Consider the following 52,208-nt stretch of genomic DNA (forward strand, 5'->3'; position numbering starts at 1 on the left):
GTTCCGACCCCGGCCACGCGACGTTTCAACCCTTGAGCCGAAGAGGCGAAGAAATGCAAGGTCAGACTATCCGCATCCGGCTGAAGGCCTTCGACTATCGTGTCCTGGACGCCAGCACCTCGGAGATCGTGAATACCGCGCGGCGCACCGGCGCCCGTGTACGGGGTCCGATTCCGCTGCCGAACAAGATCGAGAAATTCACCGTTCTGCGCGGGCCGCATATCGACAAGAAGAGCCGCGAGCAGTTCGAAATCCGGACGCACAAGCGTCTTCTCGACATCGTCGACCCGACGCCGCAGACCGTGGACGCGCTGATGAAGCTCGACCTCGCCGCGGGCGTCGATGTTGAAATCAAGCTCTGAGGGACTGAAGAGATGCGTTCCGGAGTACTAGCCAAGAAGCTGGGCATGACCCGGCTGTTCATGGAGGACGGGAAGCAGATCCCCGTCACCGTTCTTCACATGGAGAACGTTCAGGTCGTGGCGACGCGCACCGGCGAGAAGGACGGCTACAGCGCCGTTCAGCTCGGCGCGGGCGCGGCCAAGGCGAAGCGGACCTCCGCGGCGATGCGCGGTCATTTCGCCGCCGCCAAGGTCGAGCCCAAGCGCAAGCTGGTCGAGTTCCGCGTCTCCCCCGAGAACCTCATCGAGGTCGGCGAGGAGATCACGGCGGACCACTACTTCGCCGGCCAGTTCGTCGATATCGCGGGCACTTCGATCGGCAAGGGCTTCGCGGGCGGCATGAAGCGGCACAACTTCGGCGGCCTGCGGGCCTCGCACGGCGTGTCGATCAGCCATCGCTCGCATGGCTCGACCGGCCAGTGCCAGGATCCGGGCAAGATCTTCAAGGGCAAGAAGATGGCCGGCCACATGGGCGCCGTCCGCGTTACGACGCAGAACCTGCAGGTCGTGCGCACCGACAGCGAACGCGGCCTCATCATGGTCAAGGGCGCGGTCCCGGGCTCGAAGGGCGGCTGGGTCACGATCAAGGACGCGGTCAAGAAGCCGACCCCGGAGAACGTGATCCTGCCCGCGGCGCTGCGTTCGGCGGCGAAGGCGGCGCATGAGGCGGCGATGAAGGCGGCCGAGGAAGCGGCGGCGGCGGAAGCGGCGGCCGAGGCCGAGCGTCTCGCCGAACAGGCCGCGGCCGAGGAAGCGGCGCTCGCCCAGGCCGAGGCCGAGATCAAGTCCGGCGATGTCGGCGGCGAAGGCGAGGGCGGTGGCGACTCCGCGGCGCCCGAGGGGAGCGAAGAGAAATGAAGACCGATGTGATCAAGCTGGACGCGAGCGCGGCCGGGTCGATCGAGCTCGACGACGCGATCTTCGGGCTGACCCCGCGCTCGGACATCCTGCACCGCATGGTGCGCTGGCAGCTCGCGAAGCGCCAGCAGGGCACCCATTCGGTGCTGGGCAAGTCCGAGGTGAGCTATTCGACGAAGAAGATCTACCGCCAGAAGGGCACCGGCGGCGCGCGGCATGGTTCGCGCAAGTCGCCGACCTTCCGGCACGGCGGCACCTACAAGGGGCCGACGCCGCGCAGCCACGCGCATGATCTGACGAAGAAGTTCCGCGCGCTCGGGTTGCGCCACGCGCTCTCGGCCAAGGCCGGCGCGGGCAATCTCGTCGTGATCGACACCGCCGAAGTCGCCGAGGCCAAGACCAAGTCGCTGGCCGCGGCCGTCAGGAACCTGGGCTGGAAGCGTGTCCTCGTCATCGATGGCGCCGAGGTCAACGCGAATTTCGCGCGGGCCGCGCGCAACATCGAGGGGCTGGACGTGCTGCCGAGCATCGGCGCCAATGTCTATGACATCCTGCGCCGCGACACGCTCGTGCTGACGAAGTCCGCCGTCGAAGCGCTGGAGGCGCGTCTGAAATGAGCGTGAAGCCGGAACAGTACGACCTGATCCGCAGGCCCGTCATCACCGAGAAGGCCACCCTGGCCTCCGAGAGCGGCGCCGTGGTCTTCGAGGTCCAGATGAGCGCGACCAAGCCGCAGATCAAGGAAGCGGTGGAGAAGCTCTTCAACGTCAAGGTGAAGGCGGTCAACACCACCGTCACCAAGGGCAAGGTGAAGCGCTTCCGCGGCCGTCCCGGCACGCGGCGCGACGTGAAGAAGGCCTATGTGACGCTGGTCGAGGGAAACAGCATCGACGTCAGCACCGGGCTCTGATAAGGGGGCGCACCCCTCGGATCGCCGAGTCGCATCGCCGCCCTGCCCGGGCGGCGATTGAATTGAACGAGAAGGCCCTCCCTCAAGAGGGCAGGTAGCAACGGAAGACAGCAAGATGGCGTTGAAATCGTACAATCCTACGACGCCGGGCCAGCGCGGGCTGGTTCTGATCGACCGTTCGGAGCTTTGGAAAGGCCGCCCCGTCAAGTCCCTCACCGAGGGTCTGTCGAGCAAGGGCGGACGGAACAACACCGGGCGGATCACGATGCGTCGGCGCGGCGGCGGGGCCAAGCGGCTCTACCGTATCGTGGACTTCAAGCGGCGCAAGTACGACGTGCCCGGCAAGGTCATCCGGATCGAATACGACCCGAACCGGACCGCCTTCATCGCGCTCGTCGGCTATGCCGATGGTGAGCAGGCCTATATCCTCGCCCCGCAGCGCCTCGCGGCGGGCGACACGGTCGTCGCCGCCGCCCGGGCCGACATCAAGCCGGGCAATGCGATGCCCTTCACGGCGATGCCGATCGGCACGATCGTCCACAATGTCGAGCTGAAGCCCGGCAAGGGTGGCCAGATCGCCCGCGCCGCCGGCACCTACGCGCAGTTCGTGGGCCGCGATGGCGGCTACGCGCAGATCCGCCTCTCCTCGGGCGAGCTTCGCCTCGTGCGCCAGGAGTGCATGGCGACGGTCGGCGCGGTTTCGAATCCCGACAATTCGAACCAGAACTTCGGCAAGGCCGGCCGCATGCGCCACTTCGGCCTGCGTCCGAAGGTTCGCGGCGTCGTCATGAACCCGATCGACCACCCGCACGGCGGTGGTGAGGGACGGACCTCCGGCGGCCGTCATCCGGTCACGCCCTGGGGCCGGCCGACGAAGGGCGCGCGCACCCGTTCGAACAAGGCGACCACGAAATTCATCCTGCGCTCGCGCCATCAGAAGAAGAAGCGGTAAGGAGCCATCATGTCACGTTCTGTCTGGAAGGGCCCCTTCGTCGACGCGTTCGTTCTGAAGAAGGCCGAGAAGGCCCGCGAGTCGGGCCGCAACGAAGTCATCAAGATCTGGTCGCGCCGCTCGACGATCCTGCCGCAATTCGTCGGACTGACCTTCGGCGTCTACAACGGCAAGAAGCATATCCCGGTCAATGTCACCGAGGACATGATCGGTCAGAAGTTCGGCGAGTACAGCCCGACCCGTACCTACTACGGTCACGCGGCTGACAAGAAAGCGAAGCGGAAGTAAGCCATGAGCAAGGAAAAGAACCCTCGCCGCGTGGCGGACAACGAAGCGATGGCCGTGAGCCGGATGCTCCGCACCAGCCCGCAGAAGCTCAACCTCGTCGCCGCGATGATCCGCAACAAGCCGGTCGACAAGGCGCTCTCCGACCTCACCTTCTCGAAGAAGCGGGTCGCCGAGGACGTGAAGAAGACGCTGCAGTCCGCGATCGCCAACGCCGAGAACAACCACGGGCTCGACATCGACGAGCTCGTCGTCGCCGAGGCCTGGGTCGGCAAGAACATGGTCCTGAAGCGCGGCCGTCCGCGCGCCCGCGGCCGCTTCGGGCGCATCCTGAAGCCGTTCGCGCAGGTGACGATAAAGGTGCGGCAGGTCAGCGAGGAGACCGCGTAATGGGTCAGAAGATCAATCCGATCGGCCTGCGCCTGCAGGTCAACCGTACCTGGGACAGCCGCTGGTTCGCCGACGGCAAGGAATACGGCAAGCTGCTTCACGAGGACATCGCGATCCGCGATTACATCAAGAAGCATGCCTCCCAGGCCGGCATCAGCCGCATCGTGATCGAGCGCCCGCACCGCAAGTGCCGCGTCTCGATCCACGCCGCGCGTCCCGGCGTCATCATCGGCAAGAAGGGCGCGGATATCGAGACGCTCCGCAAGGCGCTCTCGAAGTTCACCCAGTCCGAGCTGCACCTCAACATCGTCGAGGTCCGCAAGCCCGAGATCGACGCCGCGCTGGTGGCCGAGAACATCGCGCAGCAGCTCGAGCGCCGCGTCTCCTTCCGCCGTGCGATGAAGCGCGCGGTGCAGAACGCGATGCGCATGGGCGCGCTCGGTATCCGGGTGAACGTCGGCGGCCGCCTCGGTGGCGCCGAGATCGCGCGGACCGAATGGTATCGCGAGGGCCGGGTGCCGCTGCACACGCTCCGCGCCGATATCGACTACGCGCTCGCCGAGGCCTCGACCGCCTACGGCATCATCGGGATCAAGGTCTGGATCTTCAAGGGCGAGATCCTCGAGCACGATCCGCAGGCGCGCGACCGTCGTCAGGCCGAGTTGCAGGAAGGCGGCGGCGGCATGCGTCCGCGCGGCCGCGACCGCGACCGCGACGCGCGCTGACCGGGAGATAGAATACGATGCTTTCACCGAAGCGCACCAAGTTCCGCAAGCAGTTCAAGGGCCGCATCCATGGCGATGCCAAGGGCGGCACCGAGATCACCTTCGGCCATTACGGCCTGAAGGCGACCGAGCCGGAACGCATCACCGCGCGTCAGATCGAGGCGGCCCGCCGCGCGCTGACCCGCCACATGAAGCGCCAGGGCCGCGTCTGGATCCGCATCTTCCCCGACGTGCCGGTCACGAAGAAGCCGACCGAGGTCCGCATGGGCAAGGGCAAGGGTTCGGTTGAGTTCTGGGCCGCCAAGGTCAAGCCCGGCCGGATCATGTTCGAGATCGAGGGCGTGAACGAGGAGGTCGCCAAGGAGGCGCTCCGCCTCGCCGCGATGAAACTCCCGATCAAGTGCCGGTTCGTGAGCCGCGAAGACTGGTAAGGCGGGCGAATTCGCCCAATCCTGCTCCATTCCGAGACAATGCCCGCCGATGGTTTCGGCGGGCATTGTCCGTTTCTCGCGCCGCTTTCTGACGCCTCTCGACAACGGGTGGCCCGCCGGCGGCGCAGCTACATCGCGTCGCGTTGGAAGAGGCCCCCCTGCCGTGCGACACTGCGAGTATAGATCGAAGATCGGAGGGGTTGGAGATGTCGTTTCGCCGAGTAATTTACGTTGGAATTATGGCCGCTCTGCTCGGATGTTCTGGCGCTGATGACGGAACGGCTTCCTGGGTTGGAGACGAGTCCAGCCTGTCGCGAGCCGTCTTCAGTGTGAACTGACCGAGAACCTGTAGCGGCCGGCAGCGGCTCGGCGAAACGATCGGGATTGGGAGGGCTGCCGGGGCAGCCGAGCTAGACGCCGCCCCCGCCCCCGCCGTCGGAGCAGGAGCTCGAACCGCCACCGTCGCAATGGGCGGCCGATGTTGCGACGAACGCGGTGGCGGCGATGGCGCCGGTCGAGGGATCGTCGTTCGACCCGGGGCGGGACGTGGCACCGCGACGTTCCGCGAGGGCGCGGCGGAGCGTGAGCACGCCGATGATCGCCACGGCCAGCAGGGGCAGCGCGGCGCCGATAATGATCGCTAGAATGGTGAATGGGGGCATGGGCGACCCTCCGGTTCATGGTCCCGCGACTCTCTAGCACGCATTTTCGCCGGATGGGATAGGGGGTTCTCTGCCCGAACTGCCACTTCGCCGGTTGCATTCCCGCGCCGTTGCGCGTAAACGGCCCGCTCACCATGAACTCCGCCAGAATCAGGGTGACCCGTTTCGGGGGCCCTCTGGCGATGTTGAAAGGATAGACTCATGGCCATCAAGGCGGCCGATCTCCGGGCGAAGACGCCCGACCAGCTGCGTGATCAGCTGGCGGCGCTGAAGAAGGAGTCCTTCAACCTGCGTTTCCAGCGGGCGACCGGACAGCTCGAGAACACCGGGCGGATGCTGACCGTCCGCCGCGACGCCGCGCGCGTCAAGACGATCCTCAACGAGAAGGCCGCCGCCGCGGCTGGTTCCGATCAGAAGGCGGAGGCCTGACATGCCCAAGCGTATTCTCCAGGGTACCGTGACGAGCGACAAGAACGACCAGACGGTCACCGTCCTGATCGAGCGCCGCTTCACCCACCCGGTGATGAAGAAGACCGTGCGGATGTCGAAGAAGTATCGCGCGCACGACCCGAACAACCAGTTCAAGGTCGGGGATACCGTCCGCATCCAGGAATGCGCGCCGATTTCCAAGACCAAGCGCTGGGAAGTGCTTGCCGGGGACGTCCAGGCCGAGGCCTGAGGCGTTCCTCGCATTTGTCGAAACCGCGGGACCCGTTCCCGCAGGTCGGGAGTAACGACTAATGATCCAGATGCAGACCAATCTGGATGTCGCTGACAACTCCGGCGCCCGCCGGGTTCAGTGCATCAAGGTTCTGGGCGGATCCAAGCGGAAGTACGCCTCCGTCGGCGACATCATCGTGGTGTCGGTGAAGGAGGCTATTCCGCGTGGCCGTGTGAAGAAGGGCGATGTCCGCAAGGCCGTCGTCGTGCGCACCGCCAAGGAAGTCCGCCGCGAGGATGGCACCGCCATCCGTTTCGACCGCAACGCCGCGGTGATCCTCAACAACCAGAACGAGCCGATCGGCACCCGTATCTTCGGTCCGGTCGTGCGCGAACTGCGTTCGAAGAATTTCATGAAGATCATCTCGCTCGCGCCGGAGGTGCTCTAGATGGCCGCGAAACTCCGCAAGGGCGACAAGGTCGTCGTGCTCGCCGGCAAGGACAAGGGCAAGCAGGGTGAGATCACCCGCGTGATGCCGAAGGACAACAAGGCCGTGGTCGAGGGCGTCAACATCGCCATCCGCCACCAGCGCCAGTCGCAGTCCAGCCAGGGCGGCCGCCTGCCGGTCGCGATGCCGATCGACCTCTCGAACCTCGCGCTCGTCGATGCGAACGGCAAGGCGACCCGCGTCGGCTTCCGCGTCGAGGGCGACCAGAAGGTGCGCTTCGCCAAGACCACCGGGGAGGCGATCTGATGCTCGACGCTACCGATTACACGCCGCGCCTCGAGACGCTCTACCGCGACAAGATCCGGGCGGCGCTCAAGGAAGAGTTCTCCTACAAGAACGACATGCAGATCCCGCGGCTCGACAAGGTCGTCCTCAACATGGGCGTCGGCGAGGCCGTGTCGGATTCCAAGAAGATCCGTTCAGCCGAGGCCGATCTCGCGCTGATCGCCGGCCAGAAGCCGATCATCACCAAGGCCAAGAAGTCGATCGCCGGCTTCAAGGTCCGCGAGGAGATGCCGCTCGGCATCAAGGTCACGCTGCGCCGCGACCGGATGTACGAGTTCCTCGACCGGCTGATCACCATCGCGATGCCGCGCATCCGCGACTTCCGCGGGGTCAACCCCAAGAGCTTCGATGGCCGCGGCAACTACGCCATGGGCCTGAAGGAGCATATCGTGTTCCCGGAGATCAACTTCGACAAGATCGACCAGGTCTGGGGCATGGATATTGTCATCTGCACCACCGCGAAGACCGACGCGGAGGCGAAGGCGCTGTTGAAGCAGTTCAACATGCCCTTCACGGCGTGACGCGGGGGAAAGGTTAGAGATGGCTAAAGTCAGCATGATCAACCGCCAGAAGAAGCGTGAGGCTCTTGTGGCGAAATACGCGGAGAAGCGCGCCGAACTGAAGTCGGTCGCCCGCGACGAGTCCCGCCCGATGGAAGAGCGTTTCAAGGCGCAGCTTCGCCTCGCGAAACTGCCGCGCAACTCCTCGGCCACCCGCCTGCACAACCGGTGCGAGGTCACTGGCCGTCCGAAGGCGTATTACCGCAAGCTCCGGATGTCGCGTATCGCGCTCCGCGACTTCGCCTCGCGCGGGCAGATCCCGGGCATGGTCAAGTCGAGCTGGTAAGGGGGAACGGATATGTCGATGAATGATCCCCTGGGCGATATGCTCACCCGCATCCGCAACGCCTCGATGCGCGGCAAGTCCACCGTCCGCACGCCCGCCTCGAAGATCCGCCGCTGGGTTCTCGACGTGCTGAAGGACGAGGGCTACATCCGCGGCTACGCGGACGTGACCTCCGCCAACGGACTGCCCGAGCTCGAAGTGTCGCTGAAGTACTTCGACGGCGCCCCGGCGATCCGCGAGCTTCGCCGCGTGTCCAAGCCCGGCCGTCGCGTCTATTCGGGCGTGAGCGACATCCCGCAGGTCCGCCAGGGCCTCGGCGTCGCCATCGTCTCGACCCCGAAGGGCGTGATGACCGACGCGCATGCGCGCACCGCCAATGTCGGCGGTGAAGTGCTCTGCACGGTGTTCTGAGGAGAGGGCAATGTCTCGTATTGGCAAGAAACCGGTCGAGCTGCCCGGTGGCGTGACCGCCGCCGTCTCCGGCCAGACCGTCTCGGTGAAGGGGCCGAAGGGCACCCGCGAATTCACCGCGACCGACGATGTGACCATCGCCGTCGAGGACAACGCCGTGAAGGTGACGCCGCGCGGCACCTCGAAGCGCGCGCGCCAGCAGTGGGGCATGTCCCGCACGCAGGTCGCGAACCTCGTTGATGGCGTGACCAAGGGCTTCAAGAAGGAAATGGACATCACCGGCGTGGGCTACCGCGCCGCCGTCCAGGGCAAGGTCCTGAAGCTCTCGCTCGGCTACAGCCATGACGTCGATTTCGCGATTCCGGAGGGCGTGACCATCACGACCCCGAAGCCGACCGAGATCATCGTCGAGGGCATCGACCAGCAGGTCGTGGGCCAGGTGGCGGCGAACATCCGCGAATGGCGCAAGCCCGAGCCCTACAAGGGCAAGGGCATCAAGTACCGCGGCGAGTTCATCTTCCGCAAGGAAGGCAAGAAGAAGTAAGGAGCGCTCATCATGGCGAACAGCAAGAGAGAGTTGTTCCAGAAGCGCCGCCTGCGCGTCCGGAACAAGCTGCGGGGACTGGCCAACGGCCGTCCGCGTCTCAGCGTCCATCGGTCCTCGAAGAACATCTCCGTCCAGCTCATCGACGACGTTCAGGGGCGCACCCTGGCCGCCGCCTCGACGCTCGACAAGGATCTGGGTCTCAAGGGCAAGAACAACGTCGAAGCCGCCGCGAAGATCGGCACCGCGATCGCCGAGCGTGCCAAGGCCGCCGGTGTCGAGGAGGTCTATTTCGATCGTGGCGGGTTCCTCTTTCACGGGAAGGTCAAGGCGCTCGCCGACGCCGCCCGTGAAGGCGGCCTGAAGTTCTGAGGGAGACGAGAATGGCAAGGGAAGATAAACGCCGGGATCGCCGCGACCGCGACGAGAACCCGGAATTCGCCGATCGTCTCGTGGCGATCAACCGTGTGTCGAAGACCGTGAAGGGCGGCAAGCGCTTCGGTTTCGCGGCGCTCGTCGTCGTCGGTGACCAGAAGGGCCGTGTCGGCTACGGCAAGGGCAAGGCCCGGGAGGTTCCCGAGGCGATCCGCAAGGCGACCGAGCAGGCGAAGCGCCAGATGATCCGCGTGCCGCTCCGCGAGGGCCGGACGCTGCACCACGACATGGCCGGCCGTCACGGCGCGGGGCGCGTCGTCATGCGCGCCGCTCCCGCCGGTACCGGCATCATCGCGGGCGGTCCGATGCGCGCGGTCTTCGAGATGCTCGGCGTCCATGACGTCGTCTCGAAGTCGCTGGGCAGCCAGAACCCCTACAACATGATCCGGGCGACGATCGACGGGCTGCAGAGCCAGACGAGCCCGCGTCAGGTCGCGCAGCGTCGGGGCAAGAAGGTCGCGGACATCCTGCCGCGCACCGATGCGCCGACCGAGGCGCCCGCCGAGCAGCCGGCCGAAGCCGCGCCCGCCGAGGCGTGAGGAGAGGGACAATGGCAACCATCGTCGTCAAGCAGATCGCCTCGCCGATCCGCCGCCCCAAGGTCCAGCGCGCGACGCTGATCGGCCTCGGCCTCAACAAGCTCAACCGCACCCGCGAACTGCCGGACACCCCGGCGACCCGCGGCATGGTGGCGAGCATCCCGCATCTCGTCACGATCGTCGAAGAGCGCGCCTGAGGCGTTGGCTCCACGAGCGGAGAATGCGCGACGCCCCGGTCTCTGGCCGGGGCGTTTGCTTTTGTGCGCGGCTATGCTCCCGCACGCTGACCGTTCTTTCCTCGCACGAAAAGAACTGCGTAGATGCTCGGGCCGGTCCGGGCTGAAGGGGCCGGTGTCCCGTGTTGTCCGGCGCGGGCTCGGATCGCCAATGCGCCGGTGTGGAGATGAATATGGCGGAAAAGCCCAAGATAGTTCTGGTGCATGGTTTCTGGGGAGGAGCCGCCCATTGGTCGAAGGTGATCCTCGGACTGACCGCGATGGGATACGAGGATCTCCACGCGGTCGAGAACCCGCTGACCTCTCTGGCCGATGACGCGGAGCGGACGCGCAAGATGGTTCGGCAACTCGAAGGGCCGGTCGTGCTCGTGGGGCATTCCTATGGCGGGGCGGTCATCACCGAGATGGGCGATCTCCCGAACGTCAAGGCGCTGGTCTATGTGGCGGCCTTCGCGCCCGACGCGGGCGAGAGTCCGGGGGGCATCTCGCAGGCCAAGCCCCCGGCTGCCTTCGCAAACATCGCGCCGGACAGCGACGGCTATCTCTGGATTGCCCAGGACAAGTTCCGCGAGAGCTTCTGTCAGGACCTCGGCGAGGATGAGGCCCGCGTCATGGCGGTGACGCAGAAGGCGCCGCCGGGCGGGACCTTCGGGGATGCGATCACGGCGCCCGCCTGGCGGGCCAAGCCCTGCTGGTATCAGATCTCGTCCGAGGATCGCATGATCCATCCCGAAAATCAGGAGATGATGTCCGCGCGGATGTCGCCGGAGAAGGTGATCACACTCTCCGCCAGCCATGCGTCGCTTGCCTCCTGCCCGGACGACGTGTGCGCGCTGATCGACGCGGCTTGCCAGGCGTAAGGGCGGACCCGAACGGGGCCCGTCCGGCGCGCGGCGAAGCCCCGTCCACGTCGCCCGCGTGCTCCGGAACGGAGGCGACTGACTTTCTTCCCGCGGAAGACCGAAACACGCGCTCGACTGACAGCACGCTTGTCGTGAGAGGGGCGCTACAAGCAAGGCGAGCGGCGTGACCTTCGCGCCGCCGCCCCCGCCCGCGGATGGTCCTGTTGAAGCTCACACCTCGTCGAGGAAGGTCACCTGGCCCTCGTGGAGGTCATAGACGGCCCCGACCACCTTTAAGCGGCCCTGGTCCAGTCCTTCGCGGATGATCGGGCTCTGCTCTGTCACGTGGGCGACGACGCGCCGCACATTGGCGGTGACCGCGTTCGCGATCGGATCGCCCTCCAGCTCCTGCGCCGCCAGGACGGCCGGTACGATCGGCTCCACCATGTCGCCGATGTGGCCCGGGAAGGTGGCGTCGTTGGCGACGACCTCCATCGCCGCCTGGACCGCGCCGCAGCGTTCGTGTCCCAGCACGACGACGAGCGGCACGCCGAGGGGGCCGACCGCGTATTCGACCGAGCCGAGCGCCGCCGTGTCGACGGTGTTCCCGGCCACCCGGATGATGAAGAGCTCGCCAAGGCCGCGGCCGAACAGGAGTTCCGGCGGGACGCGGGAATCGGAACAGCCGACGAGCACGGCGAAGGGGGCCTGCCCCTCGGCGATCTCCATGCGGCGCGCGCGGGTGTCAGCGCCGCGATAGGGCGCGTCGGTGACGTAGTTCGCATTGCCCTCGCGGAGCAGGGCGAGCGCCTCGTCGGCGGTCAGATGCGTGGTCACGGCATGCGCGGCGGTCTCTTCCGCCCGCGCGGCCCCGGCGGAGGCGGCCGCCAGTCCCGCCAGCGATCCAAGCGCCCCCCGGCGCGTCGTCACGAGCTTTCCCGTCATGAGTTTCGACATCTCGCCCCCCCTTGGTTCCGCCGGGGCACGATCGCGGGACGAGTCGCCGATTACGCGCGCGCCCACCGACTCGATGTTCGTAATACGATAAACCCGGGACCGGCGACGGGCAAGGAAGATGGGCAACGCGTCGGTCCGCGAACGGGGCGTCGATCGCGGCTTGCCTCCGCGCGGTGGTCGCGTCGCGTCAGGTGTCGGGTGGAGCCACGGGCGTAGGGAACTCGCCCGGCTGGCTCTGCCCTCAGGCGGTGCCACTGCGCGCCGGGGGTGCTCCCGGCCCGGCCGCGCGTAGCCGGAGCTGAGGGCCCCGCCGATCGGCGGGGCCCTTCTGCTAGAGGATCAGGCTCACCGCGATCACCATCGGAAGCGACACGAGGGACGCGAGCGATGTGACGACGGTCAGCGTTTTCAGGGCGCCGGTCGTGGACAGGCCGAGCAGCGCCTTGAACATCCAGAAGAAGTTGCTGTTGACCTGCACCGCGAAGAGCGAACCCGACGCGATGGCGAGCCCCATGACCACCGGCGATACCGAAAGCTGCGGCAGGAGCGGTCCGACGATGCCGGCCGCGGTCAGCGCGGCGACCGAAACCGATCCGATGGCGAGGTGCAGGGTCGCGGCGATGAACCAGGCCAGCAGCAGGCTCAGCAGCACCGGGCCGCCCGCTTCGGCCGAGAACAGCCCGCCCAGTGTGTCAGCCATTCCGGAGACGGAAATGACTTCGCCGAGCGAGCCGCCGACGCCGGTGATGAGAAGGATCTCGCCGCTGGTGCGGAACCCTTCGGAGAGCGCCGTGGCGGTGCGCTCGACCCCGATCGACCGCCGCGCCAGAATGTAGGCGAGGATGAGGCCGACGAAGAGCGCGAAGGTGGCATTGCCGATGAACTCGATGAAGCTGTTCTCGATACCTGCCAGGCTGGCGAAGGCGCCGAAGGCGATCATCAGCAGGGGTACCAGGATCGGCGCCACCGAGACGCCGAGCGTCGGCACGTCGGCATCGTGTTCCACGTCGATCTCGCGGTCGTGGGCTTCCATCTCCTTCATGGACTCGTCCACGTCCTCGTCGGTCGCAGGCTTCCAGTAGCCGAAACGCAGCAGGAGCTGGAAGAGCAGCGTGGTGATGAGCGCCGTCGAGAGGCCGATGGCGAAGCCCCAGAACAGCCAGGCCCCGAGGGTCACGTTGACCTGCCCCGCGATCAGGATCACCGCGAGCCCAGGCACCACGAAGACATAGCCCGAGAAGATCCCGGTACCGATGGCGCCCGCGAGCAGTGGCAGGCCGCGCGGCCCGAGATGCGGCGCGGCCGAGCGCGCGACCGGCGAGGCGAGCACGACCTGCACGTCGACATAGATCGACGGAAAGATCGTCGACATCGCCCCGGCCATGGCATAGGGCAGCCGCTTCGGCCCGACCGCCGAGACAAGCGCCGAGACCATCCGCTTGAACGCTCCGGTGGCGTGGAGCAGCGAGCCGATGACGACGCCGAAGCCGATCAGGAGCCCGACCTTGGCCATGATCTCGCCGAAGCCGAGCGTGATCGCGCCCAGCGTTTCGGTGAAACCGACCCCGCTCGCGAGCCCGAGGTAGAGCGAACCCAGCACCAGAGAGATGACCGGATCGACCTTGTACCGGATGATGAGTCCGATGACGATGACGATCGCGATCGCGGTATGCAAGACAACCATGGCATTCCCCCGCTTTCACTTTTTGCGGGCAGCATAGTCCCGCCCAGACGAGATCGTCATCGGCAAAAGTGGTTCCGTGGAAGAAACTTGGCGCGCGACGACGGCGCCAGCCGCGCGGCGCTCCCGGCATCGAGTTGCGCGGGGTCTTGTGCGACGGACATATCCCGTGTATGTGCCCGCACTCCCCGATGGGGGGCTCAAGAGTGCAACGCCGTGTCCGCCCGCATTCGTCGCTCGTGGGGCGCGTCCGGCCAGAGGAGAAGCGACATGAAACTGAACGAACTGCGAGACAATCCCGGCGCCGCCCGCTCCAAGAAGCGCGTCGCCCGCGGTCCCGGCTCCGGCAAGGGCAAGACCGCCGGCCGCGGCATCAAGGGTCAGAAGTCCCGCTCGGGCGTGGCGATCAACGCCTACGAGGGCGGCCAGATGCCGCTCTACATGCGCCTGCCGAAGCGTGGCTTCAACAAGCCGAACGTGGCGCGCTACGCGGTCATCAACCTCGGCATCCTGCAGAAGTTCGTCGAGGCCGGCAAGATCGACGCGGGCCAGGCCGTGACCGAGGAAACGCTGGTGGCTTCCGGCATCGTCCGCCGCCGCCTCGACGGTGTGCGGCTCCTCGCCAAGGGCGAAGTGACCTCGGCCATCAACCTCACCGTCACCGGCGCCTCCAAGGCCGCCGTCGAGGCGATCGAGAAGGCCGGCGGCTCGGTCACGGTGACCGGCGCGACGGCGGCTCCGGCGCAGGAATAAGGCTTGTGGCCGCCGCGGCGGCTGCGTAAATCAGTGCTGTTTTCGCGCCGTCGGGTGCCCGGAAACGGGTCCGGCGGCGCATCCATGAAGGGGGCCTCGCATGGCATCGGCAGCGGAACAGATGGCCGCCAACCTCAGTTGGGGCACGTTCGGCAAGGCGAAGGATCTGCAAAGCCGCATCCTCTTCGCCATCGGACTTCTGATCGTCTACAGGTTCGGCACCTACATCCCCGTTCCCGGCATCGACGCGAGCCAGCTCCAGAGCTTCTTCGAGCAGCAGAGCGCCGGACTGGGCGGAATGCTCAACATGTTCACCGGCGGCGCGGTGTCGCGCATGGCGATCTTCTCGCTCGGGATCATGCCCTATATCTCGGCATCGATCATCGTCCAGCTTCTGACCTCGATGATGCCCTCGCTCGCGGCGCTGAAGAAGGAAGGCGAGGCGGGGCGCAAGAAGATCAACCAGTACACCCGCTACGGCACGGTGCTGCTCGCCACCTTCCAGGCCTACGGGCTCGCGATCGGGCTCGAGACCCAGGGGCTCGCGACCAATCCGGGCTGGTTCTTCCGCTTCGAGGTGATGATCACGCTGGTCGGCGGCACGATGTTCCTGATGTGGCTCGGCGAGCAGATCACCGCGCGGGGCATCGGCAACGGCATCTCGCTCATCATCTTCACCGGCATCGTGGCGGAGCTTCCGGCCGCGCTGGCGCAGTTCTTCACACAGGGCCGCACCGGCGCGCTCAGCCCCGCGGTCATCATCGGGATGATGGTGATGGCGGTGGCGGTCATCGCCTTCGTGGTCTTCATGGAGCGCGCGCTTCGCAAGATCCACATCCAGTATCCCAAGCGCCAGGTCGGCATGAAGGTCTATGGCGGCGAAAGCTCCAACCTGCCGATCAAGGTGAACCCGGCGGGCGTCATTCCCGCGATCTTCGCCTCGTCGCTCCTGCTCCTGCCCGCGACGATCACCACCTTCGCGGGGACGACTGGCGGCGGGGGCTGGCTGAGCTACGTCGCGGCCTACATGGGGCATGGCCAGCCGCTCTATCTCATCGTCTTCGCCGGGCTGATCGTGTTCTTCAGCTATTTCTACACCGCGAATGTCGCGTTCAAATCAGACGACGTGGCGGAGAACCTGAAGAAGCAGGGCGGTTTCATTCCGGGCATCCGGCCGGGGCAGCAGACCATCGACCGGCTCGACTATATCGTCACCCGGGTCCTGGTGATCGGTTCGGCCTATCTGGCCGCGGTCTGCATGCTGCCCGAGATTCTGATCTCCCGGTTCTCGCTGCCGTTCTACTTCGGAGGCACTTCCCTCCTGATCGTTGTTTCGGTAACCATGGACACGATCACTCAGATACAGTCCCACATGCTCGCGCACCAATACGAAGGGCTGATCGAGAAATCGCGACTCCGAGGGAAGGGACGAGGAAAACCGAGACGATGAACATCATTCTGCTAGGCCCGCCCGGCGCGGGCAAGGGAACCCAGGCGCGGCGGCTCGTGGAAGAGCACGGCATGGTTCAGCTCTCCACCGGGGACATGCTCAGGGCGGCCAAGACGTCCGGCACCGAGATGGGGAACAAGGTCGCCGAGGTGATGGCACGGGGCGATCTCGTCACCGATGACATCGTGATCGGCCTGATCTCCGAACAACTCGACGGCGAGGCCGGCCAGCACGGGCTCATCTTCGACGGTTTCCCGCGCACGCTCGCCCAGGCGGACGCGCTCGGCAAGCTGCTCGACGAGAAGGGCAAGACGCTCGACTCCGTCGTCGAGATGAAGGTCGATGACGACGCGCTGGTGGACCGGATTTCCGGGCGCTTCACCTGCTCGAAATGCGGCGAGGTCTATCACGACACGACCAAGCCCACGGCCAAGGAAGGCGTCTGCGACGTCTGCGGCTCGACCGAGTTCACGCGCCGGGCGGATGACAACCCCGACTCGGTCCGCGTGCGGCTCATGGCCTACTACCGCTCGACCGCGCCGCTGATCGGCTACTATCATGCCAAGGGCAAGCTCGTGAGCGTCGATGGTCTTGGCGAGATCGATACGGTCGCGGCCGACATCAAGCAGGGCCTCGGCCTCTGACGCCAGGGTCTCCGAGGGGGCCACGCTTTTCCCGATGCCGCCGGTTCCGCCGGCGGCATCGTCATTTCCGACAGGGTGTGCGTGGCCTCACCCTGATGAGGGCGAGGCCGGGCGTATCCCGTCGCCTGGCGAAGCGCCGGCACGGCGCCTTGAAACCGGCCGCCCGGATGGCCATCTCAGCGCCGCAACATATTCCTTGACAAACGCCCCGAACCGCCCTTGACGCCGGTTTAGGGATTTCTATACTCCGCGCTCTCTCGAAAGAGAGTCGTTCCCCTACCTTTCACCTCGGGGGACGCGGGATGCTTGGCCCAGGGATGAGGGTATCGGAGCCCGCCGTCGGGATCGGTGGGCTATGACTTTTGGTTAGGGGCAGGCTGACGGCCCGACGGATGAACGGAGCACGACCTTGGCGCGCATAGCTGGCGTTAACATTCCCACGAACAAGCGGGTGCAGATCGCACTCACCTATATCACCGGTATCGGCAACTCGACCGCGAAACAGATGTGCGAGGCGCTGGAGATCGCCGACAATCGTCGCGTGAACGATCTGAGCGATGCTGAAGTGCTGAAGATCCGCGAGTACATCGACGCGAATCTGATGGTCGAGGGGGACCTTCGGCGCGAGACCTCGATGAACATCAAGCGGCTGATGGACCTCGGCTGCTATCGCGGCCTGCGGCATCGCCGTGGTCTCCCGGTGCGCGGTCAGCGGACCCACACCAACGCACGCACGCGCAAGGGCCCCGCGAAGGCCATCGCCGGCAAGAAGAAGTAAGGAGGCCGGACCATGGCTCGCGAAAAGGCGCGTCTGAAGCGCAAGGAACGCAAGAACATCTCGACCGGCGTCTGCCACGTCAACGCCAGCTTCAACAACACGAAGATCCTGATCGCCGACGCGCAGGGCAACGCCATCGCGTGGTCCTCCGCCGGTACGATGGGCTTCAAGGGCTCGCGCAAGTCGACCCCCTATGCCGCGCAGATGGCGGCCGAGGATGCCGGCAAGAAGGCGCAGGAGCACGGCGTTCGGACCCTCGAGGTCGAAGTTCAGGGCCCGGGCTCGGGCCGTGAGAGCGCGTTGCGCGCCCTCTCCGCGGTCGGCTTCCAGATCACCGCGATCCGCGACGTGACGCCGATCGCGCATAACGGCTGCCGTCCGCCGAAGCGCCGCCGCGTCTGACGGGTTTGTCCGTTCGGGCCGCCGCCTTTCGGGGCGCGCGGCCCCATTTTGCGTTTACCTCGGGCGTTCGCTGGCTAACGGGATCGGCCGGCGGACAGGAATGGAGGATAGAGCATGCTGATCCACAAGAACTGGCAGGAGCTGATTCGGCCGGCCGCGCTCGAGATCAAGGTCGGCGCGGACCCGCTCCGGACCGCCACCGCCGTCGCCGAGCCGCTGGAGCGGGGCTTCGGCCTCACGCTCGGCAATGCGCTGCGCCGCGTGCTCCTCTCCTCGCTCCAGGGCGCTGCGATCACCAGCGTCCAGATCGATGGCGTGCTGCATGAATTCTCGTCGGTGCCGGGCGTCCGCGAGGACGTGACCGACATCGTGCTGAACCTGAAGGGCGTGGCGATCAAGATGGAGGTCGAAGGGCCGAAGCGGGTCGAGATCCGCGCGACCGGTCCGGGCGTCGTCACCGCCGGCGACATCCAAGTCACGAACGGCATCGACGTTCTGAACCGCGACCATGTGATCTGCCACCTCGACGATGGCGCCTCGGTCTTCATGGAACTGACCGTGGAGCAGGGCAAGGCCTATGTTCCCGCCGACAAGAACCGGCCCGAGGACGCGCCGATCGGGCTCATCTCGATCGACGCGCTGTTCTCGCCGATCAAAAAGGTGAGCTACAAGGTCGAGCCGACCCGCGAGGGTCAGGTGCTGGACTATGACAAGCTGACCCTCAACGTCGAGACCGACGGCTCGGTGAAGCCCGAGGATGCGATCGCCTATGCCGCGCGCATCCTGCAGGATCAGCTCTCGGTTTTCGTCAACTTCGAGGAGCCGACCGCCGGCACCCGGACCGACGAGGCGGACGATCTCGAGTTCAACCCGCTGCTCCTGAAGAAGGTGGACGAGCTCGAACTGTCGGTCCGCTCGGCGAACTGCCTGAAGAACGACAACATCGTCTATATCGGCGACCTGATCCAGAAGACCGAGGCGGAAATGCTCCGCACTCCGAACTTCGGCCGCAAGTCGCTGAACGAGATCAAGGAGGTCCTGACCACGATGGGCCTGCATCTCGGCATGGAGATCGTCGACTGGCCGCCGGAGAACATCGAGGATCTGGCGAAGAAGTTCGAGGACCAGTTCTGAGGCGGGGCGGGCCGATACCCGCCCCTCGCCACCACCATCCCGGGCAATTCCGCCCCAAGGAGGCGGTCCCACGCAGGGCCGCCGGACAAAGCACAACGGAACGACAAGGAAGAACGACATGCGTCACGGCCACGGCTACCGCAAGCTGAACCGCACCCACGAACACCGCAAGGCGATGTTCGCGAACATGGTCTCCTCGCTCATCGAGCATGAGCAGATCAAGACCACGCTCCCGAAGGCGAAGGAGCTGAAGCGGATCGCGGACCGGATCATCACGCTCGGCAAGCGCGGCGACCTGAACTCCCGTCGCATCGCCGCCGCCGAAATCCGGCAGGACGCGGCGGTCGCGAAGCTCTTCGAAACGCTCGCGCCCCGCTACAAGGACCGCAACGGCGGCTATACCCGCGTCCTGAAGGCCGGATTCCGCTATGGCGACGCCGCGCCGATGGCGATCATCGAGCTCGTGGACCGCGATCCGGCCGCGAAGGGCGCCGCCGACAAGGCCCGCGTCGCGGCCGAGGAAGCCGCCGAGGCCTGAGCCCGGCTGCCCGGAATTTTCGGGGGCCGTCCTTCGGGGCGGCCCTTTCGCATTCGGGGCTATGAGAGGGCCCGGTACATCACCAGTGCGTCGACATAGCCGAGGCGGGGGTGGCGGAAGGCGCCGGGCAGCCGGCCGACCGTGTCGAAGCCCATTTGCTCCCAGAGCCGGATCGCGCCCACGTTCGTGGCGACGACGAAATTGAACTGCATCGTCCGGAAGCCGCGTTCCCCCGCCTTTTCGAGCGAATGCGCGCACATCTCCCGTGCGACGCCCTGGCCGCGCGCCGCCTCGCCGGTCACGTAGCCGCAGTTGCAGACATGCGCCCCGCCGCCCGACTGGTTGGCACGCAGATAATAGGTGCCGAGGATCGTCCCGGCGCGCTCCGCGACGAAGCTGTCGCGATCGGGGCCGAGCCAGTAGTCGAGCGCCTCGGTTTCGGCGATGTCGGAGGGTATCGTATAGGTCTCGCCGCCCCGGATCATCGGCTCGAGGATGGCCCAGACGGCGGCGCGGTCGCGGGGCTCGGCCGGGCGGATCGTGAGGGGGGGAAGGGTCATGGCATTGTTCCGCGGTCGTTGCCTTCGCACCTGCGCATAGTCGGCGCCGGCGGGCAAGCCGGGGTTCCCTCGCCACCCGCGCCGGCCTAAGGAGGGCATCATGGCCGATCTCTTCGAAGACCTTCCGCCCGCGCCGAAGCCCCGCCGTGCCGCGCGGGCCGCGGAACGCGCGCGGACGGATGATGCGGCGGGCGATGCGGGCGGCGATCCGGGGAGCGAGCCGGGGCCGCGGCGGGAGGGTCCGCGTCCGCTGGCCGACCGGCTGCGGCCCACCGCGCTCCCGGAGGTGGTCGGGCAGGACCATCTGATCGGCCCCGGCGCGCCGCTCACGCGGATGCTCGAGGAAGACAGGCTCGGCTCCATCGTCTTCTGGGGGCCGCCCGGCGTCGGAAAGACCACGATCGCCCGGCTGCTCGCCGATGCGACGGATCTCTCGTTCCAGCAGGTCAGCGCGATCTTCACCGGCGTGGCCGACTTGCGGAAGATCTTCGAAGCCGCCCGCATCCGCCATGGCAATGGTCGGGGCACGCTGCTTTTCGTCGACGAGATCCACCGGTTCAATCGGGCGCAGCAGGACGCCTTCCTGCCGCTGATGGAAGACGGGACCATCGTCCTCGTCGGCGCGACGACCGAGAACCCGTCCTTCGAACTCAACGCCGCGCTCCTGTCGCGCGCGCGGGTGCTGACGCTGCGGGGGTTGAGCCCTGAAGCGCTGGGACAACTCGCCTCCCGTGCCGAGGAGATGCTCGGCCACCCTCTGCCGCTCACACCCGAGGCGCGGAATCAGCTCCTCGAGATGAGCGATGGCGACGGGCGCGCGCTTCTCAACATGATCGAGCAGATCGCCGGCGAAGGCCAGCCGCTCGATCCGAAGGAACTCGGGGAGCGGCTGAGCCGCCGGGCGTTGCGTTTCGACAAGTCGGGGGACGAGCACTACAACCTCATTTCCGCGCTGCACAAGTCGGTGCGCGGCTCCGACCCGGACGCGGCGCTCTACTGGCTCGCGCGGATGCTGAAGGGGGGCGAGGACCCGCGGTTCCTGGCACGGCGGATCACGCGGATGGCGGTCGAGGATATCGGCCTCGCCGATCCGGCGGCGCAACGGCTCTGCCTCGACGCCTGGAACACGTACGAGCGACTTGGGTCTCCGGAGGGCGAACTCGCGCTCGCCGAGGCGGTCATCTATCTCGCGCTCGCTCCGAAGTCGAACGCGGCCTACACCGCCCACAAATCCGCCATGGCGCTCGCCGAGAAGACCGGGTCGCTGATGCCGCCGAAGCATATCCTGAACGCGCCGACCCGGCTCATGAAGGACGAGGGCTACGGCGCCGGCTACGTCTATGACCACGACCTCGAATCCGGGTTTTCCGGCCAGTCCTATTTTCCGGAGGAGATGGAACGCGCCGCCCTTTACCGGCCCGCCGGCGCCGGGGTGGAGGAAAGATTGCGAAAGAGGCTGGATTTTCTCTCCGGAGAACGCGAAAAGAGTACTCGTTCTAGCGATGGTTGATCGCGCGTGGGGGGAGTTCCGCGATGCGTGAAGAAGGAACCCGGCCAGATGGCGGCCAGAAGCCCGAACGCGACGCGCCCCCTCCTGCAGCTGACCTATGTGAGCCGGGCATCCGGCTCGCTTCGGCCCGACGACCTCTCCGCGATCCATCTGGCCAGCGAACGCCATAACGGACGCCTGGGCCTGACCGGGCTGCTCCTGCATCGCGGCGATCGGTTCTTCGCCGCGCTCGAAGGTCCGGACCGGGTGCTGTTGCGCCGGATGGAAGTGATCATCGTCGATCCCCGCCATCACCAGCTGCGGATTCTCCGCGAGCGGCGCGTCGAGACACGAAGGTTCGAGAACTGGTCCTTCGCCGCGCTGCCCGACGCCGGCGCCGGTTCCGGGTCGGGTCGGGCGGAGGATGCGCTGATCACGATGCTCGCGGGGCGCCTGCCGGACGGCCTGTCGGACAGCTAGGCCGTGCGGGACGGGCAACGCTCGCGATGGTTGTGGCCCAATTCCCCTGTGAGCCTTGACAGCGATGTTTTTTCAATGAAAACACCTTCCTCCGAAGGAAAGGCTGATCGCATAGGTCTGCCAGCCTTTCGCGAATGGAAGCGAAGTTGATCCTCGCGTCGCCGGTCAGGGAGAATGTACATGCGGGTTGACGGTGGTGCCTCGCTCGTCGATTTCAGCTTCGTGTCGAGGGTCCAGCCGGACCTGCCGGAAGCGGCGTTGCGTCGGATCGCGCGCGCCGCGAACGACCGGAATCGCCGCCTGGGCCTGACCGGCATGCTCGCCTTCGCCGATGGCGTCTTCCAGCAGGTGATCCAGGGGCCTTGCGAGACGGTCATGCTGGTCGCCTGCCGCATTCTCGCCGACGCCCGTCACGAGGGGATCGAGGTGACGCGGTTCGAGCCCATCGAGCACCGGACCCATCTGGACTGGCGCGTGTTCGGGCTCGACGGTTCCGAGCATTTCTGCGCCCTGCTGGACGGCGCGCCGCCGAGAAGCCCGGCTTATCCGGAAGGCGCGGCGGTTCGGCGCGCTTGACATTCGGGCCGACGCGGCGCCTTTGAGCCCCTGATCGAAAAGGAGCGAGCGAAGCGACGTGCGCGATCCGGAACACCACCTTTGCAGCGAGGCTGGGCACCGATGACCGGGGTCCAGCGGATTCGTGTGACCGAGGATGACGGGGAGCAGCGGCTCGACCGATGGCTGCGCCGCCGCCATCCGCATGTGCCGCAGTCGCTGGTCGAGCGGCTGTGCCGCAAGGGCGAGATCCGCGTCGACGGGGGCCGGGTGCGCGCCGCGACCAAGCTCGAACCAGGCCAGGAAGTGCGCCTGCCACCGCTCCCCGACGCGGAGGAGGTGTCGCGCCCGGGGCGCGAGCCGCGGGTCTCGGAAGCGGACGCGGAGATGATGCGGGCGGCGGTGATCTATCGCGACGCCGACATCATCGCGCTGAACAAGCCGCCCGGTCTCGCGGTTCAGGGCGGCTCCGGCCAGACGCGCCACGTCGACGCGCTCGCCGAGGCGCTCAGGTTCGAGCGGGAGGACAAGCCGCGGCTTGTGCATCGCCTGGACCGGGATACGTCGGGCGTGCTGCTGCTCGCGCGGAGCCCGCGCGCCGCTCAGGGCCTTGCCCGGGCCTTCCAGTCGCGCGACGCGCGCAAGATCTACTGGGCGGTGGTCGCCGGGCATCCGGCACCCGAAATGGGGACGATCCGCTACGGACTCGTCAAGGCGCCGGGACACGGCGCGGGCGGCGAGGGGGAGAAGATGCGGGTCATCCCGCCCGATCAGGTCGCCGCCGTCGAGGGTGCGAAGCGGGCCACGACCGACTACCGCGTGATCGAAGGCGCCGGCAACCGCGCGGCCTGGGTCGCGCTCGCGCCGATCACCGGGCGGACGCACCAGCTCCGCGCCCATATGGCGGCGATCGGCAATCCGATCATCGGCGACGGCAAGTACGGCGGCAATTCGCAGGTGAACGAGGGTGACGGCTGGGGCGCGCAACTCGGCGGCGGGATCAGCCGCAAGCTGCACCTGCATGCCCGTCATCTCGACATCCGCCATCCCCTGACCGGCGCGCGGCTCAGCCTGACCGCGCCCCTGCCCGAGCATATGGAGCGGACCTGGGAGCTTTTCGGCTGGCGCGCGGCGGACGCGGACAGCGATCCATTCGAGGACATGCGATGACCGGGACGCAACTCGTCGTCTTCGACGTGGACGGCACGCTCGTCGACAGCCAGCACCTGATCGTCGCGGCGATGGAGGCCGGATTCCGGGGCGAGGATCTGACACCCCCGACGCGGACCGAGATCCTCGGCATCGTCGGCCTCTCGCTCCTGAACGCGGTCGGCGCGCTCGCCCCCGGTCTGCCGGAGGCGCGGCTCGAGCGGATCGCCGATGGCTACCGCGATGCCTTCACCGCGCAACGGACCCGCGGCGACGCGCACGCCCCGCTCTATCCCGGCGCGCGCGCGGCGCTGGACCGGCTCGCGGCCGATCCGGACGTCCGGCTGGGCGTTGCCACCGGCAAGGCGCGTCGCGGACTCGACCATGTGCTGGCGAGCCATGGGCTCGAAGGCATGTTCGAGACGATGCAGACGGCCGACAATCACCCGTCGAAACCGCATCCTTCGATGCTCGAGATCGCGCTGATCGAGACGGGGCTCCCGGCAAGTCAGGCGGTGATGATCGGGGATACCGAATTCGACATCCTGATGGGCAAGGCCGCGGGTTTCGCCACCATCGGGGTCGCCTGGGGTTATCACCCCCGGACCCGGCTCGAAGCCGCCGGTGCCGACCGGGTGATCGAGGATTACGCGGCGCTCGACGCCGCGCTCGCCGCCCTCCGGGAGAGCCGGGCATGAGCGGCTGGAACACGCGCCGCCGGTTCTGGAGCGAGGTCCATGTGGTGCCCGAGGGCGAGGGCTACGGTCTGCGCCTCGACGCGCGCGAGATCCGGACACCGGCCAAGGCAGCGCTCGTCGTGCCGACCCGCGCCTTCGCCGAGGCGCTCGCCGAGGAATGGCGGGCGATCGGGGAACAGATCGAGCCGGGTCGGCTGCCGCTGACCAAGGCGGCCAATACCGCGATCGACCGGGTGTCGCGCCACCGGGAGGCGGTGATCGACGCGATCGCGGCCTATGGCGACACCGATCTGCTCTGCTATCGCGCGGATGAGCCGGAGTCGCTGCGTGCGCGGCAGGATGCCGCCTGGCAGCCATGGCTCGACTGGGCCGAGACGACGCTCGGCGCGGCGCTCTGGCCAATCGAGGGCGTGATGCACCGTGCCCAGGACCCGTCCAGCCTCGCGGCCCTGCGACATGAGATCGCGCGTCACGACGCGCTCGGGCTGACGGCGCTCCACGATCTCGTGACCCTGTCCGGTTCGCTCGTGCTCGGGCTCGCCGTCGCGCGAGGCGCGCTGCCGGCGGCCGAGGCCTGGACGATTTCGCGCCTCGACGAAATCTGGCAGTCGGAACAATGGGGTGTCGACTATGAGGCGGAACAGGCAGCGGCCGTGCGTGAGGCGGCCTTCCTGAACGCCGAGACGATACTCGAACTGCTCGGCGCGGATGATGCGCGTTCCGCGCGCGACTGAACATTCGCACAGCGATTAGGCAAGCTGTTCCGAAGGCGAACAGAGCCTTCTTTGATTCACCTCCCCGTTGCCTTTTCCTTGACCTTTCTGACTGGCCTGTCAATTTTTCCCTAGCGTTCGAGGGATCAGCCCCGAACGCCGAATTCCGCGCGGATCCCGTATTCCTGGATCCCGAACGAACCAGAGGAACCCATGAAACAGTCTCTGATCCTCGGAACAGCGCTTGGCCTGTCGCTCGGCGCGGTCGGGGCAGCCTCCGCGGCGACGCTGGACGATGTGAAGGCGCGTGGCACGCTCAAGTGCGGCGTGAACACCGGTCTCGCGGGCTTCGCCGCGCCCGACGCCAGCGGACAATGGCATGGCTTCGATGTCGATCTCTGCTACGCGATCTCGGCGGCGATCTTCGGCGATCCGACGAAGGTCGAGTTCACCCCAACCACCGGCGAGACGCGGTTCACCGCGCTTTCCTCGGGCGAGATCGATGTTCTCGTACGCAATTCAACCTGGACCTTCACCCGTGACGTCGACCTCAAGCTCGATTTCGTCGGGGTCAATTACTACGACGGCCAGGGCTTCATCGTCTCGAAGGATCTCGGCGTCACCTCGGCCAATGAACTCGACGGCGCCACGGTCTGCATCCAGACCGGCACGACGACGGAGCTGAACCTCGCCGACTTCTTCAGCGCCAACGGGCTCAGCTATCAGCCGGTGCCGATCCAGACCGAGGCCGAAGCGCGTCAGCAGTTCCTGGCCTCCGCCTGCGACGCCTATACCACCGACGCCTCCGGCCTCGCCGCCGCCCGTGCGACCTATCCGAGCCCCGACGACTACGTGATCCTGCCGGAGATCATCTCCAAGGAGCCGCTGGGGCCGGTCGTCCGCCATGGTGACAACGACTGGGCCGATATCGTGCGCTGGACCTTCTACGCGCTGGTCGAGGCCGAGGAACTCGGTGTGACCCAGGCCAATATCGACGAGATGAAGGAGTCCGAGAATCCCGAGGTCCGCCGTCTGCTCGGCACCGAAGGCAATCTCGGCGCCATGTTCGGTCTGCCGGCCGAGTGGTCGTACAATGCGATCAAGGCCAACGGCAATTACGGCGAGATCTTCGCCGCGAACATCGGCGAGGGCACTCCGTCCAACCTCGCCCGCGGGCTGAACGCCCAGTGGAAGGACGGCGGGCTCATGTATTCCCCGCCGTTCCGCTGACGAAATGCCCCGGCCCGGACGCTCACGCGCCCGGGCCGTTTCCTTTTGAGACCCATCGATCGGGGGAGTGTCGCATGACCATGACGGGCGTCCACAGCCAGGAGCCATTCCGCCTGAGCATGTTGCTCTACGACACGCGATACCGGTCCATCACGATCCAGATCATCGCGCTGATCGCGGTTCTGACCTTCTTCGGCTGGATCGTGAGCAACACGATCGCCAACCTGCAGGCGCTGGGAAAGGACTTCAACTTCGGGTTCCTCGGCCAGCGCGCGGGCTATGACATCAGCCAGACGCTGATCCCCTATACGAACAACAGCACGCATGGCCGCGCGGCGATCGTCGGCATCCTGAACACGCTGCTCGTCGCCTTCCTCGGCTGCGTCACCGCGACGGTCATCGGCGTCATGATGGGCGTGCTGCGTCTGTCGTCGAACTGGCTGGTCGCGCGCCTCGCCTCGGTCTATGTCGAGATGTTCCGCAACGTGCCGGTCCTGCTCTGGATTCTCGCCATCATGGCGATCGTTACGGAAACCTTTCCGGCGCCCGCCGCCTTCCGCGGCGACGACCCCGCCGCCTCGATGCTGTTCGGAGGCATCGCGCTCACCAACCGCGGCGCCTATGTGCCCTGGCCGATCTTCGGCCCCGGCTGGCAGGTGGTGCTCGGCGTCTTCATCGCGTCGCTGATCGCGATCGTGCTGTTCCGCCGCTACGCGCACCAGCGGCAGGAGGCGACGGGACAGGCGCTGCCGGTCTTCTGGATCAGCCTCGCGCTCTTCGTGCTGCCGGCGCTGCTCGTCGACGCCGTGCTCGGGGCCATCACCTTCGAAGTGCCGGAACTGCAGCGGTTCAACTTCCAGGGCGGGGGCTTCCTCGACACGTCGCTGATCGCGCTCTGGTTCGCGCTCGCGCTCTATACCGGCGCCTTCATCGCCGAGATCGTGCGCGGCGGCATCCAGGCGATCTCGCGGGGCCAGAGCGAGGCGGCTTCCGCGCTCGGGCTGCGGCCGAACCGGGTGATGCGCCTCGTGGTGCTGCCGCAGGCGCTTCGCGTGATCATCCCGCCGCTGATCTCGCAGTTCCTCAATCTCACCAAGAACTCCTCGCTCGCCATCGTCGTCGGCTACGCCGACGTTCGCGCCACTCTCGGCGGGATCACGATGAACCAGACCGGCCGTGAGCTCGAATGCATGCTCCTGATGATGGGCTTCTATCTCCTCGTCAGCCTCGCGATCTCGAGCTTCATGAACTGGTACAACTCCTCCGTCGCCCTGAAGGAACGCTGAGATGGCCGAGTCACACCATGCCTTCAGCCGGTCCGACATGCTGCCGCCCCAGCCGCCGCCCGCGAGCGAGGTCGGCGTCATCGGATGGCTCCGCGCGAATCTCTTCTCCTCGATCGGCAACAGCATCCTGACCGTGCTCGCGCTCATCGCGATCTGGTGGGTCCTGTCGCATATCTGGCCCTGGTTCGCCCATGCGATCTGGAACGCCGAATCCTACCGCCAATGCCGCGAGATCGTCGCGGAGACCTGGGGGCCGGAGGCCGGCGGAGCCTGTCTCGCGGTGATCCGGGAGCGCTGGAAGCAGTTCCTGTTCGGATTCTACCCGTCCGACCTCTACTGGCGCCCCACGCTCGCCTTCATCCTGATGTTCGTGGCGCTGGCGCCGATCCTGTTCTCGCAGCTGCCGCGCAAGATGCTCTGGTTCTCGCTGATCTACCCCGGGCTCGCCTACTGGCTGCTCTGGGGCGGTTCGATCTTCGTTCCGATCGTGATCTACGCGGGCTTCGCCGCCGCCTATTACGGCTTCGTGCTGGGCGCGCGGGCGAGTGCGAGCTTCGTGGCCCCGCTGCTCGCCGCGGTCTTCGCGCTCGTCTGGTGGTTCGTGATCTCAGGCCCGCTCATCAACATCCTGCCGAACATCGGCATCCAGTCGGTGCAGTCGAAACAGTTCGGCGGCTTCATGCTGTCGGTCACGATCGGCGTCACCGGAATCGCCTTCTCGCTGCCGCTGGGCGTCCTGCTGGCGCTCGGACGGCGGTCGGATCTGTTGTTCGTCAAGGCGATCTGCGTCGGCTTCATCGAGTTCATTCGGGGCGTCCCGCTGATCGCGCTTCTGCTCGTCGCGTCGTTCCTGCTCAACATCTTCCTGCCGCCGGGGACGAATTTCGACATCATCCTGCGCGTCATCATCATGGTGACGCTGTTCTCGGCCGCCTACATGGCCGAGGTGATCCGGGGCGGGCTCGCGGCGCTGCCGCGCGGCCAGTACGAGGCGGCCGACGCGCTCGGGCTCGACTACTGGCAGGGCACGCGGCTCATCGTCATGCCCCAAGCGCTCAAGATCTCGATCCCGGGCATCGTCAATACCTTCATCGGCCTGTTCAAGGATACGACGCTGGTCTCGATCATCGGGCTTCTCGATCCGATCGGGCTCATCACCTCGATCCGCGCCAACGCCGCCTGGAATGGCATGGTCTGGGAACTCTACGGCTTCGTCGCCGTGCTGTTCTTCGTCTGCTGTTTCGGCATGTCGAAATACTCGCAGTATCTGGAGCGCAAGCTCCGGACCGATCGTCGCTGAGGAGGCTCCCATGACCGAAGCTGTGGAAGCGGAAGACCTGAAGACCCCGGACAAGAGCCATCTCGCGGTCTCCGACGAGGTTGCAATCCAGATCGTCGATATGAACAAGTGGTACGGCCAGTTCCACGTGTTGCGTGACATCAACCTGACCGTCCACCGGGGCGAGCGCATCGTCATCGCCGGCCCTTCGGGCTCGGGCAAGTCGACGCTCATCCGCTGCATCAACCGGCTGGAGGAGCACCAGAAGGGCAAGATCATCGTCGACGGCACGGAACTGACCTCCGACCTGAAGAACATCGACAAGATCCGCTCCGAAGTCGGCATGGTGTTCCAGCACTTCAACCTGTTCCCGCACCTGACGATCCTCGAGAACTGCACGCTGGCGCCGATCTGGGTCCGCAAGATCCCGAAGCGGGAGGCCGAGGAAACGGCGATGCACTTCCTCACCAAGGTGAAGATCCCAGAGCAGGCCAACAAGTATCCCGGCCAGCTCTCGGGCGGTCAGCAGCAGCGCGTGGCGATCGCCCGCTCGCTCTGCATGCGGCCGCGCATCATGCTCTTCGACGAGCCCACCTCCGCCCTCGACCCCGAGATGATCAAGGAGGTGCTCGACACGATGATCGAGCTGGCCGAGGAGGGGATGACCATGCTGTGCGTCACCCACGAGATGGGCTTCGCCCAGGCAGTCGCGAACCGGGTCATCTTCATGGATCAGGGGCAGATCGTCGAACAGAACGAGCCGAAGGAATTCTTCAACAACCCGAGGAACGAACGGACCAAGCTCTTCCTGAGCCAGATCCTCGGCCACTGAGGTCTCCGAGGCCCGCCCGCTGTCGGCGCGGCGGACCGAGGTCCGCCGCCGCTCTCACCCGAGCCGCTTCGGGATCATGAAATCGGCGAGCGTCCCCGTGCCCCAGGCCACTTCGCTCCAGTCGGCGGCGGCGAAGCTGATGACCGCCGTCGCCGCGGTCGGAAAGCGGGCGTAATCGGGATCTTCGGGCGCTTCCGCGAGCAGTTGCGTGGCGAAGGCGCCGATGCCGGGGTTGTGCCCGACCATCATCACCGAACCGCCCCTCGCCCCGCGCAGGACGCTCAGCATGTCTTCGGGTGTCGCGTGATAGAGCGCGTCGAGGAAGCGGGCGGGGGGAGGGGCCGATTCCGTGAAGAGCCGGGCGAAGGTCGACCGCGCCCGGACCGCCGCGGAGACCAGCGCCGCCTCCGGAACATGGTCCCGCGCGCGGATCCAGGCGCCGATCCGGGGCGCGTCGCCCTGGCCCCGCCTGTTCAGCGGGCGGTCGTAGTCGTCGTGGTCGCCCTTCCAGCTCGATTTCGCATGACGGACGAGGAGGAGGCGTTTCATCGCGGTGCTCCGGTGTGAAAGGCGGCCATGTGAAACTCCGACTGCCGGTGCCCGCGTAACTCGGCGCCGACCGGACAGGCCCGCCGCGCGGCGCAGCCCCTGGTGAGGCAGTCCTCTCCGTCCGGCGTATCGAGATAGGCGCGGCAGCGCGGGATGTCGTAGCCCTCGGGCGTGAGCGCGCCGACGGGGCAGGCGGTCCGGCATGGCTGCGCGCAGCCGGGACAGGGCGACGCCCCCGCCGGGGGCAGCCGGAGCCGCGGGCCGAGCGCGATCGCGCCCCGGAAAGAGACGAAGAGCCCCGCCGTCTCATGCACCAGCAATCCGACGGGCGACTCCCAGATCTGCCCTCCGCGGCGCGCCCAGGCGATGAACGGGTGCCAGGGCGGCCCGCCGAAGGGAAAGAGCGCCGAGCCGCCAAGCGCCCGCGCATGGCCGCCGATCAGGCGCCGGGACCAGCGGTCGAGCGGGTCGGGCGCTCCGTCGCGATATTCGGCCGAGCCCTCGAAGACCGGCCAGAACGCGGCCGAGGGGCCAAGCAGGACGAGTGTCCCGCATGTTTCGCCGCCGGATCGCGGGACGCCGTCCGAGGGAAGCGGGTGGAAGGCCCCCCGGATCGCGAGCCCGTCCCGCGAGACCCCCGCGGCGATCATCCCGAGATCCGGCGCCCCTGACACCTCAGCCCTTGATCAGCGTGCCCGCGCCATGCGCGGTGAAGAGCTCGAGCAGCACCGCGTGCGGTGCGCGCCCGTCGAGGATGACCACGGCGCGCACGCCGCCATCGAGCGCGTCGAGCGCGGTCTGGGTCTTCGGGATCATCCCGCCCGAGATCACGCCCTGCTCGGTCAGTTGCCGGACCTGATCCGCCGTGAGGTTGGTCAGGAGATCGCCGGCCGCGTTCTTGACGCCCGACACATCGGTCAGGAGCAGCAGCCGGTCGGCCTTCAGCGCCGCGGCGATCGCCCCGGCGGCGGTGTCGCCATTCACGTTGAAGGTCTCGCCGGCGCGCCCCGTCGCCACCGGTGCCACGACGGGAATGAAGTCGGAGCTGAGGAAGGTACGCAGCACTTCGGGGTGCATCTCGACCGGCTTGCCGACGAAGCCGAGATCGACCGACACGACCTCGCCGTCCCGGAGCACGCTGGCGAGATCCTTCTCGCAGATCATCAGGTTCGCGTCCTTGCCCGAGAGGCCGACCGCCTTGCCGCCGGCGGCGTTGATCGCCTGGACGATGCGCTTGTTGATCCGGCCCGAGAGGACCATTTCCACCACCTCGACGGTGGCGGCGTCGCTGACCCGCTTGCCCTCGACGAATTCGGACTTGATCTCGAGCCGCTTCAGCATCTCGTTGATCATTGGCCCGCCGCCGTGGACGATCACCGGATGGACGTTGCACTGTTTCATCAGCACCACGTCGCGCGCGAAATCGGCCATCGCCTCCTCGCTGCCCATCGCATGGCCGCCGAGCTTGATGACGATCGTCGCCCCGTCATAGCGCTGGAGATAGGGCAACGCCTCGGACAGGGTGCGCGCGGTGGCGATCCAGTCGCGGGTGTGGGCGGTCGATTTCTGCACGTCTCTCTCCATGTCCGGAGCGCGCCCGCGCGAGAAGTTGCACGGGCCCCGCGTTGCCAAGGAACGGGCGGGGGCATACAGTTTTGCCACCCATCGGACAAGGAGAATGGCGACATGTCGACGCATCGCCCGGTGTCGGCGGGAATTCTGGCGGCGCTCGCGCTCCCCATCGCGCTGGCGGTCACGGTTTCGGGCCCGGTGTCGGGCGTAGGGTCGGCGCGGGCTCAGGACCCGTTCAATCCGGATTGCCCCGGCCGGTTCCAGTACTATGAGGCCACGGCCCGGATGGCGGGCGCCCGTGTCAATCAGGACAGCCGGAGCGCGTCTCCGCGCGTACGCGAGGCGGCGCGCTGGCTCCGGATGGGGAATTGTCTCACCTTCTCCGATCAGCTCCGGCCGATGGTAACGCTCGGCCCGGAGGCAGGGGCCGCGGCGCGGATGCCCTCGGGGCCGGCGATCCCGCCGATCCAGCTTCATGTCGGGATCGTGACCAGCCCCGACGACGAAGCGCGGGCGATCGCCTTCTTCGCGGGCCAGGGCGTCCGCGCGCGCTCGGTCGGCGCAGCCTATCTCGGGCGGCGGATCTACATCGGCCCCTTCACCACGGCGGGCGCGCTCGACGGCGGCGCGGCGCTCGCCCGCGCGGCGGGGTTCGCCTATCCCTATCCAAGCAGTTTCTGAGGAAGAACAGCATGCGTCTTCGCCCCACCCACGCCATGATCCTGGGACTTCTGGCCTCGCTGGCGGGGTGCGCCGGCCTGCCGTCCCGTCCGCCGCTCGGCGATCCCGACAACTGCCGGGCGCAGTTCCAGCGTTATGACCAGGCGGTGCGTCTGTTCGGTTCCGCCGGCGGGAGCCTCGCGCCGGAGGGTCACACAACACAACCCTCGGCCGTCAGCCGGGCGGCGAATGCGATCATGACCGGCGGATGCCTGACCTCGGGCAATGATCTCAGGGGGATCGAGGCGTTGCAGGCCGAGCTCGGCCTTCGGACCCCGGTGAATTCCGGCGCGGCGATCGCGCCCACGGCGGTCCATGTCGGCGTGCTGACCGGCGGCTTCGTCGACGCGGGCCGCGCCGTCGCCTTCTTCCAGAGCCAGGGCTACCAGACCCGGACGATCGGCGCGGAGCGGCTCGGGCGGCGGCTCTACATCGGTCCGGTCACGAGCCAGGGCGCGCTCGACCAGGCGATCGCGCTGGCGGCCCGGGCAGGCTTCCCGAGCGCCTATCCCTCCGATCTGTTCCAATTCTGGAAGTTCTGACTCTGGAAGTCCCGAAGGCGCGGCCGCTTAGCGGCGTTCGTCCCAGGCGGCGAGCGCCGCTTCGTCCTCGGCGCGCGCCTCGACCCAAGCCGCCCCGTCGGGCCGGGTTTCCTTCTTCCAGAACGGCGCGCGTGACTTGAGATAGTCCATCAGGAACTCCGCCGCCGCGAAGGCCGCGCCGCGCGATTCGGAGGCGGTGGCGACCATCATGATCTGGTCGCCGGGGCCGAGCTTCCCGTACCGGTGGATGATCAGGCTTGCCCTGAGCGGCCAGCGCGCGCCCGCCTCGGCCTCGATCGCTTCGAGCGCCTTCCGCGTCATCGCGGGATAGTGTTCGAGTTCGAGGCCGGTGATCCCGCCCGCCCCGGCGTTCGCATCCCGCACGAGACCGGTGAAGCTGACCAGCGCGCCGATGTCCGTGCGTCCGGCGCGCAAGGCGGCGAGTTCGGCGCCGAGATCGAAATCCTCCGCCTGGACCCGGACGCCCATCGGGATCAGCCGCCGGTCATCGGCGGAAAGAACGCCACCTCGCGCGCGCCGGCGAGCGGCGCGTCGAGATCGGCCAGTTCCTGGTCCACGGCGACCCTGACCGCGCGCATGTCGGAAAAGGCGAGCGCGTAGCGCGGCTCGCGTTCGCGCAGTTCGGCGACCAGATCGGCGACGGTGGCGGCCGAGGTCTCGACCCGCTCCTCCGATTCGCCGATCCTTTCGCGCAGCCAGGCGAAATAGAGGACGGTCAGGCTCACCGCTTCCGGTCCCGCAGGAAGGGCATCGCCTTCACCAGATAGTCGATGCCGGTCATCAGCGTCAGCAGGCCCGCGATCCAGATCAGGACCACGCCGCTGTTCTCGAGAATCCAGCCGAGCCAGTCATGCAGCCAGGAACTGTACCAGAACTGCCCGTTGCGCCGGTCGTATTCGAAGACGCCGGCGAGGAAGAGCACCGGTATGGCGACCATCTGGACGGTCGTCTTCCACTTCGCCAGATACGTGACCTTGAGCCGTCCCGCCTTGGCGCCCAGGAATTCGCGCAGGCCCGAGACGAAGATCTCGCGCAGCAGGATGAAGGCGATGGGGAAGAGGATCAGCCCCTTGATCCCCGAGGTGCCGACGATCATCGCAAGCGCGATGATGACCATCGCCTTGTCGGCGATCGGGTCCAGCATCCGGCCGAAATTCGACTCCTGCTGCCAGGCACGGGCCAGACGGCCGTCGATATAGTCGGTCAGCGCCGCGAGGATGAAGAGGGAGATCGCGATCCAGTCCGCGGTCGGGCGGTCGAAGAAGACGAACGCGAGCGCCACGCCCGGCGCGGCGACCAGGCGGAGCACGGTCAGGATATTCGGAATCGTCCAACGCATCGCGCAACTGCCTTCTGGCGGGTCCGGTCGCCGCCCGATCCCTTTCTAGTCAATTAGCGCTCGCCATGGAAGAAGCCATAGATCTGTTCCGCGAGTGCGTCCGAGATCCCCGGCGCCGCGCGCAGATCGGCGAGACCGGCGCGCGCGACGGCCTTGGCCGAGCCGAAATGCTGGAGCAACGCGCGTTTCCGGGCGGCGCCGACGCCGGGAACCTCGTCGAGCGGGGTCGCGCGGGTCTGTGCCGCGCGTTTCGCCCGATGCGCGCCAATCGCGAAACGGTGAGCCTCGTCGCGGAGACGTTGAACGAAATAGAGCACCGGATCGCGGTATGGCAGCGCCTTCGGCGGCTGGCCGGGGCGGTGGAACTCCTCCTTGCCGGCGTCCCGATCCACGCCCTTGGCGACGCCGATCAGCGTCACGTCCTCGACGCCGAGATCGGCGAGCGCCGCCTCGGCCGCCGCGACCTGTCCCGCGCCGCCGTCGATCAGCACGAGATCGGGCCAGGTTTCGCCCTGCCGGTCGGGGTCCTCCTTCACCAGCCGGGAGAATCGCCGCGTCAGCACCTCGCGCATCATGCCGAAATCGTCGCCGGGCGTGAGATCGGTCGAGCGGATGTTGAACTTGCGATACTGGGATTTCACGAATCCCTCGGGCCCCGCGACGATCATCCCGCCGACGGCGTTGGTGCCCATGATGTGGCTGTTGTCATAGACCTCGATCCGCTCCGGCGGCCCGTCGAGTCCGAAAGCCTCCGCCAGCCCTTCGAGCAGCGCCTGCTGGCTCGCGCTCTCCGCCATCCGCCGCGCCAGCGCCTCGCGCGCGTTGCGGGCGGCGTGTTCGACCAGCCGTGCCTTCTCGCCGCGCTGCGGCACGGTGAGCTCGACCCTGCGGCCAAGCTGCGCGGTCAGCGCCTCGGTGAGCAGGTCGGGGTTGTCGGGTGCGTGGCTCATCAGGATCAGCCGCGCCGGCGTCTTGTTGCCGTAGAATTGGCCGAGGAACGCCTCGAGGATCTCCGCCGGCTCCGCGCCCGAGCCGGTGCGCGGGAAATAGGCCCGGTTGCCCCAGTTCTGATGCGCCCGGATGAAGAAGACCTGCACGCAGGCATGACCGCCGTCTTGGTGCAGCGCGACGATATCGGCCTCCTCGACGCCCTCCGGGTTGATGCCCTGGTTCGCCTGCACGTTCGTCAGGGCCCGGATGCGGTCGCGGAGCGCGGCGGCGCGCTCGAACTCCATCGCCGCGCTCGCCTTGGCCATCTCCTCTGCGAGATGCTCCTGCACCTTGGTCGAGCGTCCGCGCAGGAAATCCGCCGCGTCCTCGACGAGATCGGCGTAATCCTCCTGTCCGATCAGCCCGACGCAGGGCGCGCTGCACCGCTTGATCTGATAGAGCAGGCAGGGACGGGTGCGGGCGTCGAAGGTCGAGTCGGAGCAGCTTCGGAGCAGGAAGGCCTTCTGTAGCTGGTTCAGCGTCCGCGTCACGCTGCCCGCCGAGGCGAAGGGCCCGAAGTAGCGCCCGGCCTCCTTCCGCATCCCCCGGTGCTTCTTCACCTGCGGGAAGGGGTGCTCGTCGGTGACGAGGATGTTCGGAAAGCTCTTGTCGTCGCGGAGCAGCACGTTATAGCGGGGGCGCAACTGCTTGATGAGATTCTGTTCGAGCAGCAGAGCTTCCGTCTCGGTCTCCGTGGTCAGGAACATCATCGACGCGGTCGCGTCGATCATTCTACCTATGCGAGAATTGTGACCGATCGGTTTGGCGTAGGACGCCACGCGCCGCTTCAGGTTCCGCGCCTTGCCGACGTAGAGAACCTCGCCCTTCGCATCGAGCATCCGGTAGACGCCGGGGGCTTCGTCGAGTCGCCGAAGGTAGTCGCGAATGACCAGATGCCCGGTGCGCGCCGGTACCGCGCCGGTTCCCTCCTCGATGAATTCGCTTTCAGGCTGCTCGGTCACGCCTCGGTCCCCGGCGGTGGTTGATTCCCGACTTGGCTGCGCCCGCCGCTCGGGATTTTCAAGGGTAAAGCTGTCCACCGTTTCGGTGCATAACCGTGTGGACAACTTGGGGGCTTCTCGGATTTCCATAGGAAAACAAGGCCGTTTGCAGGTCTGCCTAATTTTTCAGCGCCAAGTTAAATCATTGATCCAAAAAGATATTTTTCTTAACGAGTGGTAAAATTATGGAATCGTTGACAGAATCGAGAACGTTTCGTGACGGTCCCCCCGAGGTGGAAAAGTCAAGCGGCGGAGCGTCGCGGAGCGGTGTTCCTGGGGTCTCCGGGCTATTCCAGGCCCCGCACATCCGGTGTCAGCCAGCCCAGATGCTGGCCACCATCGACGCAGAGAAGCTGACCCGTAAACCCCGGTGAGTCGAGGATGAATCGCAGCGCCGTCCGGATCTCCTCCGGATTCGAGCCGCGTTCGAGAATGGTATTCGCCCGCTGCTCGGCGAAATGTCGGGGCGACTGGCGCGGGGCGATCAGCGTCGGTCCGGGTCCGATCGCATTGACGCGGACATGCGGGGCGAGCCCCTGCGCGGCGGTGCGCGTCAAGGCCCAGAGGCCCATCTTCGCAATCGTGTAGGTTGTGAACTCCGGCGTCAGTTTGCGCACCCGCTGGTCGATCATGTTGACGACGCAGGCGCGCGCGACCGGCTCGCCGCGTTCGTCCGGAACCGCGCGGGGCGCCTGCGCCGCGAAGGCCTGCGTCAGTTCGAAGGGCGCGCGGAGATTGGTCCCGACGTTGCGGTCCCAGCTTTCCCAGGTCGCGCTTGCCACCGTGTCGTGCTCGAAGAGGGAGGCGCTGTTCACCAGCACCGTCAGCGGCCGACCGAGCGCCGCCGTCGCGGCCGGGACCAGCGCCGCCGTCCCGGCCCGGTCGAGCAGATCGGTGCCGAGCGCGACCGCGCCGAGCCCGACGTCGCGGATCTCCGCCGCGAGCGCCTCCGCCTCCTCGGCGCCGGTGTGGTAGTGGATCGCGACATCGAGTCCCCGCTCGGCGAGTTCGAGCACCATCGCGCGGCCGAGGCGCCGCGCACCGCCTGTCACAAGGGCTGCTCCGGTCATCGGCGTTCTCCGCGTTCAGCGCCGCGAGGGGCATCCGGGGGTGGGACATTTCCCGTCGCCGAGCCGGTAGGCGCCGCATTCGGGGCATTTCTTCGCGGTTTCGATGCGCTTCTTGGGTCCGCGTTTCTTGGGATCGGGGGGGAAGACCGCGCGCATGACCATGCTGACAAGCAGCCCGACGAGCAGAACGGTGGTCACGACCTTCAGCATCTGACCTTCAGCATCTCACCTCAAGCATCGCGCCCAAGCATCGTACCTCTGGCATCTCAGGGCGCCCGCGCGCCGAACCGGGCCCAGAGCGCCCCGTCCTCGATCCGCGCCATGGCTTCCGAGACGCCGGGCAGGCCAAGCCGGCGCAGGAGCGGCCGTCGCGGCGTCACCGGCTGGAAGCGGATCTTCTCGCCGTAGAGCGCGCGCATCGTCGGAACGAGATGGCCCACCTCGTCCGCGAGCCCGAGTTCGATCGCCTGCTCGCCCAGCCAGAAATCCCCGGTGAACAGGTTCTCGCCCCGGAGCAGGTCGCCGCGGCGCGCCTGGACCTGATCGATGAAGTTGCGGTGGATCACCGCCTGCAATCCTTCGAGCCGCGCCACGTCCTCCGGCCGTTCGGCGCGGAAGGGATCGAGCATGCTCTTGTCCTCGCCGGCGGTATGCACCCGGCGCTCGATCCCGTGGCGGGCGATGAACTCCTGGAAGCCGAAGCTCGTGGAAATGACGCCGATCGAGCCGAGGATGCTGTTGCGATCCACGTGGATGCGGTCGGCGGCGGTGGCGAGCCAGTAGCCGCCGGAAGCCGCCACATCCTCGACGAAGGCATGGACCGGCACCTTCTTCTCGTCGGCGAGCCGGCGGATGCGCGCGGCGATGAGGCTCGACTGCGCCGGGCTGCCGCCGGGCGAATTGATCGCGATCGCGACGGCCTTGGGCTTGCCCCGGCTGAAGGCCGCTTCGATCAGGGGTGCGAGCGCCGCGTCATTGAGGCCCGCTCCGCCGAAGCGGGCCGCTCCGCCGATCACGCCCTCCAGCCGGAGCACGGAGACGGTCGGCCGCCGCCGCCCCCGGACGCGGTTGAAGATGTCGCCGAACATGCGCTTGATCCCGGTCATCGCACCGATTTAGGCCCGTCCACGGTGCCGGGCAAGGGGCGAGAGGACACGACGCTCACGCGGCGGGCTTGCTCAGGGTTTCCCAGCCGTCGGAGCCGGAGCGGAAGCAGGCGGTCCCGGTATGGGAGAACTGTTCGTCATCGGCGGCGACATAGCGCTCGACCGTCAGGTCCGGCCCGCTGAAGCTCAGCAGGTTGAAGTCGTTCTGCTCGCCGCGCAGCCGGTTCGAGAGGCCGGTGCCGGCCTGGACCTGCACGACGCCGACCCGGCCCTCGCGCTCGGCGAAGGCATCCGCGCGCCAGCTGTGCAGGTGACCGGAGAGGACGACATCCGCCCCGGAGGCGGCGAGCGCGTTCACCGCGCGCTCCGCGCCATGGGTGAGCCGCTTGCGCTCGTCGGGCAGGTGTTCGAGCGGATGGTGCATCACGATGACGCGGGCGTGGTTCGCGGGCGTGCGCGCCAGCACCTTGCGGACACGGGCAAGCGCGCGGCGTGCGACCCATCCGCGCTGCCAGGCGAAGGGGTTGACGCTGTTGACGCCGACGAGGGTCATCTCGTCATCGGACCAGACCGGCTCCAGATCCCGCCCGAAAGCCTCGCGGTAGCGGCTCCACGGCCAAAACAGCCGGGCGAGCGGCCGGTCGAGGGGCACGTCATGATTGCCCGGAACCACGAGGCAGGGCGCGGCCAGCCGGTCGACGAAATCGCGCGCGGCGGCGAACTGGCGCCGGCGCGCACGCTGTGTCAGATCGCCCGAGATCGCGATCGCGTCGGGCTTCAGGTCATTGACCGCCGTGATGAGCGGATCGAGCAGTTCCGGACGGTCACGGCCGAAATGCAGGTCGGAGAGGTGGGCGAGACGGCGCATCGGCTCAGGCGACTTTCTCTTCCTCCACCACCTCTTCCGCCGCCGCGCGCTCGGTCGCCCGCGGAACCAGAACGGTGAGCCCGGCCCGCCGCATCTCGAAGCGGAAGGGCGATGCCATCTTCGACCGCTCGCCGTCGCGGGCGACCAGCCGCCGGCGCTTCCCGCATTCGACAAGGATTTCCCGGCCGCAGACAAGCTCGAAATCGTGTTCCGGGTCCAGCTTGTGGAGCCCGAGGCGCAAGGCGACGCCCATCAGTTCGAGCGGGCTGCCGTCCGGGGCGAGGAAGAGCGCGAACTGGCCGTCGCGGATGCATTCGGTGCCCGGAAGGCTGAAGCGCTCGAGCTGGAAGGCATTCGCGGCGACGAAGGCGAGCGGCGTCCGGGCCCGCCGCTCCACGCCATCCACCGTCACGCGCAGCACCATGGGCTCGCGGCCGTCGGCGAGCGAGACGAAGACCGACCAGAAGGCGGCGAGCCGGCTGCGGCCGAAACGCTTGTAGATCCCCTCGCGGCGCTCGAGGATGCGCGCATAAGCGCCGAGGCTCGCATTGTTGAGGAAGACCTTGCCGTTGACCGTGCCGATGTCGATCGTGCGCGGTTCGCCCTCGACGAGCACCCGGACCTTGTCCTCTGTCGAGTCGGGCAGGTCGAGCGAACGGGCGAAATAGTTGAAGGTGCCGAAGGAGAGCACGCCCATCCGCGCCTTCGTCCCGGCCACGCCATGCGCGACGCTCGAGATCGTGCCATCGCCGCCGCAGGCCACGACGGTCTCGAACCCTTCCTCCACCGCCCGGCGTGCCTCGGCGGGGATGTCGGAGCCCGGTTTGACGCGCGCGAGGTCGAACCGTCCCGGATAGCGGCTGAATTCCTCCTCCAGTTCCTGGACGAGCGCATGGCCCCGGCGCTTGCCGGACCCGATGTTGAGGATGACGCGGATGTCGGGTCTGGATGCACTCACGGGGTGTCGCGGCTCTCGATGGTTGGAAACGTCCCGGCCTTTCAATGCTTGGCTGCGGAATTGGTTGCATCACGACCAACCCAGCACGGCTATCGCATTCGGGGCCCGCGCGGCACCGTGCCCCGCCGCCTCGGCAACGCCCCAACCCAGCATCGTGCCCTATCAGGTCTTCGCGACGAAGGATGGCCCGCTGGTGATCGCCCGCGGCAACGGCGGAGAACCGGCCGCCGCCCCGGCTCGACGAGCATGGGGCGGAGATCCGCGCCGCGCTCGCGGCGGGCGCGGACTGGCCGTGAGGGGCCGACGAGCCGGTAGCGGTGCCCTACCGGTCCGGGAGGGGGATGAACTCCTGATCGTCGCCGGCCGGAAGGCGGAAGCGCCCGTGCTGGAAGTCGCCGGCGCGCCAGGCTTCCTTGGCCGCCTCGATCCGCTCCTTCGACGAGGCGACGAAATTCCAGTAGATGTAGCGCGGCCCGCCCATCGTCGCGCCGCCGAGCAGAACCAGCCGCGCGCCCGCGGGGCCTGCGCGGAGCGCGATCCTGTCGCCGGGCCGGAAGACGAGCATCCGCGCGTCCTCGAAGGTCTGCCCCGCGACTTCGACCGAGCCCTGCGCGACATAGACCCCCCGGTCCTCATGGTCGTCCGGCATGGGCAGCGCCGCCCCGGGCGCGAGTTCCACGTCGAGATAGAACATCTCCGAGGAGGTCGTGACCGGCGCCGTCTTGCCATAGGCGTGGCCCAGGATCAGCCGCGCCTTGATGCCCTCGGCGTCGAGCATAGGCAGGCTGTCCTTGCCCGCGTGCTCGAACCGCGCCGGAGAATCCTCCGCCGTCTCGGGCAGCGCGACCCAGGTCTGGATGCCGAAGGCGCGCGTCGGATTGGCCCGGGCCTCGGCGGTGGTCCGTTCCGAATGGGTGACGCCTTCGCCCGCGGTCATCCAGTTCACTTCGCCCGGGCGGATCAGCTGGTCGGCGCCGGTCGAATCGCGGTGCCGGAACGCGCCATCGAAGAGATAGGTGACCGTGGCGAGGCCGATATGCGGATGCGGACGGACATCGATGCCCTGTCCGGTCAGGAATTCGATCGGGCCCATCTGGTCGAAGAAGATGAACGGTCCGACCATCTGGCGCTTCGCCGAGGGCAGGGCGCGGCGCACCTCGAAACCGCCGAGATCCCTTGCGCGGGGGATGATCAGCGTCTCGATCGATTCCATCGCCGTCGCATCGGGGCAGACGGGGTCCAGCGTCGGGTTCCAGCTCATTTGGCAATCCTCCTCTTCGTCGGGCTCAGGCTGGTTGTTGGCCGCCCCGGGGCGCCCGGCCCCGGCGGGCGTTCGTGCCTCAGGCGTTCAGGACATCGCTCCATTCCGGGTGGCGGCGGAACTGTTCCGCCACGAAGGAGCAGAGCGGCAGGATCTTGTGTCCCGCCGCCCGGGCATCGACGACGGCGCGGGTCGCGAGCGCCGTGCCGATGCCCTGGCCCCCGAGCGACTCGGGAACGCCGGTGTGATCGACGATCCAGAGCCTGTCCTCCTCGGCCTTGGAGAAGGTCATCTCCGCCTCCACCCCGTTCAGCCGGTAGACGTAGCGGCCGCGCGTGCCGCCGTCCTCCAGCGTGATCGCATCCGGATCGATTTTCATGCCGCGGCCCTTTCGCGCTCCCTCTCCAGAAACTTCGAAATGGCGGTGATCTCGCTCCGGTCAACCTCATGGCCGCCCGGATGCCAGTGGACGGTGGTCGCCGCGCCCTGTTCCCCGAACCAGCGCGCGAGGGCCTTCGTGGCGGGAGCGGGGCAGAGCGGGTCGCGCTCCCCGGCGGTGATCAGGATGCGGGTCCCGATCGCCCGGGGCGTGGGCTCCCACGGGATCAGCGGATGCATCAGCACGGCGGCGTCGAAGAGATCCGGCCGCGCGATGATCGTGCTCGCGAGGATGTTCGCGCCGTTCGAATAGCCGAGACCGATGACCGGCCCGCCCCGCTCCATCCCGTTCGACACCGGCGTCTCCGCCACCCGCGCGGCGACGAAATCCGCCATCTGCGCCGTGGCCCGTGCGAGGTCGTCCATGTCGTAGACGCCTTCCGCCCGCCGCCGGAAGAAGCGCCTGGCGCCGCCCTCCGAGACATCACCCAGCGGTGCGATGCGCCGCGCGCCGGGCATGAATTCACGGGCGAGCGACAGGAACTGCCGCTCGTCGCCGCCGGTGCCGTGGAACAGCAACAGGGTCGGGGCGGCTCCCCCGCTCCCCACGCCGCCTTCATCCGCGAATGTGTAGCCGTCAGCCGTCCGAAGCGCGGTCATGAACGGCCCTCCCGGTGAAGGCGCCGCGCGCGAGATCCGCCCCGGCGCGACCTGTCCATGTGATCCGATGGTGCATGTCACTCCCTTCCATATCCGATTGCCATGCATGGAGGTGGGGTTGACCGGTGCCGCGACAAATCCCCGTGAGCGCATCTGATTGTCGAAGAAGTGGGAACAAATGCCAAGGCCGATCGCCGTTTTACCCCGCCTTAACGGGTGGAATGTATCCGGAAGCCGCGTCGCGCCGGAGAACGGGCAGGGCGGGTCGGGCAGCATTGTAGATCGAATGTGTTCAGGTGGGGGGCGTCCCGCCGCTTTCACGCCGCGCGACCCGGACGGAGGGTCCTCGGGGGGTGCCCGCCGTCCAGTGGCCCTCGCTTTTCCGGCGCGGCGCACGCGCCCCGCGCGCGGCCGCGGCGGTGCCGGTACAGGCTCAGGCGACGCCCTTGGCGAGCGTGCGGAAGATCGCAGCCTGCGTGATCTCGCCAACGACCTTGCCATCCGCGTCCGTGACCGAGAGCGGAACCGCGCTCTCGGCGAAATGGCCGAGCGCGTCGCGGAGCGGGAGGTCGCCCGGCACGCTTCGGCCCGCGTCGGTCAACCCCGCCAGCTCAGGCCGCGTCTCCATCACATCCTCCGCGCGCAGCACGCTGAGCGGATTGAGATGCGCCACGAAATCCGCGACGTAGCCGGTCGCCGGTCTCAGCACGATATCCTCGGGCCGCCCGGTCTGGACGATCCGGCCGCCCTCCATGATCGAGATCGTATTGCCGATCTTCACCGCTTCCTCGAGATCGTGGCTGACGAAGAGGATCGTGCAGTGCAGCCGGTCCTGAAGCTGGAGCAGTTCGTCCTGAAGCCGCGTCCGGATCAGCGGGTCGAGTGCCGAGAAGGGCTCGTCCATCAGCAGGATCTCCGCGTCGGTCGCGAAGGCGCGGGCGAGGCCGACGCGCTGCTGCATGCCGCCCGAAAGTTCGGAGACCTTCTTGTCGCCCCAGTCCTGCAGGTTCACGGTCGAGAGCACCTCGCGCGCCTTGCCGATCCGTTCCTCATGGCCGACGCCCGCGAGTTCGAGCCCGAGTGCGACGTTCTCGACCACGGTGCGCCAGGGCAACAGGCCGAACTGCTGGAAGACCATCGCCACGCCGCCGCGGCGGAGTTCCCGCATCGCCTGCGGGCCCGCGGTCGCCACGTCGATCGGCCGCCCGTCCTTGCCGCGCACGAGGAGCGAGCCCCGTGTCACCGGGTTGAGCCCGTTGACCGCGCGCAGGAGCGTCGATTTGCCCGAGCCCGAGAGCCCCATCAGCACGCTGATCTCGCCCTTGGCCACGTCGAGCGAACAATTGTGGACGCCGAGCACCTGACCCGTCGCCTGCTGGATCTCGCTCCGGCTCTGGCCCTTGTCCATCAGCGGCAGCGCGCGTTCCGGCTCGTTGCCGAAGACGATGTTGACCTTGTCGAAATGGATCATCTGTTCCATCGCCGCCTCCTCAATCGCGCCGGAAGACGCGGTCGAGCACGATCGCGACCACGACGATGACGAGACCCGCCTCGAAGCCGAGGGCGGTGTTCACGGTGTTGAGCGCGCGCACCACCGGCACGCCGAGGCCATCGGCGCCGACGAGCGCGGCGATCACCACCATCGAGAGCGAGAGCATGATCGTCTGCGTCAGCCCGGCCATGATCTGCGGCAGCGCATAGGGAAGCTCGACTTTGCGCAGCAGCTGATTCGGCGTGGCACCGAAGGAAAGCCCCGCCTCCTTGAGTTCCTTCGGCGTCGAGATGACGCCGAGATAGGTGAGCCGGATCGGCGCCGGGATGACGAAGATCGTCGTCGCGATCAGCCCCGGCACCATGCCGATGCCGAAGAAGACGATGGCGGGGATCAGATAGACGAAGGTCGGCAGCGTCTGCATCAGATCGAGCAGCGGCCGGAGCCAGGAGTAGAACCGCGGATGATGCGCCGCGTAGATCCCGATCGGCACGCCGAGGCCCATGCAGACGATGACCGCGCAGAGGACGAGGGTCAGGGTCTGCGTCGTCTCGTCCCAATAGCCCTGATTGAGAATGAAGAGGAAGCCCACGACCACCAGGGCGACGGTCATCCAGGAGCGCTGCAGATACCAGGCGATCGCGGCGAAGAGCGCGATGATGACGAGCGGCGGCGGCGCCTGCAGCGCCCAGAGGATGCCGTCGATGAGCCAGTTCACGATATTCGCGAGGCCATCGAAGAACCAGGCGCCGTTGATCGTCAGCCAGTCGACGACATCGCTCGCGACGCTGCCGACCGGGATCTTGGGAATGCTTTCCATCGTCTCCGCCTACCTCGATCAGGCGCCGAGCGCGGATTTGACCGCCTCGATCGCGTCGCCGCCGTCGCGGGTGGTCACGCCGTCGAGCCAGGGGGTGAGCGCGTCGGGATTGGCCTTCAGCCATTCGGCGGCCGCGGTCTCCGGGCTTTGGCCGTCATCGAGGATGCCACCCATGATCGCGTTCTCCATCTGGAGCGTGAAGCCGAGATTCTCGAGGAATTTGCCGACATTCGGGCATTCGGCGACATAGCCTGCGCGGGTGTTGGTCAGCACCTCGGCGCCGCCGAAATCGGCGCCGAACACCTCGTCGCCGCCGGTCAGATAGGTGAGGTTCAGGTTCTCGTTCATCGGATGCGGCTCCCAGGCGAGGAAGACGATGCCCCCGCCCTGCCGCTCGGCCCGCGAGGCCTGCGCGAGCATGCCCTGCTCGGAGCTTTCGACCAGTTCGAAGTCGCCGAGGCCGAAGGTGTCGCTCTGGATCATGTCGAGGATCAGGCGGTTGCCGTCGTTGCCAGGCTCGATCCCGTAGATCTTGTGGTCGAGCTGGTCGGCGAATTCGGCGATGTCGGAGAAGTCCTTGAGACCCGCCTCGGCGAGGCTGTTCAACGCGGCGAGCGTATATTTCGCGCCTTCGAGATTGACGCGGATCGTCTCGACCTTACCGTCCTTCAGGAAGGGTTCCACGTCGGCGGCCATCGTCGGCATCCAGTTGCCGAGGAAGACGTCGATGTCGCCGCGCGCGAGGCTCGCATAGGTGACGGGCACCGAAAGGAGGTCCACGCTGGTCTCGTAGCCGAGCGCATCGAGGATCGCGCGCGCGGTGGCGGTGGTGGCGGTGATGTCGGTCCAGCCGACATCGGAGAAGCGTATGCTGGCACAGCTTTCGGGCTCGGCCGCGGTGGCCGTCGTCCCGGCGAGAAGGGGGAGAGCGGCGATGGCGATGGCGGTCAGGGTGGCTTTCATTTCGACGGTCTCCCGGGGCTTGTGGCGCGGGGCGCGGGCGCGGACTTGCTCGGCCACGCGGTGGATGCAGGCTCGCGTGAATTCATTGACCCGAGCAAGGAAAACCTTTATTGATTGATCAGTCAATAAATTTCTTAACGAGGAGGTGGCCATGCCCCCGCGCATCGCGGTGACCGAAATGCGGCGGCGCGCGCTGATCGGCGCCGCGCTGCGCGAGATCTCCGACCGCGGCACGCTGGAAGTGACCGTGGCGCAGATCGCGAATCGGGCTGGCGTCTCCTCCGCCCTCGCGCATCACTATTTCGGCGGCAAGGAAGATCTGATTCTCGCCACGATGCGGCACCTTCTGTCCGAATTCGCCGACGGCGTGCGGACACGGCTGCGCCGGGCGGAGACGCCGCGCGAGCGGCTGTCGGCGATCATCGAGGGCAGTTTCGGCGACGACCAGTTCCATCAGGCGACGATCACCGCCTGGCTGACCTTCTATGCCAAGGCGCTGTCCTCGCCCGGCGCCGCCCGGCTGCTCGCCGTCTACCAGCGGCGGTTGCACACCAACCTGCGCCATGCGCTGCGCGGCCTGTTGCCCGAGGAGGAGGTGGACGGGATCGCCGAGGCGCTCGGCGCGTTGATCGATGGGGTCTACCTGCGCGAGGCCTTGCGCGGGCGCGTGGTGAATCCGGCCGCCGCGATTGCCATCGTGGAAGACTACGTTGACTGCCATCTCGTCGCGACCGGCGATCGGACCGCGCCCGGCGCGACCTGCCCATCGGCGGACGCGCAGCCAGACTCCTCGATCGACTCTTCGACCGCCCGTGTCGATCCGACCGCCCCCTGACCGGAGACTTCCGAATGAATGACCGTGACGTTCAGCCCCTCGGCTCCCACTGGATCGGGGGGCAACTCCTGCCCGGCGAGGGCGGGGCCGCGTTGCCCGTCCACTACCCGGCGACGGGCGAGGTGATCGCGACGCTCACCGAGGCGACGGGCGAGGTCATCGAGGCCGCGGTCACGAGCGCGCGCGATGGATTCGCGGTCTGGTCACGCACGCCGCCCGCCGAGCGCGGCCGGGTGCTGCGCCGCGCGGCTGAGATCATCCGTGCGCGCGGGCCCGAACTGGCTCGGCTCGAGACGCTCGACACCGGCAAGCCGATCCAGGAGACCGAGGTCGCGGACTGGCCCTCCGGCGCCGACGCTCTCGAATATTTCGGCGCGCTCGCCGCGACGATGACCGGGGAGCACATCGATCTCGGCGGCGATTTCGTCTACACCCGGCGCGAGCCGCTCGGCATCTGCGCCGGCATCGGCGCCTGGAATTACCCGAGTCAGATCGCCTGCTGGAAGGCGGCGCCGGCGCTCGCCTGCGGCAATGCGATGATCTTCAAACCCTCGGAGGTCACGCCGCTCGGCGCCTTGAAGCTTGGCGAGATCTTCAAGGAGGCGGGCCTGCCGGATGGTGTCTTCAACGTGGTGCAAGGCACCGGCCCGGTCGGCTCCGCGCTCGTCTCGCATCCCGCGATCGCCAAGGTCTCGGTCACCGGCTCGGTCGGGACCGGCCGTCGCGTCTACGCCGGCGCGGCGGAGAGCTTCAAGCATGTGACGCTGGAGCTTGGCGGCAAGTCGCCGCTGATCGTCTTCGACGACGCCGACATCGATTCGGCGATCGGCGGCGCGATGCTGGGCAATTTCTATTCCTCGGGCCAGATCTGCTCGAACGGCACCCGCGTCTTCGTGCAGGACGGGGTGCGCGCGCGGTTCCTGACGCGGCTCGCCGAACGGGCCGAGGCGATCCGGATCGGCGACCCGCTCGATCCCGAGACCCAGATGGGCCCCCTCGTCTCGGCGGCGCAGGGCGAGAAGGTCATGGACTACATCGCCAAGGGACAGGACGAGGGCGCCTGGCTGCTGACAGGGGGCGCGCGTGCCACGCTTCAGGGCTTCGAAGGCGGCTTCTTCGTCCAGCCCACCGTCTTCGCCGAGGTCGCCGACACCATGACCATCGCGCGGGAGGAGATCTTCGGCCCGGTGATGAGCGTCCTCGGCTTCTCCGAGGAGGAGGAGGTGATCACCCGCGCCAATGCGACCGAGTTCGGCCTCGCGGCGGGCGTCTTTACCGCCGACCTCGCCCGGGCGCACCGCGTCGTCGGCGCGCTCCGCGCCGGGACGACCTGGATCAACGCCTATAATCTCACGCCCGTCGAAGCGCCCTTCGGCGGGGTCAAGGGCAGTGGCATCGGCCGCGAGAACGGCCATGCCGCGCTGGAACACTACAGCCAGATCAAGTCCGTCTATGTCGGCGCTGGCCCGGTGGAGGCACCCTACTGATGAGCGACAAACAGATCACCATTCTCGGCCGCGCCGATTCGATGAACGTTCAGGCGGTCCTCTGGGGCCTCGCCGAGCTCGGGCTCGATTTCGAGCGGCATGACTATGGCCACCGGTTCGGCGGCACCGATACGCCCGAGTTCCGGGCGATGAATCCGAACGGCCTCGTCCCGGTGATGAAGGACGACCAGGTGACGCTCTTCGAGAGCGGCGCGATCCTGCGCTATCTCGCCGGCCGCCACGGACGCGCGCCGTTCTGGCCGCATGACGTCATCAAGCGCGCTCCGCTCGAGATGTGGGCGGAATGGGGGAAGGTGACGCTCCAGGGGCATTTCACGGCGCCGATCTTCCGCCAGCTCTGTTTCGTGACGACGGAGAAGCGGAACATGGCGGCGGTGGAGGAGGCGATCCGCGTCTTCGACGCCGACCTCCAGATCCTCGAGATCCAGCTCGGCGACAAGCCTTTCGTGATGGGCGAGCATTTCACCCTCGCCGACATCATGATCGGCCAGTCGCTCTATCGCTACTTCACGCTCGACATCCATCGCGAGCACCGGCCGGTCCTCTCGGCCTATTACGACCGGCTGACCGACCGGCCCGCCTATCAGGAGCATGTGATGGTCGATTACTCCGCGCTGAAGGTTCACGGAGCATGATGGAGGCGGATTTCGTCATCGTCGGGTCCGGTTCCGCCGGCTCCGCGATGGCCTACAGGCTCGGCGAGGACGGGACGACCTCCGTCCTCGTGCTGGAATTCGGCGGCTCGGATATCGGACCCTTCATCCAGATGCCGGCGGCGCTCTCCTATCCGATGAACATGACCCGCTACGACTGGGGCTTCCGGACCGAGCCCGAGCCGCATCTCGGCGGCCGCGTGCTCGCGACGCCGCGCGGCAAGGTGCTCGGCGGCTCATCCTCGATCAACGGCATGGTCTATGTCCGCGGCCACGCGCGCGATTTCGACCATTGGGCCGAGAGCGGCGCGGCGGGCTGGTCCTACGCCGATGTGCTGCCCTATTTCAAACGGATGGAGAGCTGGCACGGCGGGCATTCGGCTGTGCGCGGCACCGATGGCCCCCTGCATGTGACGCGGGGGCCGCGGCGCAACCCGCTCTATCACACATTCGTCGAGGCCGGGGCGCAGGCCGGGTTCGAACTGACCTACGACTACAACGGCCAGAAGCAGGAAGGCTTCGGAGCGATGGAGCAGACGGTCTGGCGCGGCCGCCGCTGGTCCGCCGCCAACGCCTATCTTCGGCCCGCGATGCGGCGCGGCAACGTCAAGGTGCACCAGTGTTTCGCGGAGCGGGTGATCATCGAGGACGGCCGCGCCACCGGCGTCGAGGTCAGCCGCGGCGGCGTGAAGGAGATCGTCCGCGCGCGGCGCGAGGTCATCGTCGCCGCCTCCTCGATCAACACGCCGAAGATCCTGATGCTCTCGGGCATCGGTCCGGCCGGACATCTCGCGGAACATGGCGTCCCGCTCGTCGCCGACCGCCCCGGGGTGGGTGCGAATCTGCAGGATCATCTGGAACTCTACATCCAGATGAAGAGCCTCCAGCCGATCACGCTCTACCGCTACTACAATTATCCGGCGATGGCGCGGATCGGGATGCAGTGGCTTCTCGCCAAGGTCGGGCTCGGTACCTCGAACCAGTTCGAATCGGCCGCCTTCGTCCGGTCGGCGGCGGGTGTCGAATATCCCGACATCCAGTACCATTTCCTGCCGCTCGCGGTGCGCTACGACGGCAAGTCGGCGGTGAAGGGGCACGGGTTCCAGGCGCATGTCGGCCCGATGCGCTCGCCCTCGCGCGGGACGGTGCGGCTCGCCTCCGCCGACCCGGCGACGGCGCCGCGCATCCTTTTCAACTATATGAGCGAGGAGAAGGACTGGGCGGATTTCCGTCACTGCGTGAGGCTCACGCGCGAGATCTTCGCCCAGGACGCCTTCGCGCCGTTTTCCGGCGACGAGATCCAGCCCGGCGCCCAGGTCCGGAGCGACGACGAACTCGACGGCTTCATCCGCGAGCATGTCGAGAGCGCCTACCATCCCTGCGGCACCGCGCGGATCGGCGCCAAGGACGATCCGATGGCCGTGGTCGATCCCGAATGCCGCGTGATCGGCGTCGACGGGCTTCGCGTCGCCGACAGTTCGATCTTCCCCCGGGTGACGAACGGCAATCTGAACGCGCCCTCGATCATGGTCGGGGAGAAGGCGGCGGATCACATCCTCGGGCGGACGCCGCTACCCCCGGTCGAGGCGGAGCCGTGGATCAACCCGCGCTGGCGCGAGAGCGATCGCTGACCGGGCCCGCGTTGACTCTGGCGTGCCGACGGCGGGATGTGGCCGCGCACGAATCCCTGGAGGAGACGCGAAATGGCCACGGCCCTGTCCTATCCGATGATCGAATTCGCCTCCGGCGTCTTCTGGCTCATCTCCATCATCTTCGTCCACGGCGTCGGCGTCCGCGCGATCGCCCGCTGGTACAACCGGCGATGGGCCCAGGTGGCGCGCGCGCCCCGGGCGTGGAGCGTCAACCTGCTCTTCGCCGCCGTGATCGCGAGCCTGGTCGTGCTGCATCTGGTCGAGACGCTGGCCTGCGCGGTGCTGATCAAATACGCGGGCCTGATCCCGATATTTCGCGATGCCTACTACTTCACGCTCGAGAGCTACACGACCTTGGGAACCGGCATCGTGAACCCGCCGGATGACTGGCGCCTCCTCGGGCCGCTCATCGGCGTGGCGGGGCTTTTCACCTTCGGCTGGACCTCCTCGCTCCTCGTCGGCGTCATGACCGAGATCAGCCGGCTCGACCGGGCGCGGGCGGTGCGGGAGGTTCGCGAGGAGCAACCGCCAGCCTCCAGCGAGGGCTGATACCCGGCGGCTGTGCCGGGATCAGGAGTTGTCGGGCAGGTGGATGCGGAAGGTCGTCCCGTCCGGTCCCGTCGAGGCGAGGGTGAGCGATCCGCCGTGACCCTTCACGATTTCCGCCGCGATCACGAGCCCGAGACCCGACCCGCCCTGCCGGGCACCGCCCCGGAACGGCTGGAACAGGTTCTCGCGCGCCTTGGGCGGCAGGCCTGGCCCCGTGTCCCGCACGGTGATCTCCGCGCCCGCGTCGTCGCGCCGCGCAGAGACCACCACCTCGCCCGGGCCCGCCGCGCCGTCGATCGCCTGCGCCGCGTTGCGTACCAGATTGGTGAGGACGCGGAACAGCTGATCGGCATCGGCGCGCGCCGTCACCTCCGGGCCCGCCTCGGCGCGGATCGACACCTCGCCGCCCGCGAGCAGGCATTCATTATGCACCACCTCCTCGATCAGCGGCGCGAGCAGCACTGTCTCGAAGGTTGGCGGCGGTTCCTCGGCGCGGCCGAAGGTCAGCGTGCGCTCGCAGAGCGCGATTGCGCGGGAGAGCGAGTTCACGAGTTTCGGGGCGCTGCGCTTCACCGCCGGATCGGAACTCATCTCGATGCGGTCGGCGAGAAGCTGGGCGGTGGTGAGCAGGTTGCGCAGATCGTGGCTGATCTTCGCGACCGCGCCGCCGAGCTGCGCGAGCCGGTCCTTCTGGCGCAGGAGCGCGGTCAGCTGGACCTGGAGGTCGCGCAGCGCGTTCTCCGCCTCGCGCAGTTCCGCCGCGCCGCTCTTCGGCACGATCACCCGGCCCGCGTCCTCCGGATTGTCGCGATAATGCATCATGTTGGCGATCACGCGCCGAACTGGCCGGACTATGAACCAGCGCACGGCGAGATACATGAGGATGGCGACGCCGCCCGAGATCAGCAGCGAGGTGATGAGGATACGCAGGGCGTAGCGCGCCATCGCGATCCGGAGCGGCCCCTCCCACATCGTGATCTCGATGATGTTCGAGGACTGCCGCGCCCGGCCGATCACCTGGATCACCCGGTTCCTCGGCACGAGAAAGACGCGCATCGCCGCGCGCGCGAGCTGGATCCGCGAGGCCGTGGTCAGGTCATAGGTCTGTGCCACCCGCCGGGGCTCGGGTACCGTGAGCGCGAGTTCGCGCAGGTCGGCGCGTCTCAGCGCGA

At 67.4% G+C, this 52,208-nt stretch carries 68 protein-coding genes (1 of these 68 running past the window's edge); 45 read left to right on the plus strand and 23 right to left on the minus strand.

Going from position 1 to position 52,208, the window contains the following annotated elements; genetic code table 11:
* Positions 1-53 precede the first annotated feature (53 nt).
* The 9 genes from rpsJ to rplP all read left to right on the plus strand — a co-directional run bounded on the left by rpsJ (position 54) and on the right by rplP (position 4,952).
* Positions 54-362, plus strand: a complete 309-nt coding sequence (gene rpsJ, locus ACLJK8_RS07765) for a 30S ribosomal protein S10 (RefSeq protein ID WP_413149714.1) — start codon at positions 54-56, stop codon at positions 360-362.
* A gap of 12 nt (positions 363-374) precedes the next feature.
* The gene (gene rplC / locus ACLJK8_RS07770; protein ID WP_413149564.1) at positions 375-1,259 is read left to right on the plus strand and encodes a 50S ribosomal protein L3; all 885 of its coding nucleotides are present in this window, start codon (positions 375-377) and stop codon (positions 1,257-1,259) included.
* Entirely contained in the window at positions 1,256-1,876 is a 621-nt protein-coding gene (gene rplD / locus ACLJK8_RS07775; protein WP_413149565.1) for a 50S ribosomal protein L4, read from the plus strand. Before rplC ends, rplD begins: the two co-directional genes overlap by 4 nt.
* Entirely contained in the window at positions 1,873-2,169 is a 297-nt protein-coding gene (locus ACLJK8_RS07780) for a 50S ribosomal protein L23 (RefSeq protein ID WP_413149566.1), read from the plus strand. The genes rplD and ACLJK8_RS07780 overlap by 4 nt, the downstream gene beginning before the upstream one ends.
* Positions 2,170-2,284: 115 nt before the next feature.
* Positions 2,285-3,121 carry a 50S ribosomal protein L2 gene (rplB, locus tag ACLJK8_RS07785; protein WP_413149567.1) on the plus strand — a complete coding sequence of 279 codons (837 nt, stop codon included), beginning with the start codon at positions 2,285-2,287 and terminating at the stop codon, positions 3,119-3,121.
* Positions 3,122-3,130: 9 nt separating this feature from the next.
* Entirely contained in the window at positions 3,131-3,409 is a 279-nt protein-coding gene (gene rpsS, locus ACLJK8_RS07790; RefSeq protein WP_413149568.1) for a 30S ribosomal protein S19, read from the plus strand.
* Between the two features lie 3 nt (positions 3,410-3,412).
* A complete protein-coding gene (rplV, locus tag ACLJK8_RS07795) occupies positions 3,413-3,796 on the plus strand; it encodes a 50S ribosomal protein L22 (RefSeq protein WP_413149569.1) in 384 nt (127 codons plus the stop codon).
* A complete protein-coding gene (rpsC, locus tag ACLJK8_RS07800; protein ID WP_413149570.1) occupies positions 3,796-4,521 on the plus strand; it encodes a 30S ribosomal protein S3 in 726 nt (241 codons plus the stop codon). The genes rplV and rpsC overlap by 1 nt, the downstream gene beginning before the upstream one ends.
* A 17-nt stretch (positions 4,522-4,538) precedes the next feature.
* Positions 4,539-4,952 (plus strand): 50S ribosomal protein L16, encoded by a 414-nt coding sequence (rplP, locus tag ACLJK8_RS07805; protein WP_413149571.1) that lies wholly within the window; start codon positions 4,539-4,541, stop codon positions 4,950-4,952.
* Between the two features lie 410 nt (positions 4,953-5,362).
* On the opposite strand, the gene ACLJK8_RS07810 is transcribed toward rplP, so the two are convergent.
* Positions 5,363-5,614, minus strand: coding sequence for a hypothetical protein (locus ACLJK8_RS07810; protein ID WP_413149572.1), 252 nt, complete (start codon positions 5,612-5,614; stop codon positions 5,363-5,365).
* Positions 5,615-5,815: 201 nt separating this feature from the next.
* Here ACLJK8_RS07810 and rpmC point away from each other — a divergent pair, with 201 nt between their 5' ends.
* The 12 genes from rpmC (at position 5,816) to ACLJK8_RS07870 (ending at position 10,939) form a co-directional block, all read left to right on the plus strand.
* On the plus strand, positions 5,816-6,043 hold the full coding sequence (rpmC, locus tag ACLJK8_RS07815; protein ID WP_413149573.1) for a 50S ribosomal protein L29: 228 nt from the start codon (positions 5,816-5,818) through the stop codon (positions 6,041-6,043).
* 1 nt (position 6,044) lies between these two features.
* The gene (rpsQ, locus tag ACLJK8_RS07820) at positions 6,045-6,293 is read left to right on the plus strand and encodes a 30S ribosomal protein S17 (protein ID WP_413149575.1); all 249 of its coding nucleotides are present in this window, start codon (positions 6,045-6,047) and stop codon (positions 6,291-6,293) included.
* A 61-nt stretch (positions 6,294-6,354) separates the two neighbouring features.
* Complete coding sequence (gene rplN / locus ACLJK8_RS07825; protein WP_413149576.1) at positions 6,355-6,723, plus strand: 50S ribosomal protein L14; 369 nt, start codon at positions 6,355-6,357, stop codon at positions 6,721-6,723.
* Entirely contained in the window at positions 6,724-7,029 is a 306-nt protein-coding gene (gene rplX / locus ACLJK8_RS07830) for a 50S ribosomal protein L24 (protein ID WP_413149577.1), read from the plus strand.
* A complete protein-coding gene (gene rplE / locus ACLJK8_RS07835; RefSeq protein ID WP_413149579.1) occupies positions 7,029-7,589 on the plus strand; it encodes a 50S ribosomal protein L5 in 561 nt (186 codons plus the stop codon). Before rplX ends, rplE begins: the two co-directional genes overlap by 1 nt.
* Positions 7,590-7,608: 19 nt before the next feature.
* Positions 7,609-7,914, plus strand: coding sequence for a 30S ribosomal protein S14 (rpsN, locus tag ACLJK8_RS07840; protein ID WP_413149580.1), 306 nt, complete (start codon positions 7,609-7,611; stop codon positions 7,912-7,914).
* Positions 7,915-7,926: 12 nt separating this feature from the next.
* Positions 7,927-8,325, plus strand: a complete 399-nt coding sequence (gene rpsH, locus ACLJK8_RS07845) for a 30S ribosomal protein S8 (RefSeq protein ID WP_413149581.1) — start codon at positions 7,927-7,929, stop codon at positions 8,323-8,325.
* 10 nt (positions 8,326-8,335) lie between these two features.
* Entirely contained in the window at positions 8,336-8,869 is a 534-nt protein-coding gene (gene rplF / locus ACLJK8_RS07850) for a 50S ribosomal protein L6 (RefSeq protein WP_413149582.1), read from the plus strand.
* A gap of 12 nt (positions 8,870-8,881) precedes the next feature.
* The gene (gene rplR, locus ACLJK8_RS07855) at positions 8,882-9,241 is read left to right on the plus strand and encodes a 50S ribosomal protein L18 (RefSeq protein WP_413149583.1); all 360 of its coding nucleotides are present in this window, start codon (positions 8,882-8,884) and stop codon (positions 9,239-9,241) included.
* Positions 9,242-9,252: 11 nt separating this feature from the next.
* Positions 9,253-9,843, plus strand: coding sequence for a 30S ribosomal protein S5 (gene rpsE, locus ACLJK8_RS07860; RefSeq protein WP_413149584.1), 591 nt, complete (start codon positions 9,253-9,255; stop codon positions 9,841-9,843).
* Between the two features lie 11 nt (positions 9,844-9,854).
* Complete coding sequence (gene rpmD / locus ACLJK8_RS07865) at positions 9,855-10,040, plus strand: 50S ribosomal protein L30 (protein ID WP_413149585.1); 186 nt, start codon at positions 9,855-9,857, stop codon at positions 10,038-10,040.
* Between the two features lie 212 nt (positions 10,041-10,252).
* Positions 10,253-10,939, plus strand: a complete 687-nt coding sequence (locus tag ACLJK8_RS07870) for an alpha/beta hydrolase (RefSeq protein WP_413149586.1) — start codon at positions 10,253-10,255, stop codon at positions 10,937-10,939.
* Between the two features lie 213 nt (positions 10,940-11,152).
* On the opposite strand, the gene ACLJK8_RS07875 is transcribed toward ACLJK8_RS07870, so the two are convergent.
* Complete coding sequence (locus ACLJK8_RS07875; protein ID WP_413149587.1) at positions 11,153-11,878, minus strand: carbonic anhydrase; 726 nt, start codon at positions 11,876-11,878, stop codon at positions 11,153-11,155.
* Positions 11,879-12,209: 331 nt separating this feature from the next.
* Positions 12,210-13,562, minus strand: a complete 1,353-nt coding sequence (locus ACLJK8_RS07880; protein ID WP_413149588.1) for a GntP family permease — start codon at positions 13,560-13,562, stop codon at positions 12,210-12,212.
* 267 nt (positions 13,563-13,829) lie between these two features.
* Here ACLJK8_RS07880 and rplO point away from each other — a divergent pair, with 267 nt between their 5' ends.
* From rplO to rplQ, 7 genes are all read left to right on the plus strand, one after another.
* The gene (gene rplO / locus ACLJK8_RS07885) at positions 13,830-14,312 is read left to right on the plus strand and encodes a 50S ribosomal protein L15 (RefSeq protein ID WP_413149589.1); all 483 of its coding nucleotides are present in this window, start codon (positions 13,830-13,832) and stop codon (positions 14,310-14,312) included.
* Between the two features lie 100 nt (positions 14,313-14,412).
* Positions 14,413-15,762: a preprotein translocase subunit SecY gene (gene secY / locus ACLJK8_RS07890; RefSeq protein WP_413149590.1), complete on the plus strand. Its 1,350-nt coding sequence runs from the start codon at positions 14,413-14,415 to the stop codon at positions 15,760-15,762.
* Entirely contained in the window at positions 15,759-16,406 is a 648-nt protein-coding gene (locus ACLJK8_RS07895) for an adenylate kinase (RefSeq protein WP_413149591.1), read from the plus strand. Before secY ends, ACLJK8_RS07895 begins: the two co-directional genes overlap by 4 nt.
* A gap of 409 nt (positions 16,407-16,815) precedes the next feature.
* Positions 16,816-17,184, plus strand: a complete 369-nt coding sequence (gene rpsM, locus ACLJK8_RS07900) for a 30S ribosomal protein S13 (RefSeq protein WP_413149593.1) — start codon at positions 16,816-16,818, stop codon at positions 17,182-17,184.
* A 12-nt stretch (positions 17,185-17,196) separates the two neighbouring features.
* Entirely contained in the window at positions 17,197-17,586 is a 390-nt protein-coding gene (rpsK, locus tag ACLJK8_RS07905) for a 30S ribosomal protein S11 (RefSeq protein ID WP_140454286.1), read from the plus strand.
* A 117-nt stretch (positions 17,587-17,703) separates the two neighbouring features.
* Positions 17,704-18,720, plus strand: coding sequence for a DNA-directed RNA polymerase subunit alpha (locus ACLJK8_RS07910; RefSeq protein WP_413149715.1), 1,017 nt, complete (start codon positions 17,704-17,706; stop codon positions 18,718-18,720).
* Positions 18,721-18,838: 118 nt separating this feature from the next.
* Entirely contained in the window at positions 18,839-19,258 is a 420-nt protein-coding gene (gene rplQ, locus ACLJK8_RS07915) for a 50S ribosomal protein L17 (protein WP_413149594.1), read from the plus strand.
* 59 nt (positions 19,259-19,317) lie between these two features.
* Here rplQ and ACLJK8_RS07920 read toward each other — a convergent pair whose 3' ends face one another.
* Complete coding sequence (locus tag ACLJK8_RS07920; protein WP_413149595.1) at positions 19,318-19,818, minus strand: N-acetyltransferase family protein; 501 nt, start codon at positions 19,816-19,818, stop codon at positions 19,318-19,320.
* A 100-nt stretch (positions 19,819-19,918) separates the two neighbouring features.
* Here ACLJK8_RS07920 and ACLJK8_RS07925 point away from each other — a divergent pair, with 100 nt between their 5' ends.
* The 10 genes from ACLJK8_RS07925 to ACLJK8_RS07970 all read left to right on the plus strand — a co-directional run bounded on the left by ACLJK8_RS07925 (position 19,919) and on the right by ACLJK8_RS07970 (position 29,529).
* The gene (locus ACLJK8_RS07925) at positions 19,919-21,328 is read left to right on the plus strand and encodes a replication-associated recombination protein A (protein ID WP_413149596.1); all 1,410 of its coding nucleotides are present in this window, start codon (positions 19,919-19,921) and stop codon (positions 21,326-21,328) included.
* 27 nt (positions 21,329-21,355) lie between these two features.
* Positions 21,356-21,787, plus strand: coding sequence for a BLUF domain-containing protein (locus ACLJK8_RS07930; RefSeq protein ID WP_413149597.1), 432 nt, complete (start codon positions 21,356-21,358; stop codon positions 21,785-21,787).
* A gap of 180 nt (positions 21,788-21,967) precedes the next feature.
* Entirely contained in the window at positions 21,968-22,363 is a 396-nt protein-coding gene (locus ACLJK8_RS07935) for a BLUF domain-containing protein (RefSeq protein ID WP_413149598.1), read from the plus strand.
* A gap of 102 nt (positions 22,364-22,465) precedes the next feature.
* Positions 22,466-23,512 (plus strand): RluA family pseudouridine synthase, encoded by a 1,047-nt coding sequence (locus ACLJK8_RS07940; protein ID WP_413149599.1) that lies wholly within the window; start codon positions 22,466-22,468, stop codon positions 23,510-23,512.
* Positions 23,509-24,189, plus strand: a complete 681-nt coding sequence (locus ACLJK8_RS07945; RefSeq protein WP_413149601.1) for an HAD-IA family hydrolase — start codon at positions 23,509-23,511, stop codon at positions 24,187-24,189. Before ACLJK8_RS07940 ends, ACLJK8_RS07945 begins: the two co-directional genes overlap by 4 nt.
* Positions 24,186-24,923 (plus strand): ATP12 family chaperone protein, encoded by a 738-nt coding sequence (locus tag ACLJK8_RS07950; protein ID WP_413149603.1) that lies wholly within the window; start codon positions 24,186-24,188, stop codon positions 24,921-24,923. The genes ACLJK8_RS07945 and ACLJK8_RS07950 overlap by 4 nt, the downstream gene beginning before the upstream one ends.
* Positions 24,924-25,115: 192 nt before the next feature.
* A complete protein-coding gene (locus tag ACLJK8_RS07955) occupies positions 25,116-26,132 on the plus strand; it encodes an amino acid ABC transporter substrate-binding protein (protein ID WP_413149604.1) in 1,017 nt (338 codons plus the stop codon).
* A gap of 74 nt (positions 26,133-26,206) precedes the next feature.
* The gene (locus ACLJK8_RS07960) at positions 26,207-27,418 is read left to right on the plus strand and encodes an amino acid ABC transporter permease (protein ID WP_413149605.1); all 1,212 of its coding nucleotides are present in this window, start codon (positions 26,207-26,209) and stop codon (positions 27,416-27,418) included.
* A 1-nt stretch (position 27,419) separates the two neighbouring features.
* A complete protein-coding gene (locus ACLJK8_RS07965) occupies positions 27,420-28,718 on the plus strand; it encodes an amino acid ABC transporter permease (RefSeq protein WP_413149606.1) in 1,299 nt (432 codons plus the stop codon).
* Between the two features lie 10 nt (positions 28,719-28,728).
* Positions 28,729-29,529: an amino acid ABC transporter ATP-binding protein gene (locus ACLJK8_RS07970; RefSeq protein ID WP_413149607.1), complete on the plus strand. Its 801-nt coding sequence runs from the start codon at positions 28,729-28,731 to the stop codon at positions 29,527-29,529.
* Positions 29,530-29,583: 54 nt separating this feature from the next.
* On the opposite strand, the gene ACLJK8_RS07975 is transcribed toward ACLJK8_RS07970, so the two are convergent.
* From ACLJK8_RS07975 to argB, 3 genes are read right to left on the minus strand one after another with little or no spacing between them, the layout of a single operon-like run.
* Complete coding sequence (locus tag ACLJK8_RS07975) at positions 29,584-30,078, minus strand: SixA phosphatase family protein (protein ID WP_413149608.1); 495 nt, start codon at positions 30,076-30,078, stop codon at positions 29,584-29,586.
* Positions 30,075-30,728 carry a ferredoxin gene (locus ACLJK8_RS07980; RefSeq protein WP_413149609.1) on the minus strand — a complete coding sequence of 218 codons (654 nt, stop codon included), beginning with the start codon at positions 30,726-30,728 and terminating at the stop codon, positions 30,075-30,077. The genes ACLJK8_RS07975 and ACLJK8_RS07980 overlap by 4 nt, the downstream gene beginning before the upstream one ends.
* 25 nt (positions 30,729-30,753) lie before the next feature.
* Positions 30,754-31,650 (minus strand): acetylglutamate kinase, encoded by an 897-nt coding sequence (argB, locus tag ACLJK8_RS07985; protein ID WP_413149610.1) that lies wholly within the window; start codon positions 31,648-31,650, stop codon positions 30,754-30,756.
* 114 nt (positions 31,651-31,764) lie between these two features.
* Here argB and ACLJK8_RS07990 point away from each other — a divergent pair, with 114 nt between their 5' ends.
* Positions 31,765-32,331 (plus strand): hypothetical protein, encoded by a 567-nt coding sequence (locus ACLJK8_RS07990; protein ID WP_413149611.1) that lies wholly within the window; start codon positions 31,765-31,767, stop codon positions 32,329-32,331.
* A gap of 11 nt (positions 32,332-32,342) precedes the next feature.
* Positions 32,343-32,912 (plus strand): hypothetical protein, encoded by a 570-nt coding sequence (locus tag ACLJK8_RS07995; RefSeq protein ID WP_413149613.1) that lies wholly within the window; start codon positions 32,343-32,345, stop codon positions 32,910-32,912.
* 27 nt (positions 32,913-32,939) lie between these two features.
* Here the strand turns inward: ACLJK8_RS07995 and ACLJK8_RS08000 are convergent, their stop codons facing one another.
* The 15 genes from ACLJK8_RS08000 to ACLJK8_RS08070 all read right to left on the minus strand — a co-directional run bounded on the left by ACLJK8_RS08000 (position 32,940) and on the right by ACLJK8_RS08070 (position 45,839).
* Positions 32,940-33,401: a molybdenum cofactor biosynthesis protein MoaE gene (locus ACLJK8_RS08000; RefSeq protein WP_413149614.1), complete on the minus strand. Its 462-nt coding sequence runs from the start codon at positions 33,399-33,401 to the stop codon at positions 32,940-32,942.
* Positions 33,402-33,406: 5 nt separating this feature from the next.
* Positions 33,407-33,652, minus strand: a complete 246-nt coding sequence (gene moaD / locus ACLJK8_RS08005) for a molybdopterin converting factor subunit 1 (protein WP_413149717.1) — start codon at positions 33,650-33,652, stop codon at positions 33,407-33,409.
* A 2-nt stretch (positions 33,653-33,654) separates the two neighbouring features.
* The gene (gene pgsA / locus ACLJK8_RS08010) at positions 33,655-34,272 is read right to left on the minus strand and encodes a CDP-diacylglycerol--glycerol-3-phosphate 3-phosphatidyltransferase (RefSeq protein WP_413149615.1); all 618 of its coding nucleotides are present in this window, start codon (positions 34,270-34,272) and stop codon (positions 33,655-33,657) included.
* A gap of 53 nt (positions 34,273-34,325) precedes the next feature.
* Complete coding sequence (uvrC, locus tag ACLJK8_RS08015; protein WP_413149616.1) at positions 34,326-36,224, minus strand: excinuclease ABC subunit UvrC; 1,899 nt, start codon at positions 36,222-36,224, stop codon at positions 34,326-34,328.
* Between the two features lie 326 nt (positions 36,225-36,550).
* A complete protein-coding gene (locus ACLJK8_RS08020; protein ID WP_413149617.1) occupies positions 36,551-37,333 on the minus strand; it encodes an SDR family oxidoreductase in 783 nt (260 codons plus the stop codon).
* Positions 37,334-37,348: 15 nt separating this feature from the next.
* Positions 37,349-37,543, minus strand: coding sequence for a hypothetical protein (locus ACLJK8_RS08025; protein ID WP_413149618.1), 195 nt, complete (start codon positions 37,541-37,543; stop codon positions 37,349-37,351).
* Positions 37,544-37,599: 56 nt separating this feature from the next.
* Positions 37,600-38,421 carry a S49 family peptidase gene (locus ACLJK8_RS08030; RefSeq protein ID WP_413149619.1) on the minus strand — a complete coding sequence of 274 codons (822 nt, stop codon included), beginning with the start codon at positions 38,419-38,421 and terminating at the stop codon, positions 37,600-37,602.
* Positions 38,422-38,494: 73 nt separating this feature from the next.
* On the minus strand, positions 38,495-39,307 hold the full coding sequence (locus tag ACLJK8_RS08035; RefSeq protein ID WP_413149620.1) for a metallophosphoesterase family protein: 813 nt from the start codon (positions 39,305-39,307) through the stop codon (positions 38,495-38,497).
* 4 nt (positions 39,308-39,311) lie between these two features.
* Positions 39,312-40,265, minus strand: coding sequence for a diacylglycerol/lipid kinase family protein (locus tag ACLJK8_RS08040; RefSeq protein WP_413149622.1), 954 nt, complete (start codon positions 40,263-40,265; stop codon positions 39,312-39,314).
* 322 nt (positions 40,266-40,587) lie between these two features.
* Positions 40,588-41,526 carry a pirin family protein gene (locus tag ACLJK8_RS08045; protein ID WP_413149624.1) on the minus strand — a complete coding sequence of 313 codons (939 nt, stop codon included), beginning with the start codon at positions 41,524-41,526 and terminating at the stop codon, positions 40,588-40,590.
* A gap of 79 nt (positions 41,527-41,605) precedes the next feature.
* On the minus strand, positions 41,606-41,905 hold the full coding sequence (locus ACLJK8_RS08050; protein ID WP_413149625.1) for a GNAT family N-acetyltransferase: 300 nt from the start codon (positions 41,903-41,905) through the stop codon (positions 41,606-41,608).
* Positions 41,902-42,564 (minus strand): alpha/beta hydrolase, encoded by a 663-nt coding sequence (locus ACLJK8_RS08055; protein WP_413149626.1) that lies wholly within the window; start codon positions 42,562-42,564, stop codon positions 41,902-41,904. Before ACLJK8_RS08055 ends, ACLJK8_RS08050 begins: the two co-directional genes overlap by 4 nt.
* Before the next feature lie 433 nt (positions 42,565-42,997).
* Positions 42,998-44,044 carry a choline ABC transporter ATP-binding protein gene (choV, locus tag ACLJK8_RS08060; protein WP_413149628.1) on the minus strand — a complete coding sequence of 349 codons (1,047 nt, stop codon included), beginning with the start codon at positions 44,042-44,044 and terminating at the stop codon, positions 42,998-43,000.
* A 10-nt stretch (positions 44,045-44,054) separates the two neighbouring features.
* Positions 44,055-44,876 carry a choline ABC transporter permease subunit gene (choW, locus tag ACLJK8_RS08065; RefSeq protein ID WP_413149629.1) on the minus strand — a complete coding sequence of 274 codons (822 nt, stop codon included), beginning with the start codon at positions 44,874-44,876 and terminating at the stop codon, positions 44,055-44,057.
* Positions 44,877-44,894: 18 nt separating this feature from the next.
* Positions 44,895-45,839 (minus strand): choline ABC transporter substrate-binding protein, encoded by a 945-nt coding sequence (locus tag ACLJK8_RS08070; protein WP_413149631.1) that lies wholly within the window; start codon positions 45,837-45,839, stop codon positions 44,895-44,897.
* A gap of 151 nt (positions 45,840-45,990) precedes the next feature.
* On the opposite strand from ACLJK8_RS08070, the gene betI reads away from it, so the two are divergent.
* The 5 genes from betI (at position 45,991) to ACLJK8_RS08095 (ending at position 51,036) form a co-directional block, all read left to right on the plus strand.
* A complete protein-coding gene (gene betI, locus ACLJK8_RS08075; protein ID WP_413149632.1) occupies positions 45,991-46,674 on the plus strand; it encodes a choline-responsive transcriptional repressor BetI in 684 nt (227 codons plus the stop codon).
* A gap of 14 nt (positions 46,675-46,688) precedes the next feature.
* The gene (betB, locus tag ACLJK8_RS08080; RefSeq protein WP_413149633.1) at positions 46,689-48,161 is read left to right on the plus strand and encodes a betaine-aldehyde dehydrogenase; all 1,473 of its coding nucleotides are present in this window, start codon (positions 46,689-46,691) and stop codon (positions 48,159-48,161) included.
* Positions 48,161-48,817 (plus strand): glutathione S-transferase family protein, encoded by a 657-nt coding sequence (locus tag ACLJK8_RS08085; protein WP_413149634.1) that lies wholly within the window; start codon positions 48,161-48,163, stop codon positions 48,815-48,817. The genes betB and ACLJK8_RS08085 overlap by 1 nt, the downstream gene beginning before the upstream one ends.
* A complete protein-coding gene (gene betA, locus ACLJK8_RS08090) occupies positions 48,817-50,466 on the plus strand; it encodes a choline dehydrogenase (RefSeq protein ID WP_413149718.1) in 1,650 nt (549 codons plus the stop codon). The genes ACLJK8_RS08085 and betA overlap by 1 nt, the downstream gene beginning before the upstream one ends.
* A gap of 72 nt (positions 50,467-50,538) precedes the next feature.
* Positions 50,539-51,036 carry an ion channel gene (locus ACLJK8_RS08095; protein WP_413149635.1) on the plus strand — a complete coding sequence of 166 codons (498 nt, stop codon included), beginning with the start codon at positions 50,539-50,541 and terminating at the stop codon, positions 51,034-51,036.
* 21 nt (positions 51,037-51,057) lie between these two features.
* On the opposite strand, the gene ACLJK8_RS08100 is transcribed toward ACLJK8_RS08095, so the two are convergent.
* Positions 51,058-52,208, minus strand: the 3' portion of a protein-coding gene (locus tag ACLJK8_RS08100) for a sensor histidine kinase (protein ID WP_413149636.1). It continues 229 nt past the right edge of the window; only the last 1,151 of its 1,380 coding nucleotides appear in the window; its start codon lies beyond the right edge, outside the window; its stop codon occupies positions 51,058-51,060.

It is taken from the genome of Amaricoccus sp. W119 (assembly GCF_047275745.1).
GTDB lineage: Bacteria > Pseudomonadota > Alphaproteobacteria > Rhodobacterales > Rhodobacteraceae > Amaricoccus.

Excerpts from the sequence above, each read along its gene's own strand:
- rplN (WP_413149576.1), top strand. The coding sequence starts at position 6,355 with ATGATCCAGATGCAGACCAATCTGGATGTCGCTGACAACTCCGGCGCC.
- rplC (WP_413149564.1), top strand. The coding sequence starts at position 375 with ATGCGTTCCGGAGTACTAGCCAAGAAGCTGGGCATGACCCGGCTGTTC.
- rpmC (WP_413149573.1), top strand. The coding sequence starts at position 5,816 with ATGGCCATCAAGGCGGCCGATCTCCGGGCGAAGACGCCCGACCAGCTG.
- ACLJK8_RS07960 (WP_413149605.1), top strand. The coding sequence starts at position 26,207 with ATGACCATGACGGGCGTCCACAGCCAGGAGCCATTCCGCCTGAGCATG.
- ACLJK8_RS07940 (WP_413149599.1), top strand. The coding sequence starts at position 22,466 with ATGACCGGGGTCCAGCGGATTCGTGTGACCGAGGATGACGGGGAGCAG.
- ACLJK8_RS08095 (WP_413149635.1), top strand. The coding sequence starts at position 50,539 with ATGGCCACGGCCCTGTCCTATCCGATGATCGAATTCGCCTCCGGCGTC.
- ACLJK8_RS07925 (WP_413149596.1), top strand. The coding sequence starts at position 19,919 with ATGGCCGATCTCTTCGAAGACCTTCCGCCCGCGCCGAAGCCCCGCCGT.
- ACLJK8_RS07920 (WP_413149595.1), bottom strand. The coding sequence starts at position 19,818 with ATGACCCTTCCCCCCCTCACGATCCGCCCGGCCGAGCCCCGCGACCGC.
- ACLJK8_RS07895 (WP_413149591.1), top strand. The coding sequence starts at position 15,759 with ATGAACATCATTCTGCTAGGCCCGCCCGGCGCGGGCAAGGGAACCCAG.
- ACLJK8_RS07880 (WP_413149588.1), bottom strand. The coding sequence starts at position 13,562 with ATGGTTGTCTTGCATACCGCGATCGCGATCGTCATCGTCATCGGACTC.
- rpsS (WP_413149568.1), top strand. The coding sequence starts at position 3,131 with ATGTCACGTTCTGTCTGGAAGGGCCCCTTCGTCGACGCGTTCGTTCTG.
- rplE (WP_413149579.1), top strand. The coding sequence starts at position 7,029 with ATGCTCGACGCTACCGATTACACGCCGCGCCTCGAGACGCTCTACCGC.
- betI (WP_413149632.1), top strand. The coding sequence starts at position 45,991 with ATGCCCCCGCGCATCGCGGTGACCGAAATGCGGCGGCGCGCGCTGATC.
- ACLJK8_RS07810 (WP_413149572.1), bottom strand. The coding sequence starts at position 5,614 with ATGCCCCCATTCACCATTCTAGCGATCATTATCGGCGCCGCGCTGCCC.
- ACLJK8_RS07955 (WP_413149604.1), top strand. The coding sequence starts at position 25,116 with ATGAAACAGTCTCTGATCCTCGGAACAGCGCTTGGCCTGTCGCTCGGC.
- ACLJK8_RS07950 (WP_413149603.1), top strand. The coding sequence starts at position 24,186 with ATGAGCGGCTGGAACACGCGCCGCCGGTTCTGGAGCGAGGTCCATGTG.
- ACLJK8_RS08085 (WP_413149634.1), top strand. The coding sequence starts at position 48,161 with ATGAGCGACAAACAGATCACCATTCTCGGCCGCGCCGATTCGATGAAC.
- ACLJK8_RS07990 (WP_413149611.1), top strand. The coding sequence starts at position 31,765 with ATGTCGACGCATCGCCCGGTGTCGGCGGGAATTCTGGCGGCGCTCGCG.
- ACLJK8_RS08025 (WP_413149618.1), bottom strand. The coding sequence starts at position 37,543 with ATGCTGAAGGTCGTGACCACCGTTCTGCTCGTCGGGCTGCTTGTCAGC.
- ACLJK8_RS08000 (WP_413149614.1), bottom strand. The coding sequence starts at position 33,401 with ATGGGCGTCCGGGTCCAGGCGGAGGATTTCGATCTCGGCGCCGAACTC.
- ACLJK8_RS07780 (WP_413149566.1), top strand. The coding sequence starts at position 1,873 with ATGAGCGTGAAGCCGGAACAGTACGACCTGATCCGCAGGCCCGTCATC.
- ACLJK8_RS07965 (WP_413149606.1), top strand. The coding sequence starts at position 27,420 with ATGGCCGAGTCACACCATGCCTTCAGCCGGTCCGACATGCTGCCGCCC.
- ACLJK8_RS07980 (WP_413149609.1), bottom strand. The coding sequence starts at position 30,728 with ATGATCGCCGCGGGGGTCTCGCGGGACGGGCTCGCGATCCGGGGGGCC.
- rplB (WP_413149567.1), top strand. The coding sequence starts at position 2,285 with ATGGCGTTGAAATCGTACAATCCTACGACGCCGGGCCAGCGCGGGCTG.
- betA (WP_413149718.1), top strand. The coding sequence starts at position 48,817 with ATGGAGGCGGATTTCGTCATCGTCGGGTCCGGTTCCGCCGGCTCCGCG.
- secY (WP_413149590.1), top strand. The coding sequence starts at position 14,413 with ATGGCATCGGCAGCGGAACAGATGGCCGCCAACCTCAGTTGGGGCACG.
- rplV (WP_413149569.1), top strand. The coding sequence starts at position 3,413 with ATGAGCAAGGAAAAGAACCCTCGCCGCGTGGCGGACAACGAAGCGATG.
- betB (WP_413149633.1), top strand. The coding sequence starts at position 46,689 with ATGAATGACCGTGACGTTCAGCCCCTCGGCTCCCACTGGATCGGGGGG.
- rpsH (WP_413149581.1), top strand. The coding sequence starts at position 7,927 with ATGTCGATGAATGATCCCCTGGGCGATATGCTCACCCGCATCCGCAAC.
- rplO (WP_413149589.1), top strand. The coding sequence starts at position 13,830 with ATGAAACTGAACGAACTGCGAGACAATCCCGGCGCCGCCCGCTCCAAG.
- ACLJK8_RS07875 (WP_413149587.1), bottom strand. The coding sequence starts at position 11,878 with ATGTCGAAACTCATGACGGGAAAGCTCGTGACGACGCGCCGGGGGGCG.
- ACLJK8_RS08050 (WP_413149625.1), bottom strand. The coding sequence starts at position 41,905 with ATGAAAATCGATCCGGATGCGATCACGCTGGAGGACGGCGGCACGCGC.
- ACLJK8_RS07975 (WP_413149608.1), bottom strand. The coding sequence starts at position 30,078 with ATGAAACGCCTCCTCCTCGTCCGTCATGCGAAATCGAGCTGGAAGGGC.
- ACLJK8_RS07970 (WP_413149607.1), top strand. The coding sequence starts at position 28,729 with ATGACCGAAGCTGTGGAAGCGGAAGACCTGAAGACCCCGGACAAGAGC.
- ACLJK8_RS07945 (WP_413149601.1), top strand. The coding sequence starts at position 23,509 with ATGACCGGGACGCAACTCGTCGTCTTCGACGTGGACGGCACGCTCGTC.
- ACLJK8_RS07995 (WP_413149613.1), top strand. The coding sequence starts at position 32,343 with ATGCGTCTTCGCCCCACCCACGCCATGATCCTGGGACTTCTGGCCTCG.
- ACLJK8_RS08030 (WP_413149619.1), bottom strand. The coding sequence starts at position 38,421 with ATGTTCGGCGACATCTTCAACCGCGTCCGGGGGCGGCGGCGGCCGACC.
- rpsK (WP_140454286.1), top strand. The coding sequence starts at position 17,197 with ATGGCTCGCGAAAAGGCGCGTCTGAAGCGCAAGGAACGCAAGAACATC.
- rplP (WP_413149571.1), top strand. The coding sequence starts at position 4,539 with ATGCTTTCACCGAAGCGCACCAAGTTCCGCAAGCAGTTCAAGGGCCGC.
- ACLJK8_RS08035 (WP_413149620.1), bottom strand. The coding sequence starts at position 39,307 with ATGCGCCGTCTCGCCCACCTCTCCGACCTGCATTTCGGCCGTGACCGT.
- rplR (WP_413149583.1), top strand. The coding sequence starts at position 8,882 with ATGGCGAACAGCAAGAGAGAGTTGTTCCAGAAGCGCCGCCTGCGCGTC.
- ACLJK8_RS08055 (WP_413149626.1), bottom strand. The coding sequence starts at position 42,564 with ATGACCGCGCTTCGGACGGCTGACGGCTACACATTCGCGGATGAAGGC.
- rpsQ (WP_413149575.1), top strand. The coding sequence starts at position 6,045 with ATGCCCAAGCGTATTCTCCAGGGTACCGTGACGAGCGACAAGAACGAC.
- rpsC (WP_413149570.1), top strand. The coding sequence starts at position 3,796 with ATGGGTCAGAAGATCAATCCGATCGGCCTGCGCCTGCAGGTCAACCGT.
- ACLJK8_RS08070 (WP_413149631.1), bottom strand. The coding sequence starts at position 45,839 with ATGAAAGCCACCCTGACCGCCATCGCCATCGCCGCTCTCCCCCTTCTC.
- rplD (WP_413149565.1), top strand. The coding sequence starts at position 1,256 with ATGAAGACCGATGTGATCAAGCTGGACGCGAGCGCGGCCGGGTCGATC.
- rpsN (WP_413149580.1), top strand. The coding sequence starts at position 7,609 with ATGGCTAAAGTCAGCATGATCAACCGCCAGAAGAAGCGTGAGGCTCTT.
- pgsA (WP_413149615.1), bottom strand. The coding sequence starts at position 34,272 with ATGCGTTGGACGATTCCGAATATCCTGACCGTGCTCCGCCTGGTCGCC.
- ACLJK8_RS08045 (WP_413149624.1), bottom strand. The coding sequence starts at position 41,526 with ATGAGCTGGAACCCGACGCTGGACCCCGTCTGCCCCGATGCGACGGCG.
- rpsJ (WP_413149714.1), top strand. The coding sequence starts at position 54 with ATGCAAGGTCAGACTATCCGCATCCGGCTGAAGGCCTTCGACTATCGT.
- rplQ (WP_413149594.1), top strand. The coding sequence starts at position 18,839 with ATGCGTCACGGCCACGGCTACCGCAAGCTGAACCGCACCCACGAACAC.
- choV (WP_413149628.1), bottom strand. The coding sequence starts at position 44,044 with ATGGAACAGATGATCCATTTCGACAAGGTCAACATCGTCTTCGGCAAC.
- rplF (WP_413149582.1), top strand. The coding sequence starts at position 8,336 with ATGTCTCGTATTGGCAAGAAACCGGTCGAGCTGCCCGGTGGCGTGACC.
- rplX (WP_413149577.1), top strand. The coding sequence starts at position 6,724 with ATGGCCGCGAAACTCCGCAAGGGCGACAAGGTCGTCGTGCTCGCCGGC.
- ACLJK8_RS07870 (WP_413149586.1), top strand. The coding sequence starts at position 10,253 with ATGGCGGAAAAGCCCAAGATAGTTCTGGTGCATGGTTTCTGGGGAGGA.
- rpsE (WP_413149584.1), top strand. The coding sequence starts at position 9,253 with ATGGCAAGGGAAGATAAACGCCGGGATCGCCGCGACCGCGACGAGAAC.
- ACLJK8_RS07935 (WP_413149598.1), top strand. The coding sequence starts at position 21,968 with ATGCGGGTTGACGGTGGTGCCTCGCTCGTCGATTTCAGCTTCGTGTCG.
- ACLJK8_RS08020 (WP_413149617.1), bottom strand. The coding sequence starts at position 37,333 with ATGACCGGAGCAGCCCTTGTGACAGGCGGTGCGCGGCGCCTCGGCCGC.
- choW (WP_413149629.1), bottom strand. The coding sequence starts at position 44,876 with ATGGAAAGCATTCCCAAGATCCCGGTCGGCAGCGTCGCGAGCGATGTC.
- rpmD (WP_413149585.1), top strand. The coding sequence starts at position 9,855 with ATGGCAACCATCGTCGTCAAGCAGATCGCCTCGCCGATCCGCCGCCCC.